Source organism: Segatella copri (assembly GCF_019127135.1).
Classification (GTDB): Bacteria; Bacteroidota; Bacteroidia; order Bacteroidales; family Bacteroidaceae; genus Prevotella.
In genome coordinates this window covers 1-57,671 of record NZ_JAHOEA010000015.1, presented here as the reverse complement: position 1 = coordinate 57,671, position 57,671 = coordinate 1, and the positions used below count along the sequence as shown (strand labels likewise).

The 57,671-nt window shown below is 47.6% G+C and carries 38 protein-coding genes and 1 pseudogene (1 of these 39 running past the window's edge); 9 read left to right on the top strand and 30 right to left on the bottom strand.

Annotated elements, in window-relative coordinates; translation table 11 throughout:
* Positions 1-59 carry the end of a DUF6080 domain-containing protein gene (locus KSW37_RS06060; protein WP_217313648.1) on the top strand. It extends 1,420 nt beyond the left edge of the window, so only the last 59 of its 1,479 coding nucleotides appear in the window; its start codon lies beyond the left edge, outside the window; its stop codon occupies positions 57-59.
* Between the two features lie 182 nt (positions 60-241).
* Here KSW37_RS06060 and KSW37_RS06055 read toward each other — a convergent pair whose 3' ends face one another.
* Positions 242-1,267: a hemolysin activation protein gene (locus tag KSW37_RS06055; RefSeq protein ID WP_118415554.1), complete on the bottom strand. Its 1,026-nt coding sequence runs from the start codon at positions 1,265-1,267 to the stop codon at positions 242-244.
* 436 nt (positions 1,268-1,703) lie between these two features.
* Between KSW37_RS06055 and KSW37_RS06050 the strand changes: the two genes are divergently transcribed.
* Genes KSW37_RS06050 through KSW37_RS06035 form a run of 4 tightly spaced genes read left to right on the top strand, consistent with a single transcriptional unit; the run spans position 1,704 to position 5,871 of the window.
* The gene (locus KSW37_RS06050; RefSeq protein ID WP_217313647.1) at positions 1,704-3,062 is read left to right on the top strand and encodes a DUF6080 domain-containing protein; all 1,359 of its coding nucleotides are present in this window, start codon (positions 1,704-1,706) and stop codon (positions 3,060-3,062) included.
* A 51-nt stretch (positions 3,063-3,113) separates the two neighbouring features.
* Positions 3,114-3,833 carry an IspD/TarI family cytidylyltransferase gene (locus KSW37_RS06045; RefSeq protein ID WP_153082565.1) on the top strand — a complete coding sequence of 240 codons (720 nt, stop codon included), beginning with the start codon at positions 3,114-3,116 and terminating at the stop codon, positions 3,831-3,833.
* Between the two features lie 16 nt (positions 3,834-3,849).
* Positions 3,850-4,935 carry an NAD-dependent epimerase/dehydratase family protein gene (locus KSW37_RS06040; protein ID WP_217313646.1) on the top strand — a complete coding sequence of 362 codons (1,086 nt, stop codon included), beginning with the start codon at positions 3,850-3,852 and terminating at the stop codon, positions 4,933-4,935.
* A gap of 18 nt (positions 4,936-4,953) precedes the next feature.
* Positions 4,954-5,871: a hypothetical protein gene (locus tag KSW37_RS06035; protein ID WP_217313645.1), complete on the top strand. Its 918-nt coding sequence runs from the start codon at positions 4,954-4,956 to the stop codon at positions 5,869-5,871.
* Positions 5,872-5,899: 28 nt separating this feature from the next.
* Here KSW37_RS06035 and KSW37_RS06030 read toward each other — a convergent pair whose 3' ends face one another.
* The 3 genes from KSW37_RS06030 to KSW37_RS06020 are packed head-to-tail and all read right to left on the bottom strand — an operon-like array spanning position 5,900 to position 8,733.
* The gene (locus KSW37_RS06030) at positions 5,900-6,721 is read right to left on the bottom strand and encodes a LicD family protein (protein WP_254368564.1); all 822 of its coding nucleotides are present in this window, start codon (positions 6,719-6,721) and stop codon (positions 5,900-5,902) included.
* Between the two features lie 6 nt (positions 6,722-6,727).
* Complete coding sequence (locus KSW37_RS06025; RefSeq protein WP_217313644.1) at positions 6,728-8,164, bottom strand: lipopolysaccharide biosynthesis protein; 1,437 nt, start codon at positions 8,162-8,164, stop codon at positions 6,728-6,730.
* Positions 8,165-8,169: 5 nt separating this feature from the next.
* Entirely contained in the window at positions 8,170-8,733 is a 564-nt protein-coding gene (locus KSW37_RS06020; RefSeq protein WP_217313643.1) for a serine O-acetyltransferase, read from the bottom strand.
* Between the two features lie 237 nt (positions 8,734-8,970).
* Here KSW37_RS06020 and KSW37_RS06015 point away from each other — a divergent pair, with 237 nt between their 5' ends.
* The 3 genes from KSW37_RS06015 to KSW37_RS06005 all read left to right on the top strand — a co-directional run bounded on the left by KSW37_RS06015 (position 8,971) and on the right by KSW37_RS06005 (position 13,336).
* Complete coding sequence (locus KSW37_RS06015) at positions 8,971-10,344, top strand: sigma-54-dependent transcriptional regulator (RefSeq protein WP_117691867.1); 1,374 nt, start codon at positions 8,971-8,973, stop codon at positions 10,342-10,344.
* Positions 10,345-10,591: 247 nt separating this feature from the next.
* Positions 10,592-10,801 (top strand): hypothetical protein, encoded by a 210-nt coding sequence (locus KSW37_RS06010; protein WP_217313642.1) that lies wholly within the window; start codon positions 10,592-10,594, stop codon positions 10,799-10,801.
* Between the two features lie 162 nt (positions 10,802-10,963).
* Positions 10,964-13,336, top strand: a complete 2,373-nt coding sequence (locus tag KSW37_RS06005) for an ATP-binding response regulator (RefSeq protein ID WP_217313641.1) — start codon at positions 10,964-10,966, stop codon at positions 13,334-13,336.
* 181 nt (positions 13,337-13,517) lie between these two features.
* On the opposite strand, the gene KSW37_RS06000 is transcribed toward KSW37_RS06005, so the two are convergent.
* From KSW37_RS06000 to KSW37_RS05880, 26 genes and pseudogenes are all read right to left on the bottom strand, one after another.
* On the bottom strand, positions 13,518-14,294 hold the full coding sequence (locus KSW37_RS06000) for a glycosyltransferase family 2 protein (RefSeq protein ID WP_217313640.1): 777 nt from the start codon (positions 14,292-14,294) through the stop codon (positions 13,518-13,520).
* On the bottom strand, positions 14,291-15,559 hold the full coding sequence (locus KSW37_RS05995) for a glycosyltransferase family 4 protein (protein WP_217313639.1): 1,269 nt from the start codon (positions 15,557-15,559) through the stop codon (positions 14,291-14,293). The genes KSW37_RS06000 and KSW37_RS05995 overlap by 4 nt, the downstream gene beginning before the upstream one ends.
* A 488-nt stretch (positions 15,560-16,047) precedes the next feature.
* Positions 16,048-16,527, bottom strand: coding sequence for a 2-C-methyl-D-erythritol 2,4-cyclodiphosphate synthase (gene ispF, locus KSW37_RS05990; RefSeq protein ID WP_217313638.1), 480 nt, complete (start codon positions 16,525-16,527; stop codon positions 16,048-16,050).
* Between the two features lie 36 nt (positions 16,528-16,563).
* Complete coding sequence (porV, locus tag KSW37_RS05985) at positions 16,564-17,742, bottom strand: type IX secretion system outer membrane channel protein PorV (RefSeq protein WP_217313653.1); 1,179 nt, start codon at positions 17,740-17,742, stop codon at positions 16,564-16,566.
* Positions 17,743-17,762: 20 nt separating this feature from the next.
* Positions 17,763-21,401, bottom strand: a complete 3,639-nt coding sequence (porU, locus tag KSW37_RS05980) for a type IX secretion system sortase PorU (RefSeq protein WP_217313637.1) — start codon at positions 21,399-21,401, stop codon at positions 17,763-17,765.
* Between the two features lie 25 nt (positions 21,402-21,426).
* Positions 21,427-22,044, bottom strand: a complete 618-nt coding sequence (locus KSW37_RS05975) for a fumarylacetoacetate hydrolase family protein (RefSeq protein ID WP_022120436.1) — start codon at positions 22,042-22,044, stop codon at positions 21,427-21,429.
* Positions 22,045-22,164: 120 nt separating this feature from the next.
* The gene (gene tsf, locus KSW37_RS05970) at positions 22,165-23,160 is read right to left on the bottom strand and encodes a translation elongation factor Ts (protein WP_006848004.1); all 996 of its coding nucleotides are present in this window, start codon (positions 23,158-23,160) and stop codon (positions 22,165-22,167) included.
* Between the two features lie 108 nt (positions 23,161-23,268).
* A complete protein-coding gene (gene rpsB / locus KSW37_RS05965; protein WP_022120437.1) occupies positions 23,269-24,039 on the bottom strand; it encodes a 30S ribosomal protein S2 in 771 nt (256 codons plus the stop codon).
* A gap of 158 nt (positions 24,040-24,197) precedes the next feature.
* On the bottom strand, positions 24,198-24,584 hold the full coding sequence (gene rpsI / locus KSW37_RS05960; RefSeq protein WP_006848006.1) for a 30S ribosomal protein S9: 387 nt from the start codon (positions 24,582-24,584) through the stop codon (positions 24,198-24,200).
* Positions 24,585-24,594: 10 nt separating this feature from the next.
* A complete protein-coding gene (rplM, locus tag KSW37_RS05955) occupies positions 24,595-25,056 on the bottom strand; it encodes a 50S ribosomal protein L13 (protein ID WP_006848007.1) in 462 nt (153 codons plus the stop codon).
* 347 nt (positions 25,057-25,403) lie between these two features.
* A complete protein-coding gene (locus KSW37_RS05950) occupies positions 25,404-26,717 on the bottom strand; it encodes a hypothetical protein (RefSeq protein WP_217313636.1) in 1,314 nt (437 codons plus the stop codon).
* A gap of 34 nt (positions 26,718-26,751) precedes the next feature.
* Complete coding sequence (locus KSW37_RS05945; protein WP_217313635.1) at positions 26,752-29,520, bottom strand: M6 family metalloprotease domain-containing protein; 2,769 nt, start codon at positions 29,518-29,520, stop codon at positions 26,752-26,754.
* A gap of 2 nt (positions 29,521-29,522) precedes the next feature.
* Positions 29,523-33,071 carry a T9SS type A sorting domain-containing protein gene (locus tag KSW37_RS05940; protein WP_217313634.1) on the bottom strand — a complete coding sequence of 1,183 codons (3,549 nt, stop codon included), beginning with the start codon at positions 33,069-33,071 and terminating at the stop codon, positions 29,523-29,525.
* Between the two features lie 18 nt (positions 33,072-33,089).
* Positions 33,090-34,274 carry a BACON domain-containing protein gene (locus KSW37_RS05935; protein ID WP_194252915.1) on the bottom strand — a complete coding sequence of 395 codons (1,185 nt, stop codon included), beginning with the start codon at positions 34,272-34,274 and terminating at the stop codon, positions 33,090-33,092.
* Positions 34,275-34,283: 9 nt separating this feature from the next.
* On the bottom strand, positions 34,284-35,558 hold the full coding sequence (locus KSW37_RS05930; protein ID WP_217313633.1) for a DUF4302 domain-containing protein: 1,275 nt from the start codon (positions 35,556-35,558) through the stop codon (positions 34,284-34,286).
* 9 nt (positions 35,559-35,567) lie between these two features.
* The gene (locus KSW37_RS05925; protein ID WP_153091541.1) at positions 35,568-36,464 is read right to left on the bottom strand and encodes a zinc-binding metallopeptidase; all 897 of its coding nucleotides are present in this window, start codon (positions 36,462-36,464) and stop codon (positions 35,568-35,570) included.
* A 23-nt stretch (positions 36,465-36,487) separates the two neighbouring features.
* Positions 36,488-38,065, bottom strand: coding sequence for a RagB/SusD family nutrient uptake outer membrane protein (locus tag KSW37_RS05920; protein ID WP_217313632.1), 1,578 nt, complete (start codon positions 38,063-38,065; stop codon positions 36,488-36,490).
* Between the two features lie 18 nt (positions 38,066-38,083).
* Positions 38,084-41,390, bottom strand: a pseudogene (locus KSW37_RS05915) (SusC/RagA family TonB-linked outer membrane protein).
* Between the two features lie 213 nt (positions 41,391-41,603).
* Entirely contained in the window at positions 41,604-41,732 is a 129-nt protein-coding gene (locus KSW37_RS16120) for a hypothetical protein (RefSeq protein WP_259326356.1), read from the bottom strand.
* Between the two features lie 396 nt (positions 41,733-42,128).
* A complete protein-coding gene (locus KSW37_RS05910; RefSeq protein ID WP_217313630.1) occupies positions 42,129-44,318 on the bottom strand; it encodes a glutamine synthetase III family protein in 2,190 nt (729 codons plus the stop codon).
* 157 nt (positions 44,319-44,475) lie between these two features.
* Positions 44,476-45,804 (bottom strand): toxin-antitoxin system YwqK family antitoxin, encoded by a 1,329-nt coding sequence (locus KSW37_RS05905; RefSeq protein ID WP_217313629.1) that lies wholly within the window; start codon positions 45,802-45,804, stop codon positions 44,476-44,478.
* A 329-nt stretch (positions 45,805-46,133) separates the two neighbouring features.
* Positions 46,134-48,074, bottom strand: coding sequence for an alpha-L-arabinofuranosidase C-terminal domain-containing protein (locus KSW37_RS05900; protein WP_217313628.1), 1,941 nt, complete (start codon positions 48,072-48,074; stop codon positions 46,134-46,136).
* Between the two features lie 153 nt (positions 48,075-48,227).
* On the bottom strand, positions 48,228-51,497 hold the full coding sequence (locus KSW37_RS05895; RefSeq protein ID WP_217313627.1) for a glycoside hydrolase family 2 TIM barrel-domain containing protein: 3,270 nt from the start codon (positions 51,495-51,497) through the stop codon (positions 48,228-48,230).
* Positions 51,498-51,584: 87 nt separating this feature from the next.
* Positions 51,585-52,790 (bottom strand): glycoside hydrolase family 88/105 protein, encoded by a 1,206-nt coding sequence (locus KSW37_RS05890; RefSeq protein WP_254368563.1) that lies wholly within the window; start codon positions 52,788-52,790, stop codon positions 51,585-51,587.
* Positions 52,791-52,830: 40 nt separating this feature from the next.
* Positions 52,831-54,081 carry a DUF2264 domain-containing protein gene (locus KSW37_RS05885; RefSeq protein WP_437183109.1) on the bottom strand — a complete coding sequence of 417 codons (1,251 nt, stop codon included), beginning with the start codon at positions 54,079-54,081 and terminating at the stop codon, positions 52,831-52,833.
* Positions 54,082-54,230: 149 nt separating this feature from the next.
* Positions 54,231-55,349, bottom strand: coding sequence for a glycoside hydrolase family 43 protein (locus KSW37_RS05880; protein ID WP_217313625.1), 1,119 nt, complete (start codon positions 55,347-55,349; stop codon positions 54,231-54,233).
* Between the two features lie 410 nt (positions 55,350-55,759).
* Between KSW37_RS05880 and KSW37_RS05875 the strand changes: the two genes are divergently transcribed.
* Positions 55,760-57,112, top strand: coding sequence for an ATP-binding protein (locus tag KSW37_RS05875; protein WP_217313624.1), 1,353 nt, complete (start codon positions 55,760-55,762; stop codon positions 57,110-57,112).
* The last annotated feature ends 559 nt before the right edge of the window (positions 57,113-57,671 follow it).

Genomic DNA, 57,671 nt, shown 5'->3' with positions numbered 1-57,671 from the left:
CCATAGGACTCTTCCTGCTGATATATAACGGCATCCTGATTATCGGATATTTCTGCTAAATAAAAGATCTTTCGCATGTGGGGAAGTTAAGGGAAGTTAGAGGGAAGTTAAGGGACAAATGTCCTAAGTTTAAGCTAGAAGACTATTGTCTCTTAACTTCCCGAACGACCGTAGGGAGTGATAACTTCTTTAACTTCTTTAACTCCTTTAACTTCTGAACTTGCGAAACTTGAGTCTGCGATTAAACGTGCTTATCACTTCCCAGCATTTTGCGCCAGCGGCGCCCCATTGCCTTGAAGATACCCGAGAAATTGCCATAGCGCAAGTTCAGCAGCAGTTCCTCCAGAGAGCGCGACATCTTGATGAGCGGATGTCCCCAGGCATTGGTCTTGTACAACCGTTCCTTGAAATCTACGTTTTCCACCACATATTTAGGATGTTTCAGCGGAAACTCCAGTTCATGGCGCTTCATCGTGAAGATACGGCGGTAAGCTTTCGGGGTGGTCTTCATGCTACCCGCAAAATGGGTAGAATCTGCAGAGAGACCCAGATTGTTGATGAGATTCCTGGATGGCATGATAGCCAGACTGGAATTCAGCAGCATCGAAGCCCAGAATATACTCTCATAAAACTCCTTGCCGCTATGGGCATGATCCCGGCACATCGGAATGAAATCCTTGCGGTATCCGCGCTGCTTCACCAGCGACTGCAGACGCTGCATAGCCTGCTTGTCGCGCAGGAAGGCATAGTCACCCTCCCATTTATCCACCACGCGCCGCCAGGAAGCCCATCCCCAGATAGCGAAGATAGAGGTAAAGAAATAGCTGTCCTCGCAATCGGGCGTTATCTCATCCTCATTGAATCCGGCAATCATGGCGATGCGTTCATCGTGCTCATAGCGGTCGAGCATCTCCTTGCAGAAAGGGAAGAACGACTGGCTCGGCACATCGTCATCTTCCAGTACGATACACTTGTCTACCATCGAGAAAGCCCATTTCTGGGAGAGATACTCCGATGGGTCGCATCCCTGGTTCTTTGTCTGATAAGAGCGGTGAACCTCGCACTCCCAATCAATATTCTCATCTGATGCAATCTGACGGCAAGCCTCGATACCCGGCACGTCACGTTCGCCCCTTGCTCCATCCTGATAAAGGAACAACTTGGCGGGACGAGCCTTCTTCACCTCGTCGAACACTTTCTGAAAATTGTCGGGACGATTGAAGAAGAGCATCAATACGGCGACATCAATCTTAGCTGGTTGTTTCATATATATTTCTTATTTACATCATTAGCCAACTCAATATACCATACTGAACTTTCACAAGTGGTTTAAGAACGGGCTGAAGGCCCAAAAGCTCCTAGCCCAGGGCAACACCCTGGGTATAAACAGCAACCAGCAAGGCGCCCTGTAAGGGCAAAAGCCTTGTAAATTGACTAGTTCTTTAAAGCTTTTGCCCTTACAGGGCGACAAGTTTGCGCCCATAAAAACCCAGGGTGTTGCCCTGGGCTAGGAGCTTCTGCCCTTTCAGGGCGTGTGGAGCTTACTAGCAAATTCAGTACTATACCTCTGCAAAGATAACTTAAAAAGAAGACAACGCCAAATAAAACCGCCACAAAAACCAGACAAAACGAAATATTTCCTCATTTTTCTTCTCACAATCAATTTTTTACACTAACTTTGCACCCAAAATAAGAATAAGACAATGAAGAATATTTTTAAAATAAAGAAAGAAGAAAGGATACCGGGCCTCGTGGCTCTATTGGTATTCGTACTGCTCAACGGGTTGTTCTTCTACAAATACGGCAACCTTTTCCTCAGAGCGCACCACGTCAGCTTCTGGCAGTTATTCGCCAAAACCTTCCATGTATCCGGCTTTGATGCATGGTCGTATATCTTTATGTCGAATGGCAAACTCTATTTCGAGATTCCGCGCCATCCGCTCTTTGCTGTCATCCTTTATCCCTTCTATCTCATCAATAAGGAACTGATATCTTCGGGCGATACCAACTATGCGATGATATTCATGGCAATCCTGCTCATAGCAAGCGCCTTCTATTCCTTCATCTTCGTATACCGCATCTTCCGGGAAATCATAGAACTGAAGAAGAAAGACTGCATTCTTTTCTCTGCCATGCTCTATTCCTTCGGTATGGTGATGGTATCCATGCTGGTACCGGACCACTTCTGCTGGTCGCTCCTCATGCTGACCATGACGCTGTATCTGGCAGGCATGGCGATGAAGGAGAGACGCCAACTGTCTGCCTGGACCATCGGCATCCTCAGTTTCCTGACCGGAGGAGTCACCCTCAGCAACATTGCCAAGACCTATCTGGCAGCCTGGTTTACCAACGGCAGGAAGGTCTTTGCCCCTAAGAATCTCGTGGCTATGATTCTGCCAGCCATCCTGCTGGTAACTACTGCCTATCTTATCTATACGGAGGTAAGGGAGCCCCAGTTTCATGCAGACAAGCAGATTGAGGTAAAGGCACATGCCAAAGACCCGGAACAGCAGCGCAAGGATTCCATCCATCATGCCTGGGTTCTGGCACATACCGGAGAACCGATGAAGCAGGAGGGATTCTGGAAATGGACCGATACGTCAACTTCCAGGACCGATGCCCTGATTCACAACATGATGGGAGAATCCATCCAGCTCCACGACTCTTATCTCCTGGACGATATGTGCGTAAACCGCCCTACCATCGTGAAGTATAACTATGCATTCAATTATGTCATCGAAGCCATCATCTCGCTGCTGTTCATCATCGGCATCGTGGTTGGCATCCGGCACAAATTCTTCCTCCTGGTACTGAGCTGGCTAGGATTAGACATCGTCATCCATTTTGTGATGGGATTCGGTCTGAACGAGATGTATATCATGGCTTGCCACTGGATATTCATCATTCCTATTGCCATCGCCTATCTGATGAAGACGCTCACACCGGGCAAACAGGTTATCCTGAGATATTTCTGCTGGTTACTCACCCTGTATCTCTGGGCATGGAATGGCTACTGGCTGTTCACCTACATGTCAGACCAGGCAACCCAGGTCATGAAATAAGCGGCCCAAAAAGCCCCATTCTTTATAATAACTCTCTAAAAAAGGAATCTTATGAACATAGCAGTCATCTTTGCAGGAGGCTCCGGCCTCAGAATGCACACCAAATCAAGACCTAAGCAGTTTCTGGAACTGAATGGCAAACCTATCATCATCTATACTTTGGAATTGTTCGACAATCATCCGGAGATAGATGGCATCGTCGTAGCCTGCATCGAATCATGGATTCCTTTTCTGGAGAAGATGATACGCAAGTTCGAAATCAGCAAGGTGGTGAAGATTGTACCGGGTGGCAACAGCGGACAGGATTCCATCTATCACGGACTCTGTGCTGCCGAGGAATTTGCCGGCGGCAGAGATGCCAACGTGCTCATTCATGACGGCGTACGCCCACTCATCACCGAGGAAACCATTACAGACAATATCCGAAAGGTGGAAGAATGCGGCTCCTGCATCACCTGTATACCAGCCACAGAGACTTTCATCGTAAAACAGGAAGACAACTCGTTGGAAATTCCGGAACGCGACAATTCTCTGATTGCCAGAGCACCACAGAGTTTCCGACTGAAAGACATCCTCTCTTCACACCGCAAGGCGATTGAAGAAGGCAGACACAACTTCATCGATTCCTGTACGATGATGAGCCACTACGGCTATAAACTCGGTACCATCATCGGTCCGATGGAGAACATCAAGATTACAACACCAACCGATTTCTTTGTGTTCCGTGCCATGGTAACGGTACATGAGAACCAGCAGATTTTCGGTTTCTGATAAAGATAGAGAAGATATGAAACATAACGAAATAGAACTGGAAGACTGGAAAGACTTTGCCAAAAACTTTCCGCTTTACGGACAACTGAGAAACAAGACCATCGGCATTACGGGAGCTACGGGCTTACTGGGCTCCTGCATGGTTCATTGCCTGGAAGAACTCGACAGACAGCACGGACTGAACCTGACCATCGTATGCTTCGTAAGAAACGAAGAAAAGGCGCAGCAGGTACTGGGTCATCCTCAGGAAGATGCCCATTCTGCAGAGGTTTTGGGCAAGAACATCGTGATCCTGAAGCATGATTTCAGCAAGACAGAGGAGATGCCGCAGGAGGTTCACATCGATTATCTGGTGCATTTTGCCAGTCCTACTGCATCCCAATACTTTGTCAGCAAGCCGGTAGAAACCATGATGACCGATTTCGACGGCACAGCCCAGCTCCTGCGTTTCGCCCTTCTACAGAACACCGCCTCTATCGTCAATGTTTCATCCCTGGAGGTATATGGAAGCATCTATGATGATTCCCATCCGCTCAGCGAGGAAGAGCAGGGCTACATCCATCTTTCAGATACCCGCAGCAGCTATCCCGTAGCCAAGAGAGCAGCCGAATGTCTCTGCCATGCCTATGCCCGCGAATATGGGGTGCATGTCAAGACAGCCCGCCTCGCCCAGACCTTCGGAGCAGGAGTTACAGCAGATGACAACCGCGTCTTCGCACAGTTTGCCCGCAACATCATTGCCGGAGAAGACATCGTTCTCCATACCACCGGTGAACTGAGCCGCTGCTACTGCTATACGGTTGATGCCATCGAGGCAATCCTTTTTATCCTGCTGAAGGGTGAAGACGGCGAGGCATACAATGTTGCCAACGAGTCAACCTATATTTCCATCATCGATATGGCGAAGTTCCTCTGCAACACCTTCAATCCGGATATCCAGCCGGTTATCCAGCTGAAAGAAGGCATGGGCTATTCTCCGATGACCCGGCTCCGTCTGTCCTGCAGCAAGGTGCATCAGCTCGGCTGGACGCCAAGATACGACATGAAAACCATGTTCCAGCGTCTCATCAATTCCTTGAAAGCATCATCTGCATCTCATTAAAAAGCATCCATCAGCATCATGACATCCATTCTAAAGAGAATATACAAGAGTACATTGGGAATATACGAGCGCAAGGACCTGTCGTCCTGGAGCCATACTCCAGCCTGTTCTACTCCCATCTACGGCATCTACCATATCTTCTGCGACGCCAACTGGAAAGAGATGGTAAGGGAACAGATGCAGCATCTCGCCGACAGCGGACTGCTCGAGGCTAGCAACCGTCTCTATATCAGCTGTATCGCCAGAAACAACGAAGACATCATGGAATTAGAAGATATCCTGCGACAATATGCGGCAGATAAGATAGAATTTGTTTCCAAGACCACCAATCCACAGCGATTCGAATTTCCGGCACTCGACTATATGTATGAGAAATCGCAGCACGAAGACTTCCTCTTCTACTATTTCCATACCAAGGGAATCACCTATCAGACTACCCTGCATCAGGAAGACAGGGAATTCAAGGGATTCGTGGATAAGATTGTGGCATGGAGAAGAATGATGGAATATTTCCTGATGAACCAGTGGAAAGTGGCTGTCAACACCCTGGAAGCGGGATATGATACCTACGGAAGCTATCTCTTCCCTCCTTTCAGGAACAAGATGTATGCCGGCAACTTCTGGTGGGCGAAGGCGTCTTATTTCAGAACGCTCCCTGCCCTAGACGAAGATACCAAGCTGCACAACCGGTTCATGGCTGAGGAATGGCTGCTGAGTCTGCCGGGGGTAAAGGCTTTCTCGGCTTTCGATACGGTGGCAGACCTGTATTTTGTCAGGATTCCGCCTACCATCTATGAGGTGGGCAGACATTCCCTCTTCGATTCCCTCAGATTCTGCACCATCTATACCTATAGAAAATACCAGCGCAAATGGTTCGGTTACAGCTATAAACAGCACTGCCAACAAAAATTCCAGCAACTCAAGCAATCGCTTTAGTTGCTGGAATTTTCCATTTATAACTGGTTCATGATTTGAACTCCAACTTGCCGACGTGCAGATTCACCTTGTCCAGATCCGGCAACTGCATATAGTTGCCATATTGGTCGGTCAGCACCTTGTCGTAGTTGCCCGGCACAGGCATCTGATGCCCCTCAAACTCCAGGGTAGTCAGCGGGAAGATGTCTTCCAGATGGCGCTCTACGACAAAAGGCACACCGAAAGCATCCAGATAAGCACCACCGGTCAGTTTGGCGATGCCCCTCATCACCGGATAAATCACCCGTTCATTCAGATGCACCCAGCGCATCACCTTGCCGATAATCACCTCATTCTTCAGATCCTTCCGCTTCAATATCTTATAGGTGTGTCCGATGGTCTGCATCGACAGCCGCTGCAACCATTTGGGATGCTTGTCGATAGGAAAGATGTCTATGTAGATGCCCCGCTCCTTGAAAATCCGGTCATAGCCGTTGTTCTCATCCAGCACCGAACGGCGGTCTCTCAACTTGGCATACTGGAAGAAATAGTTTTCATCCGTCTGTCTGCATTGCAGCGCCATCGTCCCGTCCAGTTCTCGGGGCAGAATCTCTATCATCTTCAGATAATCCTCCCGCAGCATCTGCACATCCATGTCATCATCCCAGGGAATAAAACCCTGATGGCGGGCTGCACCTATCAGCGTACCGCCTATCAGCCAGTAACGGATGTGATGGCGCTTGCAGATGGCATCAAAAGCCAGCAGCAGCTCTACCATCCTCTGCTGATGCTTCCACAACTGGGAACCTTCGGGATTAAACCGGGCTCTCAGCTCCTCATTACTATATTGTCTTGCCTGATTTTCCATCATATTCTTCTATTTTTTCTTTAATACAAAACGGATACACTCGTCCAAAATGGCAACCCGGGCTGTCTTCATGACCACGAAATATAATACGGCAGCCATCACAACCCTTGCCAGGAGCAGACATGCCAGATTGGTAATGCCCGCCGTTGCCAGATAGGTAAGGCTCATCACGCCCAGAGCCGCCAGCAGGAACGGACAGGTATCTTTCAGAAAGTCGAGCGGACGGTAGCTGATATAGCGGTAAGCCAGCGCATACCATACAAACATCCAGATGATGGTCAATGCCACGTAGACAGATACCATCAGACGGATGCCGTAAGGCCAGAGAAACAGCATCAGCACAATCTGGGTAACGCTCAGCGATACCGTACACCAGAAATAGGCGCCAGATTTACCCTTGCTGATCACCACGTTGGAAAACAGCGTATATAGCGGCATCACCGAACCGCCCACGCACAGCATGCGCAGCAGTTCTGCGCTCGACTGCCATTTCTCGGTAAGCGTGATGATGATGAACTCATTGGAAACGAGTCCCAGTCCGAACAGCAGGGGGAAGGAAAGGAAGCAGATAAACCTCACCATCTTCCTGAAAGCCATCAGCTGGCGCTCCTTGTCGTCAGAGAGATTCACCAAGGTAGGCTGGATGACCGGATTCAGCATTCCCTGCAACAGCAGATAACACTTCGAGTTCCACTGGTAAGCCTGGTTGTAGCTACCCGTAATGGCATTGTTGTAGAAACGTCCCAAAAGGATATTCATCACGTTGTCATTGATTTTGGTGGCGATGGTTGTGGCAGCTATCTTGAAGCTGAACGGAAACATCGTCTTCACGGGCGTGAAATCTATCTTCAGCGAAGGTCGCCAGGTGGAATAATGCCATACCAGCAGGGTATTCAGTCCCACATAGACCACTCCCTGGGTTGCCAATGACCAATAGGCAAAGCCATTCCATGCCATCAGCACACCCACGCTACTCGACAGCAGCACCGCCGTGATACTTGCCTTCGCCTGCTGCTTCACCATCATGTTCTTGAAGAGGAATGCAGCCTGAGCCGTACCCAGACTGGAAAAGAGAATCGTGACGAAAGCCAGCCTGCACAACGCGATAAGCCGGTCATCATGATAGAAATCTGCAATGAAAGGGGCACAGAGGAAAAGGATGACATAAAGAGAACCGCCCACGATGATGTTAAACCAGAACACGGAGTTGTAATCATTGGAGGTAGGATGCTTCAGGTTACCGATGGCAGAAGCGAATCCACTGTTCTGGAGTGCAATCGCTATCAGCGGGAACACATTGATCATCGCCATCATTCCGTAGTCTTCCTTTGACAGCAGTCGTCCCAGGATGATGCCGAATACCAGTCCGATAACCTGCATCGCTCCATTGTTCATTGCCCCCCAGAAAAGTCCCTTGGCTGTTTTCTCCTTCAGTGTTTCTGCCATATCTTCTAATCTTTTTTATCTTCCTGTTTTACTATTCTCCCCGGATTCCCTACCACGGTAGCCCCGTCGGGAATATCCTGGAATACCACGGCACCGGCGCCTATCGTCACGTGGTTGCCGATATGGATGCCGCCGAAGACCGTGGCGCCGGTATAAATCTTCACGTCATTTCCTATGGTAGGCCTGCCGCCCTTGCCGTTGCCCAGCGTCACCATCTGCAGACAGTAGAAGTCATCACCTATGCTTTCTGCGTTGAGATAGGTGGCATAGCTGTGCTCCAGATGCGCACCCTTCCCGATATGCGGGCACCAGATGGTCATCGTACGCTCGGGAGGCAACAGCCAGCTGATGAAAACCGAACGGTATTCGCCCATGCGGTAATAAAACAGATTGCGGAAACTCCTTTCGCGGGTGCATGCCTTAATCAGGTTAAGCACCGTAGGCTTCCTGTCCTGCACCTTCAGCAGGTCGGCATCTATCTTCTTCTTATGGAGCAGATACAGAGCGATATGCGGCAACATGCGCACCGCCGAAGCTGACAATATGATGGTTTGTACTATCGGATTCATGACTCTAAATCTTATTTTTATCTTTGCAAAGATACAAAAAATAAAGCAACTAGCATGCTTTTATCCGAAAACAATTGTTCTTTTCACTAAAAATAAGATAATAGAACAGGGTTTGTAGAATTTTAGTCGGTTTTATTGCTAAATAATGTGAATTAAATAGCTTTCCATACAACTTTTCCGTACCTTTGCACAAAGTTATATATAACGATATTTTAGAAGAGGATAAAACAGAACATCATGAAGAGGATATTGATTGTAGAAGACGATTTGGCATTCGGAACAATGATACAGACTTGGCTCAAAAAGAAAGGATTCGATGTAGAAAGGGTAACATCCGTAGGCGCTGCCATCAAAGCGATGGGAGCCGGCGATGCATTCCATCTGGTTCTTTCCGACTTGCGCCTGCCCGACCACGACGGACTGGTATTGCTCCAGCATATCAGAAAGTCCGATGCCCACCTGCCTTTTATCGTAATGACTAGCTATGCAGAGGTTCAGAATGCCGTATGTGCCATGAAATCGGGTGCTACCGATTACGTGGCTAAACCCTTCCATCCCGAAATCCTCTTAGAGAAAATCCGTGAGGCTATCCAGTCGGCCGCTTCAGCGGTTTCTGCCCCTCAGCGTGCGGAATCTGCCGCCATGCAGGATGCGCCCCAAGAAGAGCAGCAGGGCGCTACGGAAGTGCCCAGATATATAAAAGGTGAAAGCGAGGCTTCCAAACAGCTCTACGAGTTCGTTTCGCTCGTTGCCCCAACCCCGATGTCAGTGCTCATTCTCGGAGCCAGCGGCACCGGAAAGGAATATGTGGCGCGCAGCATCCATGAACAGAGTCTGCGCAAGGACAAGCCTTTCTATGCCATCGACTGCGGCGCCATTCCTAAGGAGGTGGCAGCATCTGAATTCTTCGGATATAAGAAGGGTGCCTTTACCGGAGCTGAACAGGATAAGAAGGGCGCCTTCGAGATAGCTAACGGCGGAACGGTTTTCCTCGATGAAATGGGAAACCTCAACTACGAAGTACAGGTGCAGCTCCTCAGAGCCTTGCAGGAGAGAAAAATCCGTCCGCTGGGCAGCACGCAGGAGATTGATGTGGATATCCGACTCATCTGTGCCACCAACGAGAATCTGGCGCAGGCGGTAGCCGAAGGCAAATTCAGAGAGGACCTCTATCACCGCATCAACGAGTTTACCATCTACATGCCTGCCCTCAAGGACAGAGGTGCCGACATCTTCCTCTTTGCCAACCTCTTCATCAAGCATGCCAACCAGGAACTGGGCAAGAATGTGCTCGGACTGGATGCCAAAGCCTCCGAAATTATTGCCTCATACGACTGGCCGGGCAACCTGCGCGAACTGAACAATGTGATGAAGCGCGCCACCCTGCTCACCCGTGGCAAGTATATCGGTGCCCAGGAACTGGAGAAGACGATGGCACAGACCTCCACAGCCCGACCAATCAATATGCAGCTGCACAGCGAACAGTCGGAACAGGAAAGCATCGCCGCTGCCCTGAGAGCCACCCACGGCAACAAGAGCAAGGCAGCCCAACTGCTTGCCATCGACCGCAAGACTCTCTACAACAAAATGAAGAAATACGGCATGGAGTAAAACATATCACACCCCGATTCCCCAATATATTCCACACTATATTGGGGAATTTTTCTACACCTTTTCCCCACTTTCCCCACATCCCGTTTCTGGCACAAAACACCATTTACCCTGATTATCAGATACTTAACCAAATTTATCATTTTCTGGCACGCCTATTGTGATATTATTTAGCGAACTCGCAAATGAGTTTCAGCAAGAGAATTAATAAACAAAATAATATTCACAATTTAAAAACAAAAGAATTATGAAAAAGTTAGTATTTGCAGTTATCGCAGCAGTAGCAATGGTATCAGTTAGCAATGTATTTGCAGGTAACAGAATGGTAAGCGTTGCAGGTTCAGAACCAGTAGACACAGTAGCTCCAGCCGACACAACAGCAACACCTGTTGAGACCCCAGCAGAGACTCCTACAGACACTACAGCAACAACAGTGAATTCAACCGTAGCAGAGTAAATTCACCTTCAGAAAATAGTAATTACGCGTCGCTTTCAATGAAACAGGAGATAGATGACCAGCTTTTGGCATTTATCTCCTGTTTTCGTTGGTTTATATCGCATTTTTGATTAACTTTGCACGCAAATAGCAAAAAGACTCAAAACATTAAAAGATTAGAAGATGCAGAAAACAAACGTTCCTTTCAAGGTAGCCCTGGGTTACATCATCGTCGCCATCGTACTGATTCTGGCGATAGGGTTGGTATATCGCAACACCACAGCCGTGCTCGCTATCAACCAGGCAACCCGCGACTATATCGAAAAGCGCCAGGCAGCCGACAGCACCATGTCGAGCCTGCTCAAGGAGGAACAGACCAATCTGCAGCAGCTTACCCGTGCCATGCAGGGTAAGTCATCCCACAACTATCTGCACGAGAAGATGAACAGCCTCAACAGTGGCGAAGATTCCGTTGTCGTGCATTCCAAGGCACCCAAGACTCATGTGGCAAAGAACACTACCGTAGAGGTGATGAAAACCCGCAAGGGCTTCTTCCGCCGCCTTGCCGATGCCTTCAAGAAGGAACATGCCGAAACACTCAGCATCAGACGCGACAGCAACCAGGCTGTCACCGATACCCTCTCTACCCCGGTCAACGTAGCCGGAAACGTAGCCAATATCCTGAAACAGATTGACCGCCAGGAGAAGCAGTCTATGCGCGATAACCACGAGGCTATCAACCGCGAGGTGAGAGACCTGCAGATAACCAATGCCCGCCTCGCCCTGCGCTCCTCCCAGCAGCTCAACGATATCCACCAGCGCGAACGTCAGGCGATGCAGCAGGCTATCAACCAGGCGATGCAGGCGCGCCAGAATCTGCTCTGGCAGATAGGTCTGCTTGCCATCGTAGCCATCACAGCCGCCGTCATCCTCGTCTATTACATCTACCGCGATACGCAGAAGGAACGCATCTACCGCGAGAATCTCGAAGAGGCTAACGAGGAAATCAGGCGCATCATGAACCAGCGCGAACGCCTGCTCCTCACCATCACCCACGACATCAAGGCTCCGGCTGCCAGCATCTCGGGCTTCATCGACCTGATGAAGGATTATGTCGACAACCCGCAAGGCATCTCCTGCCTCAACAGCATCAAGGGTTCTGCCACCCATCTCTCCCGGCTCGTTGCCGCCCTGCTCGATTATCACCAGTTGGAAAACGGACTGATGAAGCTGAACCCGGTAGATTTCTCGCCTGCCGACATGTTCCGCCAGTGTGCCGGAGAGATGCAGATCCTGAGCCGTGAGAAGGGACTGGAACTGCATCTGGAGCTCGATGGCATCAGCAGTTCTCAGACCTACTACCGTGCCGATGCCTTCCGTATCCGTCAGATACTCAACAACCTGGTTAGCAATGCTATCAAGTATACCGATAAGGGCAGCGTCACCATCCAGGCAGCCATCAGTCCCCAGCACCTCCTCACCTTCTCGGTAAGGGATACCGGCAAGGGCATGACCGCCGAAGAGCGCCAGAAGGTGTTCCAGGCGTTCACCCGTCTGAAGAGTGCCCAGGGCATCGAGGGCACCGGTCTCGGACTGAACATCACCCAGGAACTGGTCAATCTGCTCCAGGGCACCCTGCGTCTGGAATCCGTCAAGGACAAGGGCAGCACCTTCACCGTCACCATTCCGCTTGCCTTAGGCACCGCTCCTGCAGTAGAAGAGGCAGAAGAGCAGAAGCCGCTCACCCCAGTCAAGCTCCATTTCGAAAATCACAAGATACTGCTACTCGATGACGACCCGTTGCAGCTCCGTCTGCTTCAGGAGATGCTGAAGAAGCTGGTAGGCGACAGCTGGCAAGTCTTTGCCTGTCTGCATGTAGCCGAGGCGCTCACCATGCTCCACAACGAGCATCCTGCGCTGATGATGATGGATATCGAAATGCCCGAGATGAACGGCATCAGGATGATTCAGCACATCAACCACAGCCACATGAAGGTAGTAGCGATGACCGCCCACGATGCCAGCATCATCAGAGAGTTGAAAGAAGCCGGTTTCGACGATTGCCTCTTCAAACCGTTCAGCACAGAGAAACTGAAAGAAATCCTCGGTTTGGAGGATGCAGCATCAGCAGCAGAGGATATAGCAGAGGATACCGCATCAGAAACAGAGGATACTGCATCAGAAACAGAAGATATTGCAGAGGAAACAGAGGATACTGCAGAGGAAGCCAATAAGAATTCCCGTTTTGCAGCCCTCCTGACCTTTGCAGAAGGCGATCCGGAGGCAGAAGCCGAGATACTCAGCACCGTCAAGCAGGAGTTGTCATCCCATCTCCAGAACCTCCAGCAGGCAACAGATGGCGAGTTATCAATAGAAGCCATCGGCAAGACAGCCCACAAGCTCCTCCCTATCGCCACGATGATAGAGATGGAGACCCGCCAGTACATCGCCGCCCTCGCTCCCGAGCATATCAGCGATCTGTCAGAATCTCAGATAAGAGCCTACACCCAGTCCGTCATCACCGACCTGAAGGGGCTTTTAAAGGTAAAAAAGTAAAAAGGTAAAAAAGGGCTAACCCCCGTTCGGCCCCGTTCCCAGCGATTCCATCGCTGGTCCCCATAAAGTAAAAAGCCCCTGATGTAAAAACACACCAGGGGCTATTTTTCAAGACTTGAGGGGACCAGCGATGGAATCGCTGGGAACGGGGGCGCAAAGGGGGAAGGCTTTTTTTACCTTTTTACCTTTTAAAAGCCCCTCTTATCACAAACCAGGCATGAACTGCAAGGGTGGGAAGAAGGCCGTAATGGGTGCGCATCACCTGGAAACGCTCCTTCAGGGAGGCTTGATGGTACTGCGTGGTCATGCCACCATCCAGAAAATGGGTGACAACGGCATGGACGTTGCGCAACGGGAGCTTGCGGCGAGATGACTCTCGCATGATGCGGATGCACCAGTCTACATCTGCCGAATAACGGTAGTGCAGATCGTAATGAATCTCACGGGCTATGTCTGTGCGGGCATAGAATGACTGGTGACACACCAGCATACCCCAGATGAACGAACGCCACGTGAGCTTCTTGGGTGGGGCTAGGCGGCGATGACGCAGAAAATGGCCCATCTCGTTTACGATATCGGTATCGCCGTAAAGTACGCCGGGCAGTACTTCTCCTTCGCCTACGCAGCCTTCTACGTACTCCAGCGTATCGGCTGTAGGAAAGGTGTCGCCGGCATTCATGAACACCAGGTAATCGCCCGTAGCACGGTCTATGCTCTTGTTCATGGCATCATAAAGTCCCTTGTCGGGCTCTGATATCACCACGATTTCGTGCGAGCTCTCGCCTACTGCATTGCGATGCTGATATGCCTTCACCAGCTGGAGGGTACGGTCGCGGGAACCGCCATCCATGATGATGTGCTCGATGTTGCAGTAGGTCTGGCGCTGCACGCTGTCGAGGGTACGCTGCAACTCCTTCTCGGCATTGTACGTACAGGTTACGACGGTGAACTTAATCATAACTTATAGTTTTTGTAGGCCATCGCCTCGTTATAAACTTCAATATATTTCAATGCTACGGCATGCTGCGAATAATTCTGTGCTACCTTCTGCAGACATGCCTGCTTCAGAGCCGCCCTGTCGGCCTCTTCGAGTACCCAGTGGATGCCACTCGCCAGATCTTCGGTATCGCGGTAGTTGGCCACGTAGCCGTTCTGCTGATGGTCTATCATCTCCGGTATTCCTCCTACCCTGAAACCGATGCTCGGCACGCCGCACGCCATCGACTCCATGATGGTGTTAGGGAGGTTATCTTCGAGCGATGGCAGCACGAAGGCATCTGCCGAATTGTAGATTGCCACTATCTGCTTCTCATCGCTGACATAGCCGAGCGAATAGGACGGCAGGGTGAGATTTACTTCCTCGGAATGGCCGCCCAGGATGGCGATGGCGGTATTCTCCTTCATCTCGGGATAGCGCGCTACCAGCCGGTCGATGGCTTCGATGAAATAACGCATGCCCTTGCGCTCGTCGGTTACGCGCTGCGATACGAAGAGGATGATATGCTTGTCGGCTGGCAGACCGGCACGCAGACGCGCCTCTGCCTGATCCTGCGGACAGAACACGTGGGTATCTATCGGATTCGGGATGTTGGTGATGCGCTGGCCTACGAAGAGACCGCTACCCTTTGCCTGTTTTTCGAGCCAACGGCTACAGGTGACGAAGGAGATGGCGCCGCGATGGTAGAGTTCCTTCTTGCGGCGGAATATCTTTGCTGAGAGGTCGTTCTTGCTGCCTTTATTGGGGAGAAGCGGACAGTTGCCGCAGGCGGAGGCATAGCGGTTGCAGCCGCGCGCATAATGGCAGATGCCGGTAGCTGGCCAGAGATCGTGCATGGTCCATACCACCGGTTTGCCGCTGCGGATAATCTTGCGGATGTTCTTGAGTGAGAGCATGCCCTGATTGATCCAGGAGAGATGGATGACATCTGCCTCCTGAAACTCGCGGAGCTTGGTGATATCGGTGCCGGATGTTGCCATGTCTACCTCCCAGAGGCGCTGACGGGAGAAATGGAGATGCAAGAATACGCACCAGCGCTCCCACAGGAAGTTCCACTGCAACCTGAGCGAACGGGGCAGACTGACCACGGTGATGTCTTCAGTCTCCTTGTCGCGTACCAACATCTTTGCCTTAACGCCATTGTTGTTAAGGGCATCCATCAGGCGGTTGGCTGCTACTGCCGCTCCGCCTGTCTTTTCACTTGTATTTACTATGAGTACTCTCATCTGCGTATATTTTTGATACTGCAAAAGCTGCGTATATTGATTGATACTGCAAAGATAGTATAAATCGGAGACAAAACAAAATAAAAAGGCATGTTTTTTTCGAGGAAGTCGGAAAAGGAGGGGTATGGGGATAAAAAAACATACCACAACTCTCAACGAGCTGTGGCATGCAATATGTTTAACTTAAAAAATCTAATCAAAATAGTCTCACGACTTTCTCAATTATCGGTTAAACAATCTACCTTAAAACCTAATAACTAAAAACCTAAATCTATTACTACTAACCTAAACAATCTATTAACCTTTTGACGCTGCAAAATTACTACTATTTCGGCTATCCACCAAATATTTAGCCAAGAAAGTGTGACGTTTTTACATTTTTTTGATATATATCAAGCAAAAATGAACAAAAGAAACGGAAATTAACAACTTTCTGACACTTTGCGGTTTATAAGGCTTTTGCCTTTACAGGTCGCCTTGCTTGCGTTCTATCCTTTCTGGATAAGAACGGTGGCATAGGCGGAGATGCCCTCCATTCTGCCCGTAAATCCGAGTTTCTCGGTGGTTGTTGCCTTAATGGATATCTGGTCTTCGTCTACCCCCATTACCTCTGCCAGACAGGCTTTCATGGCTGGCACATGCGGATTGAGTTTAGGGCGTTCGGCACAGACTGTGGCATCGATATTGCCCAGTGTATAGCCCTTGGTAGCTATCAGTTGCATCGTTTTGCGGAGCAGAATCTTAGAATCCACATTCAGAGTCTCTGCTGCCGTATCAGGGAAATGATATCCGATATCACGCATGTTGGCGGCACCCAGCAGGGCATCGCAAATGGCATGTATCAGCACATCGGCATCGCTGTGACCCAGCAATCCCAGTTCATAATCTATCTTAATTCCTCCCAACCACAAGTCGCGGTTCTCCACCAGCTTGTGGACATCATATCCAAATCCTACACGTATATTCATATCTACATATAATAACTAATCAATAATCACTAAAAACTATCTCTTAAAGAGGTCCTTCAGTCCATCCATATCAAACGACAGGGTGAAGCGGAGAGTCTGGTCGAGCGGGTTACTCTTGGCGGTAGCCACCACATAGGCGGCATCGAGCGAAAAGACGTTCATCTTGAAACCGGCACCCACGGTGAAGTACTTGCGGTTACCCTTGCTCTGACTCTCGTGATGATAACCGGCACGGAGCGCAAACTTATCATTGTATACATACTCGGCACCCAGACCATAGTTGATTTCCTCCAGCTCTTCCTTGAAACCGCCAGGGGCATCGCTGAAACTCTTGAAGATACCGCTGATGCCCGAAATATCATCATACTCACGATGCACACGGTCTTCGTATTCAGAATTGTCCTCACCCTCTTCCTGCTTCGGAACGGTAGGCACCAGATACTTGCTGGCATCGGCTGCCAGGGTAACGCGGTTGTATTCGTCGATAGGAATCATCAGCGAAGCGCCCAGACGCATGTTGGCTGGCAGGAACTCGCCATACTCCTTGCCGCTGAAGGTAATCTTACTACCGATGTTAGAAATATTCAATCCCAAGCCCAACTGGCATTCGCGCTGGCCGATGACCACATAGTTCTGGTAATAGGCGGCGATATCGGCTGCGAAAGCGGAGGCAGGCGAATTATCTTCGGTATAATCGAAGCGCATATCGGAATAGATCCAGCGGATGGCGGCAGCAAGAGAGAACTTCTCACTGAGCATCAGAGAATAAGCCACATCGACCGACATCTCGTAAGGATTGATGGTCATACCCGTGCCACTCTCGGCACCCTCCTGACTGGTAAACACTTCACCCATATTGAAATAACGGAGCGATGCTGATACGGCACTGTAATCGCCAATACGGTAATAGCCAGAGAGATAGGCAAGATTCATATCATTGACCAGCGAACGCAGCCAAGGGGTGAAACTGAGCGAAACACCGGCACGCGAAATGGTGAAAGGATATTTTGCCGGATTCCAGTACTGGGAGTTGACATCAGGGTCGGTAGCCGCACCGACATCTCCCAAACCGCCACCACGGGCATCTGGAGCTATGGTTTGTGAAATGACTGCATAGTTCACAGGATTGAAGAGGTCTTTCTTATCCTGCGCCTTCACTTCTGATGCCATCAGAGCGAGACATCCCAAGATGAATATCTTATAGATTCTTTTCATTGCCATTGTAAATATATTTTTTATTTGATGATGATGAGTTTCTTGACTTTAGAGGTGTAGCTGCTGCCATCGCTCGCCACCTTGACGCGATAGAGATATACGCCGGTGCCCAGAGGGGTGCCGCTATCGGAGGTGAGGTCCCAGCTGACGGTATAGCTGCCCGAGGCCGGTACACCGCTTTCGGAATGGCGCCAGTGCTGTCTGCCCGATGAATCGAACACTTCTACCACCACGTCCATATCGCTCTCTGTGCGGTCGTGACTGATGATGAAGGTAGTGGAGGTCTTCGCCGGATTGGCAGTTACGCCCACATCGAAGAGCGCCGGACTCAGTCCCTTCACCACATTGAAACGGAGCTTCACCGTAGAACTGTTGTTCTGGATATCCCAGGCACGGAAGGTGAGTTCGTGACTGCCCGGTTCCAGTTGCGGTATGCTGTAATAGGTGGAACCGCTGGTATAGGTTCCGAAATCGTAGGTGAAATTGCTGTTCAGCACATAGGTCTTCGACATATCGCCATCTATCACCAGCTGCAGGTCGTGGCCGATACCGCTTCCGGCAGCATTGATTCCGTCCTTATCGGTTATCTTTGCCACAAAGAACGGGGTGGTGTTGACTTTGCCGCCGTCTGCGAAGGAAGGCGAATTGAGATAGCAGTAGATGGAAGGACCGATGGAATCGTTCTTCATCTCCTCGCTCTCGCCTACCGTAAACTGCTCGCTGGAGCCGTGGGCGGAGAGGGTCTTGACGGTATTCACCGCATAGAGGTTGACCAGACCGCTCTGGTTGGAATAATTGATATCCAGCGGAACGGCAAAGGAGAAGGCAAACTTGCCGCCTCTGACGCTATCTGTGCCCTGATACAGGGTCTTGGTTCTGTCTTTGTATTCGAAAGCCTTCTCAGCACCATCCTTGCCAGTATCGTTCAGGCGACAGGTAACCGTTTCCTTAGAATCTCTTACGATAGCGGTAATCACGCCCCGGAAGTCGTCTGCTCCCTCTATATGACCTGCCATGCGGGCTACAGAGCCTGCCTTCAGCATCGGCAGGGTTTCAGACTCGGCAACAGGAATGCCATTGATGGAATCTACTACTATCTGATACTTAGGCAGATTGAGCGCAAGCGCCGGATCGCCCAAGAGGGAATAGTTGAGATGGTTCACCGTGACATCGGAGCCGGGAGTCGGGCCGTTGCCGCTCACCAGATCGTTCTGAGCCAGACGGTGTGCTTCGCCCATCGTGACAGGCTTGCCGTCTACCAGACTGAGCACTCTGTAGATGAAGGCGTGGTTGATATACTTGTTATACAGGGAGGAAACGGTACGGGTGGTGCCATAGAAGGCTACTGCGCCGCCTTTATCGTTGAGCAGCGCATATTCGCCGATGTTGGCCTGGAGTCCGTCGAACGGCATGATATCGCAGGAGGCAGTTACCCAGAGCGGCAGGTTGGTATTGCGGAAATCGGCAAAATCGTTGAGTTTCAGAACCGATTCGTGCGATATCTGGGTAGGATCGCCATGTCCGGCATAATCCATGATGAGGGCTCCCGCAGCCTGCTGCTGCTTGATGATCTTGGTTGCCTCTGGATAGGTATTGCCCGTAGAGGAGGTTTCGCGGGTATAGGCATCCCACATCACCTTCTTGACGAGATAGGCGGGATAGGTGGTGAGCACATCATTTGCCACCTCATCGGCATCCTGCATGTGGAGGTTGCCGTTTCCGTCATCACCCATAAACATCAGGGTGTTCTGCCAGGCGCCTACATTGGCATTCTGAGCATAACTGATGGTCTTGTCTACCAGCACCTTGGCCTCTTCTGCATAGGTTACCGGGAAGCGGCCTACGGCTACATCCTGCAGTTCACGGCTAGGATACAGTCCGGCTCCCTCGCCGAGCATACCGAACCAACTGTCGCTGACGAAGCAGTTTACGGCGCTGAAGGAGTTTTCACTCTCAAAGCACAGCAGGTAATCGTCAGGATTCAGAATTCTGCAACCGGAGGTAAGCATGCGGTTATCCCATACGCAGTCGCCGAAGAGCAGGAGATATTTCGGCATGTCAGCCTCGCTCTGCGCCTTATCGGAAAGCATGCGCAGGTAGCGGCGGTAGGCGTTGGCATCGGGAGTACCGCTAGAAAATTCGTTATAGAGTTCATCGGCAGGCACAATGGTAACGCGCAGTCCGTCGTGCTGCTCATGAAATTCTTTCAGTCGCTGTGCCTGTTTCAGCAGTTTCTGTGAGGTCGGGATGATGATGACCATATCGGCAGCTCCATCGGCATGATGATCCTGGTTGGTGATGCCGTAGACATACTGGGCAGCCGGAATCTTTCCACCTGAGGCAAGGTTGGCAGCGGTAAAGGCACAGCTTCTAGGCTCTGCCCACGTTACGGAGATATAATCGAGGCGGATGGAAGCACCTGACAAGACCTTGATAGAGATGGTATCCTTATCTTGGAAATCGGAAATGGGATAAGTGGCAACCTGCTCTGTAGCCTTGAGATATTTAATCTCCTCCGCCGAACCGTCATCTTTGATAGAAAGGGTGATTTCGCCCAAAACCTTGCCATTCTTCAGTATCTGAGCCTTGCTGTCTGTGGCGGTAGTCAGGGCTACGGAGAGTTTGCCTGCCGCAGAACCGGTGGTATTCGTGATTACCACTTTCTTTTCATCGCCCACCTTCAGTTCTTCTGCATCGAAGAGGTTTCTGCCGCCATGATAATAGCTGAAACCATCTGACTCATAGAGGGAATGGTAATCGTATGACTGCGGATAATGGGAAGAGACAAAGGTGGCTGAATCCTGCACCAGTGGCTCTCCATCGGTTTGGGTAATAAAATAGTAGCCGTAATCGGAATAAGGATTACGGATGCGCTGGAGGGCGGTTTCTGACTTCCAGGATACCGGTCCCTGGGCATAGAAATAATGCTTGCCGCCTACGATGCACTGGGGAACTTCCTGCAAATCGTCGGTAGCCTGCAGTTCGCTCGCCATAAGGGCTTCGTTCTGCAGATTGCCGCCATAGCCGTAAATCTTCACCTTGCTGATATCGGAGAAGCCTGCCTGGCGCACTACCTGTTCGGTAAGCTGATGGAAACCGGTTTCGCTGACTCTGATCTTCGCCCATCTGCCTGAGGCTAGGACGGAATGGGAGGCATAGAGGGAAGAGGCTGAGCGCAAAGCATCAGAAGAAGTGAAGGCTGATACTTTGCCCTTAGCCAGTAAAGAACCTCGACTGGAACGCTCGGAGCGCTTCAGAGGACGGGATTCTACCTGGAGCATGAAGCTAACCAGCAGCTGATGGCGGTTATTGCGGAACACGACAGGACTGAAATCTATCTGGAGTACGCCCTGCTTGCGGCATTCGGTAACCCGCTGCTGGAGTAATACCTGCTCAGGAGGGACTGCACCCGACAGGCGGTTGTAATTGGCGATGTCGGAGGCTGTCATATCGATATACTCGCCATATTTCAGGCTGACGGTATATACAGAATCACGATATGCACCGGTCAGAGGAATGGAATACACGAAACGGGGCAACACGGAATCTACTCTGACTTCTGAAGAGGTCAGATTGAAGAATCGCTGTGCCTGAGCAGGAACCACCAGCATGAGCAGACATGCCAGCAGCATGTATTTCCAAACCTTTGTTGTGTTCATATCGATATATTACTTGCAATATTGTTTATTTACAGTGAAAATCGAGCACCTTCCTGTCTTCGAGATAGCCTACGAGATGGTCGTCAATGTTGACAGGACCGCAGCCTGTAGGACATCCGGTATAGAGCAGGTCGCCCGTCTTGAGCGTGAAGTACTGGCTGATGTAGGAGATGATTTCATCTACCTTGTAGAGCATATCGCTCGTGCAGCCTTCCTGTACGGTCTTGTCATTGAGGTCGAGGCGGAAGTGCAGTGCCTGGATATCACGGAACTTCTGGATGTCTACCCATTCGCCGATAACGGCAGAACCGTCAAATCCCTTGGCGAGTTCCCAAGGCTGACCAGCCTCACGCAGCTTCTTCTGCATCTCGCGTGCCGTAAAGTCGATACCTACGGTTACAGCATCGTAATAGCGGTGGGCAAAACGCTGCGGAATGGTCTTTCCCAACTTGGAAATTCTGACCACTACTTCGGTTTCATACTCTATTCTTCCCAGATGATCAGGGATGAAGAAAGGCTTGCCGTTATTGAGCAAAGCAGAATCTGCCTTGGTAAAGATGACAGGACGCTCTGGTTTAGATAACGTACCATGCAGCGATTTATTGTGTTCGGTATAGTTCATACCGATGGCAAATATCTTCATAACATCAAATTTTTATATAAAAAAGAAATGGGAGTTAGAAGCAAAGCGAGGCTTAACTTCATAACTCCCGGTATTCTAATTTAACTATAAGTCAAATTAACGCTTGCTTTTGAGTAATGATTACTCAGCAGCAAGAGTAAAGCGCTGGTAAGCAACGATCTTGAGATCCTTGCTCTGAGAAGCGAGGTACTGAGCAACTGTCTGCTTGTCACCGTCACCGAACTGGAACTCCTGATCAACGAGGCAGTTCTCCTTGAAGAACTTAGCCAGACGACCATTAGCAATGTTCTGGATCATAGTAGGGTTCAAAGTAGCAGCCTTCTCCTCACCAACAGTCTTCTTGATGTTGCGAGCCTCTTCAGCCTGCTCAGGTGTCAACCAACCCTTCTTGGTGTTGCTCTCGATGTGCTCCTCAGAGTCAACGTGAGCTGGGTTGATGCCAGCCTTCTTCAAAGCTGCGTTAACAGCCTTCTCTACAAGCTCTTCCTTAGTCTTGGCAACAGCAACTTCGAGCTCAGTCTTCTTAGTCTCCTCAGAAACTGAAGACTCGTCGAGAGCTACAGGGCGCATAGCAGCAACCTGCATAGCTACCTTGTGACCAGCCTCCTCGTTGTTCTCGTTGAGCTGAACCATAGTACACAAAGTGTGCTTGTTCATGTGGTCGTAAACCTCGATGTTGTCACCCTCGAGAACACAGTAGCCGTCGAGCTCCATCTTCTCGCCAGTGATACCAGAGCGCTGTGTAACAGCAGCCTGAGCATCAGCATCGCCAACCTTCAAAGTCTTCACCTCGTCGAGAGTGTGAGCCTTGGCAGCGATAGCAGCGTCGAGGATGTCAGATGTCAACTTGATGAAGTCAGCACCGTTAGCTACGAAGTCAGTCTCGCACTTGAGAGCGATGATAGCAGCGAAATCGTTAACCTTCTTAACGAGAACGCAACCGTTAGAAGTCTCACGGTCAGAACGCTTAGCAGCGATAGCGAGACCACGCTCACGGAGCAACTCCTTTGCCTTATCGAAATCACCTTCAGCCTCTGTGAGTGCCTTCTTAACGTCAGCAAGACCAGCACCAGTCATAGCGCGAAGTTTCTTGATATCTTCAATTGAAACAGCCATAATAATATTTTTATATTAAAAAGTTAATAATAATCTTTGCTTAAAAGCTACTAAAGCCATCGAATCATAAACAGAATCAATGGCTTCAGTATATATTTCTTTGCCTAATTACTCAGCCTCGTCCTTGCGGGCAGCCTTCTTCTTAGGCTGGTCCTTCTGCTCAGCAGCAGCCTTGTCGTCAGCCTTCTCAGCCTTGCGCTCCTCGAGAGCCTCAGCGATAGCACCGCAAACTGCAGTAAGGATAGCATCTACAGAATCCTTAGCATCGTCGTTAGCTGGGATAACGTAATCAACATTCTTAGGATCAGAGTTGGTATCTACGATACCGAACACTGGAATACCAAGACGGTTAGCCTCCTTAACAGCGATATGCTCCTTCATTACGTCAACAACGAAGAGGGCTACTGGGAGACGAGCCATATCTGCGATAGAACCGAGGTTCTTCTCCAACTTAGCACGCTGGCGGCTTACCTGAAGCAACTCACGCTTAGAGAGGTTAGAGAATGTACCATCGTTCAACAGACGATCGATGTTTGTCATTTTCTTAACTGCCTTACGGATTGTAGGGAAGTTGGTGAGCATACCACCAGCCCAACGCTCGTTTACGTATGGCATATTGATAGAAGCTGCCTTCTCAGCAACTACGTCCTTAGCTTGTTTTTTAGTAGCGACAAACAGAATCTTTCTACCTGTCTTGGCAATTGTCTTGAGAGCCTCAGCAGCCTCGTCAATCTTAGCGACAGTCTTGTTGAGGTCGATAATATGAATACCGTTACGCTCCATGAAGATGTAAGGAGCCATTGCTGGATTCCACTTGCGACGGAGGTGTCCGAAGTGGCAACCTGCCTGAAGTAACTGGTCAAAATTTGTTCTTGACATTGTTTTTTCTTTTTTAATTGTGTTTACTTTCTTTTTGAATCTAATGTTAGATCAGTCGATGAGTAGTCCCCGATTAATGGAATCTCACCGATTTAGATACTAAACTTTTTAGCTCAGCTATATATAATCTGTATATATATAATAAAATATGTATAAGATTAACGCTTGCTGAACTGGAAGCGACGACGAGCCTTTGGCTGACCTGGCTTCTTACGCTCAACAGCACGTGAGTCACGTGTCATGAAGCCTGCATCCTTCAAAGCCTTCTTATCGTTAGCGTCGATCTTAACGAGCGCGCGAGCGATAGCGAGGCGGAGAGCCTGGCTCTGACCGGTGAAACCACCACCGTCGAGGTTTGCCTTAATATCATACTTACCCTCAGCTTCGAGCAACTGCAATGGCTGCTTTACTACATAGCGAAGGATTGCTGATGGGAAATATGTCTCAATATCTTTCTTGTTGATTGTGATCTTACCGGTACCCTCTGTGAGGTATACACGAGCTACAGCGCTCTTACGGCGACCAATTGCATTAATTACTTCCATTCTACCTTAATTATTTATACTGGTTAATATCAATAGCCTTTGGCTGCTGTGCCTCGTGCTTGTGCTCTGTGCCATCGTAAATGAAGAGGTTGTCCATCAAAGAACGACCGAGAGGGCCCTTTGGCAACATACCCTTAATAGCGTGACGGAGGATCTTGTCCATTCCATCAGGACGCTTGCGCAACTCTGCTGGAGTGTTGAAGCGCTGACCACCTGGATAACCAGTGTAACGAGTGTAAACCTTATCAGTTTCCTTCTTACCAGTGAAAACTACCTTAGCGGCATTGATAATGATTACGTTGTCACCACAATCTACGTGTGGAGTGAAAGTTGGCTTGTACTTTCCGCGGAGCAATTTAGCAACCTTAGAGCAGAGGCGACCTACAACCTGGTCGGTAGCGTCGATTACGACCCACTCTTTCTTAGCTGTTTCCTTGTTTACGGAAATAGTCTTGTAACTTAATGTGTCCATTTTAAAATTTAAATTTACTACTAAAAAACGTTTTAATCTTTTTTACTCACTATTTAGATAGGTGATTCACTAACCACATACCCCGGCCACAGGACATGCTATTAACACACCATATCTTGGGGACTCTAAGTGTATCCCCGAAATAATCGGACTGCAAAATTACACATATTTTTTTGATTATGTGTAGGTTACGAGTTTTAACCCCAAACTTTTATGAATATTTAACTTAGTTCGCGCTTTTCTGCTCAGGATAAGCAAAAAAAAGCTCCCTCAGCACAAAGACTGAGGAAGCCGAAATGAAGTCAATTTTAAGCCCTACTTCATGGGCTCGAGAGAAGATATATAATTTACTTTAAAATCACCTTCTTGCCATTGATGATGACAAGACCCTTGACAGACTTGCTTACGCACTTGCCGTCGATAGAGTAAACCTTGCCAGCCTTCACAGCCTCGCTGACAGAGATGTTGCTGATGCCAGTTGCAACCTTCTCAGCCTCTTTAGCCTCATCTATTATCTTCTGAGCCTCACGCAGGATTTCGTCAATTCTAGCCATCATCGTGTTGAACTGCTCCTGAGTCAAGTCTTCCTGATAAAGCTTCATGTACATCTGGGTTAATTCTACATTGAGGTCATCCAGCTTGTTAAAGTACTTATCCTTTACTGTTGGACACTCAGAGTCAAGGGTAGAGACGTATTCATCCATCTTCTGAGAAGCTGGATAATACTTTGCGTTGAACTGAGCCATCCACTCATCCTTCTGTGCCTGAGCATACAAGCCAGAAACATTCTCCTTGAAATAACCAAACTCCTGTGCAAAGCCATCAATCTTGTCCTCTGTATAAGGAGCCGTAGGATCGGCTGGTGCCTGAGCAAACTCAGCAGCAAGGTTCTTCCAATACTCTGCTGATTCATTTACCGCAGAAAGGTCATACTCAGAGAAATCCTTCTTTATCTTTGCTATTTCTGCATCCAATGAAGCGAGTGTTGCTGTGATGTCATCCAGCAAAGTGCTGGCTTTCTTTGATGCAGCCAAGAGGGCATCGGCCTTTTTGCTGATAGCATCCAACTGGTCACACATCTTCTTTGCCTGCTCTGCTGTCTCTATAGGACTACCCATCATAATCGGCATATAAACCTGCATCATGTCAGCATCCAGCTCATCGAAAGCTGGTGCATAATGATTCTGTACGTTCGCAGGAATCTGTCCCAAGCACTCAGCCTTGTGCATATAAGCAGCATTATAACTGCTATTCACCTGGAAAGAATAAACCTCCTGCTCTGCATTCTTCACTGCATCCTTGATACCTTCTGCTATCTCTTTTACAGAAGCCAGATAGCTATCAACCTCAGCTGCAGTAAGCGTCTTTGCTTCAAACTTTGCCTTAGCCTCATCTGCTATCTTATCAAGACTTTCCTTGTTGAAATTCAACGAGTATTTGGTATCCTCTGCATCAGGATACTTGTCGTTGATTTCCTTCAGCATAGCGTCGATGTTCTGCTGCACTTCTGCGATAGACTTCACAAGTGCATCATACTGCTCCTGAGTTGCAAGAGTCTGACCCTCTTCTGCTGCAGCCGCAAAAGGCTGGGCAGCTGATACTGAAACCGCTGGTGCTGCGCTCAACATGAGCATAGCCGCAAAAAGTAATTGTTTCTTCATAATCACTTACATTAAAAGTTAATACTAATATTTATTATCTCACGATTTTATATACGCTGTTTCCCTGCTTCACGATATAAATGCCATGACGCATCTCCTTGGCAGAAACCCTGCGGCCATTGAGATCGTAGAATCTCTTCTGTCCATTACGTGACGGGGTGGCTGTGACGGAACTGATACCCGTAGAACTTGCCGGTGTCACGATGAGTTCCTTGGAACTGTAAGAAAGTTCACCCTTCTTGCTGGCGTTTACTACCAGCGCATAGGTAGCATCTGTTTCCAGACCTGAGAATGCGAACTCAGTCTTGCCATTGGTAGAAACCTTCTGGTAGGCTGCCACCGGTTCGTGAATCAATGCATTGCATCCCAAAAGCACATCATCGATATAGAAAGCACCGGAAGTACGCTGGATGACATTCAGTCTTACTGAATCAGCCAACTCCGGCAAATCATAGCTATAGGTATCTCCCGAAGCCATATCAGCACCGCCCTGCAAAGTAGCAATCTGCTTCCATTCTCCATACTGATAAGCCTCTACTGCCAAGGTTGCCTTGGTTGAAGAAGATGACTTGGCGAAGAACTTGACAGAAGATATACGGTTGCCGGCAGATGCCATCTTCAGATAGGTATCTATCTTGTTCAGACGGAGGCAAGGTGATTCCTCGCCATAATTGTTCATGCTCAGGTTACCATTGGTTTTCCAAAGCGAAGGCATACCCTCGAGTTCTTTGCTGAAATCATAGCCCTTCTGAGTTGCCTCTGTTGCATAAACCAACTTATGCAGGGTGACCACGTAATCATCTGCTGCTTCCATACTTTTCCATGAAGCCGTGAAGCCTGTTTTACCGACTGCGGTAGCCTTTACATCAGTCACATAATACTTGCTGAAAGGAATAGCGGCAGTAGTAAACTGCTGGGTGTAGACATCAGAAGAATAAGAGCCACGGTTAGCCTGCAAGGTAATCTCATAGGTTGTTTCAGGACTCAAGCGCTCAACATGAAGAGAAGGCTGTGCTGCTGTATATACCTTATTATTATAGAGCGGCAGAGATTCTTTCTTTCCATTCACCACTGAACTGATGTTCAGAACATATTGCTTGGCAACCGGCACATCTGTCCATCCTATCACAATACTGCTATCCTGGACCTCAGTAACCTTCACGTCAGGAGTATTCAGTTTCAGGTTCAGTCCGCCGAGCATGAGATTGATAACGCCATCCTTCTCCTCGATATCATCCAGTGACATCACCTTGCCACCAGCCCAGGAAGTCAGATTACACTGAGTCACATTCGATGTTCCAGGGAACGGATCTCCCGCACGGGTATTGTCGGTAAGCTTGTTGTCAGCCTCAACGATATCCAAACGCTGATGAGTGCCAGTGATGTTCAACTCATTTTTCTCCCAAGCCTTGGCATCATAATCGATATGCCAGAGCAACATGCCATGACCCGGAATGAACGCATCCCAGCCCTTCTGCTGGCGGTTCTCCATGATGAAGTATTCCTGATCATTGGTTCCTCCCACAGGCACCATGTATGCCTTGTTGCTGTCGTTCAGGTCGGGCAGAACATTGAGGGTATCTACCCCATTCTTCAACACGGTCAGGTCGAGCCATCCCAGACAGGCACGCTCATAGGCAGAGAATGCCGCAGGCGTATTGCCATTGTTGTTATAAGAAGCCTGTGCCATGGTATCGAAAGAACCAGGGGCGAAGGTTGTTATGCCATAATTAACATCATAATGGTCGGCAAGACCCAGCACATGACCGAATTCATGCACAAAGGTACCGATGCCGGCAGGCTGAGGTGTGATGAGGGTACCATTGATTTCGTTGCTGCAGGTATAGTTGCCTACCTCTACTCCATTCAGTTTCAGCGAAGTTTCGCTGAGTCCTGCATCTTTAGCCATGTCTGAATAATAGGCAGAATGTGGCCAGATAGCATTGCCATCGCCAGAATCAGCCTCACCCTTTCCGGCATAGAAAAAATAGATGTTGTCAATGTAGCCATCCTGGTTATGGTCATATTGGGAGAAATCAACCGATGAGGCTGCAAGTGTACAAGCCTCTCTCACGAATTCCTCCAGACGGACAGGATTATCTACGGAAGAGCCTTTGTTGGCTCCATAATAAGAATATTTCTCAGGCAATGTTACAGGACCGATGACATCAAACTGAGGTTGGAATCTGCCATTGGAACTGTTCAGATAGAAATCTCTCGCACTTCCATTGGCACCATTGCTGTAAGTAAATCCAGGTTCATTGAGCATGTTGTTGAAGAACTGATGTGCATCGCTACCTACGGTAGAGAATTTGGTATCAGCAAACTGCACCAAGATGACCAATGAGTGAACCTCACCAATGGTTGGGAAATTGTTCAATTTCTCTTTCTGAGGATTGCTGCCGACTTTCAAAGAAGCATTCCTGCGAGACGAAAGGGTTTGCTGCAACTGCTGCAGACGGGCACGCTTGAAAGATTCAAGGATGGCAGACTTGTCCTGACTCTCAACGAACGCCTTGACCTTTGCTGTGCGCTCAGAAGCCTCAACAGCCTTGATGCCGCTAGCCTGCACCTTGCCATCCTTCCAGTCGGCATACTCGTAATTCCGCTGTCGGGCATTAAACACGAGCGGAATGCCATCGGAAGTCAGCGCATAATGGCCGTGCTCATCACCGCGCATCTGGATGGTGAGCCAGGAGCCATCAGCCTGCTTCACCTTCAAAGGCTTAGGATAAGCAGGAATAGCAAAGGTGGTCTGCACGAAGCAGACCACCAATAAGCTGAATATAATGATTCTTTTCATACTTACTTGATAACGAACTTAGCTGTAGCCTTATGACCAGCCTTATCAGTTGCCTTTACGATATAGAGACCAGAAGTCAAACCAGAAGTACTGAATGCAGCACCTGAAGTCTTGCCTACGAGCTTGCCATTTACACTGTAAACCCAGATTGCATTAGCACCCTCGGCAGAAATCTGACCATCAGCAGCCTTGATAACCAAAGCCTCTGCATCCTCTACATTCTCGATACCACTTACAAAGTTCTTGAAAATGGTTACATTGATAGTAGCTGAGAACTCACCGAACTTAACGGTAACTACATCGATACCCTGCTTCTTACCCTTGATAACCAGGTCGATGGTGTTGCCGTGAGCCTCACCAAAAGTAACAATGGCATTATCCTTAGAAGTAGAAACATCCAAGTCTGACTCCAAGTCAGCGTTCTCCATGCCGTATACAGAAACCTTGACAACAGCAGTACCCTCATCGGTAGTACCTACAGTTACGTCATCAGAGCTGACAGCAAGTGCCTTTGCAATATTGTTGAAGTAAAGAGTAGGTATCTTGCTTCCGTCCTCCTTCCAAGGCTCAGCGAGTGTGTTTCCGTAAGCATACTGCAAACCTGTGAAGAAGTCCTTTCCCATCTCCTTGGCAGCCTTGTAGGCACCCTCAACGCTGGTAGCGTCTGTGCTACCTGCATCGTTGGTAGAATAGTTGTTTGACAAACGCTTCTCAACCTCAGGAGTCTCGCCCTCAGCATATTCCTCATCAGCAACAGTCTTACCGGCAATCTGATGAACAGTAGCAGGAGCGTTCACCTCTTCGCCATCCTGTAATGCTTTGACAGAACCATCGAATACACAGTTCTTTGCAAAACCGGAGGCACCATACATCCTGTTCCTCTCCATTACACCAATGATACCACCGGCAGCATAACCGTCCCAGGCAGACTTCTTGGTAGCTACGATATCAGCATGGCTGACAACATTAGAGATTTCGTTGAAGTAATTATAACCAACTAAACCACCTACTGCATTCTCAGCTGTCAACTGACCGCGAACCTCGCAGTTGGTGAACTTACAGTAATCATGAGGAGTACCTGCAATACCGACAATACCACCCAAAACAGTCTTGGCTATGGCATTGACATTTGCATAACATGCGTTCACACTAGAGGCAGAACGTGTCTGACCAACGATACCACCTACATTCTCAGAGTTAGGCAAAGTAATCTCACCTTGGAAAGAACAGTTATTAATATTGGTCCCAAGATTAGCGCTACCAACGAGACCGCCCGCAGCTACAAAGTCCTGATCATCACCTGAAATTTTGGCACCATAAACAAAAATGCTATCTACATTGGTAGCCTTGCCCTCACCATCATAAGTGTAATTGGTCTCACCTGCCAACACACCTGCATACTGGTTGGTATTGGTCACCTCTACAGTAGGATTCACGAAAATCAAGTTCTTGGCAATACCATTGAGGTCGAGGGTACCAAACAAACCTGCATGATCCTCTGTAGTCTTCACACCGAGGTTGTAGATAGTATGACCATCACCATCCAGAGAACCAGTGAAGTTCTTGACAGGAGCCCACCACTGTGCAGCCTTAGACATATCAATATCAGCTACCATCTTGTAGTTCTTGGTTGGCTCCAGAGCCAGCTGCTGGAAGTCACCAGTAGTAGAAATCAGGTATGGATCCTCTACGGTACCTGTACCACCCTGTTCAAACTTGGTGAAAGGAAGGTCGTAGAAGTTCATGTCATACTTGTTGTTCGCTCTATCCTCGAACACGACAAACATCTGGCGCTTGCCCAATTCGTCCATAACAGGGAAACTTGCCTGTGAGAAGACATAGTTATCATCACCACGCCATGACTTGATAACGGTACCATCGAGTGTGGAAACTTCCAATACATTGTCAATCTTGTTACTGCCATCCGTGCGGCGCTTCTTGGCAATATATACATACTCCATATCATCATCGGTATTGAAGAGATATGGGTTGAGTGAGGTGCTGTTGATCAACGGAGTGAAGTTTTCTGCCTTCAGACCCAAGTTAAGTCTGTCAACATGATCGATGGTGCAATCAGGGTTCACCCAAGCGATAGGAGCAAGAACCTCGCCTGCCTCATTAGACTGTGCCTGTGACAAAGCAATGACATACTGGTAGCCCTGTGCATTGGCAGTAGTTGGGTAACGGTCGAAATTAGAAGAGATGGCATTGCCATCAATGCTCTGTGGCAACACACTAACCTTCTCGCAAGAAGGAACATCAACCAGCTGAATCTGCTGACCTGAGCCTTCGCTTGTACCTATGGTCTGCAAGAACCACATCTGGTCTGACTTACCATGGATGGTATTCAGCAAGCCCCTCTTGTTGCTTGTTACCTTGTCGCAGATATCCTTCAACTTACCATTCTCTGAATCGTAAACAGCATAAGAAATCAAGTCTCCATCCATAGCAGGAGTATAATCGTAAAGCCCTACTACATAGTTCAATTTGCCGTTGTTGCTGAAGTAGCCCTTAGACAAATCGTTGTTGCCGAAGAGACCGAAAGCTGCAGAACGGTATGGAGTGCCCTCTGGTGCATTGATAGATACACGGACGCTATCCACCTTGTTGAAACTCTTATCGAAAGTTCTCAATACCAGAAAGTTGTCCGGCTCCTGCTTAATATCCATGGAACCATCACCTGCATCGGTTTTTGTAAATGGCTTATCATACTCTGCCAGAACATAGTAAGGAGTACCATCCACATTCATACAGTTGAAGCAAGAACCCTGAAGATAGGTAATCTTGTTGTCAATATCAAAGTTGAAAGTATGCTCTACAGTCCAGTCTGTCTGTCCATTGGCAGGAGGTGCGATGACATCGATACTATACTTCTCATCAGACTCGTGAGTCATGATGAGACGCTGGTAGCTATTCCATCCCTTTGAAGCATCGAATACAAGACCGGTACCCTCCATCTCGAACTTGATTTCACCTGTATTGATATCATAAGCACGGGTGAGGTACTTGTTTGCGCCATTGAAGGCATCGTGGAACTCTACCAGGATTTCGTTAGACTTCTCGTCTCTATCGAAGAGTTTCTTGGTGATAGGACCGTATGGAGTGATGTCTGCCACATGCTTCCATCCTTCAGGAACCTTGACGCTGAAAGAACCTACCTGCTTGTGGTTATTATCAAACAGGGTAATCTTTGAAGACTCGTGGAAGTGGGCTGTATAAAACTCGCTGTAAACAGAGTCTCTGGAAGTAATGTCCTGGGTAAAATACCAGTTGCTTGCGTCTGGAGCAGTTACCCATCCGTAAGTCTGACCCGAAGCCGCATTGGCAGGAGTATCACTACTACGCATAGGAGCATTGCTGACTGTAGCAAAGCCAGCCTGACGCATCTGATAAGCACTGTTGCTGCAATCCACCAAACCAGGAACAGATACCAGGCGATGAATGTCAACATTCTTAAACTTTTTGGCAAACGATGCCTTGCTAGAGGCCATCGCTGCTGTGCCGCTTGCTCCCAGGAGCAAAGAGAGGCAAAGTGTAGATAAAATTCTCATAATAAAAACTTATTAAGTTTATTTGATGATAGATGATTTACGATATGACTGCCATGCAGAAAGCTTGGTAACAAGACTGCTGGCAGATGGCGCCAACTGGCGAGCCAATGCCGGTGCCTGCTGCTTGACAGAAGCAGGATCTTTCTTTGGAACTGACATGATATATGGCGCTACCATCCAGCAGAAGTCGTTGTAATAATTAGCCTCTGAAGCACTCTTCGCCTTGAATGTCTGCAAGAGCATGGCAAGGAATTCGCCCGTCTTGTTATTGATGGTATAAGCAGTTCCGCCAAAGAATCCGTAAGTTCCATACTCCTCGCTATACTTCAAGGTAGCAGAAAGAAGACCAGACTCTGAGCCCACATAGCCAAGAGCATCCGTATCGAGGAAGGTATCATAGATATAGTACTTACCAAACTTACCCAGATACTGGCTGCTGCGGGTCTCCACACTACCTGTTTCTTCGTTGATAGAAACAGGGAATACCAGTCCCATTTCAGGAATAGCAAGTTCGGTACGGCTCAATTTGGCACGAACAGTCTGGAGTTCCAACTTCGTATCCTCATTAAAATCGTAATAAGCAAACACGTATTCTCCGGCAATATCCTTGTCGAAATCAAACTGCTTCACGATGAATGAATCGGTAACGGCTGCTACCTGATACTTGATATAATCAGCACGGAGATGACCGGTTGTATTCTCGCTGAGCGATACCTTCAATTCCTTGCTATTGGTATCAACCGAAGCTTTCGCCCACTCAGGAGCATAGATAACCTTCATATCGGTGTTAGAACGGTATGTCTTCGTAAACTCAACAGGCTGATTGTTGCTATAAATCATATTAGCATTGTTTATCTCAAGCACCAAGCCATACTGAGCTACATTGATAACCACAGAATCGGTCTCAGTCTTCTTGATAACCAACTTGGCGTTACGCGACTGGCGGGAGTCGTTGGCAATAGCAGCCAGTTTCACGGTGCTACCCTCAATGCTGGTACTGAGCCATGAAGGCTCATCGGTATAAGCCTTCATAGGGGTACAGTCTACAGTGACAGCACCCTCGCTGTCGTTAGGTCCGAGCATAGTCTGGGCAGAAAGCACGTTGATGGTGCTCTCAGCCACAGCCTGATAATCGCTATCGCTGCTGCATGAGGCCATCAGCCCCATGGCAGCTATACCTATTATATATATAGATTTCTTCATCTTCATTTTTTATTTGTTTGGAGTCAAATTAGAAAGGAAATACCATTCGATGACAAATATATACTTATCATCCTTCGTGATAGGCTCACCTTTGCTTGTACAAGCCAAGGCAATAAAAGTATCGGTGGTATAGCCTCTATCAGCCACGGTTCCATCATCCTCGAAATCACCTTCCTGAGCAACACCGTGCCATACGATATTCATACCACCATTTCCGAGCAATGCACCCTTATTCAAGTCAGCATTCATCAGCCACAGGGCAGGATATCTACCGCTAGGATCTTCAATCATCTGAGATGGCAGGTTAAGGTTACCCGTCTCTGGATCGAAGTCCAATCCTATATTATAAGTATATCCACCTGTGGTGAATGTACCCTTCAGCATGTTCTCCTCATCTTCTATCTTAGAGATGGTTATATCGCAGGAACCCTGCATGGCAGAGAGGGTCCATTTGCCTACCCAGGTATCGATGCTAGGAGCATAAGTTTTCAAGGTAAGAGCCTCATTGTCTTTGGCTGACAACACGCCAGTCGGGCTGACCAGGAAGTCCTGTACCTCGTTGCCATCCAGAACCACAGGCTCATTTACGGCATGGATACCGGTGGTAGTAATATAGAATGGCTGCTCTACAATCTGTCCGTTGGCTGTACGCGAAAGGATGCGACGTTTGCTGGAATTAATCTCAATCATCTTGCTGGCATCAGTAGAATTGCCTACGCGATAGTTCACACCCAAGCGCTTCTGCACATCAGCGATGCTGTTCAGATAAGAAGTCCAGTCCAGATCGGCAGGTATGCGGGTGAATACCATTTCATTCTCCCACTTCTTTCCTCTTACGAAGATACTGTCTTCTGTAAGTTTGGTAACAACAAACTCCCAGTCGCCCTGGTCACCTTCAATCTCACCATAAGTAGGTTCTCCCAGGAAATGGAAGATATTGTTGTAAGTATTGAAGGCGAGCACTGGTCCCATGCTGCGGTCAACGGTATAACTGGATGTTACACGCTCTGTAGGGTCAGCGATGGCTGCATCACCAGCCACAGTCACCTTGCCATTGGCAAACTTCATGAGGAAGGTGTAACCGCCACCGGTCATTCCCTTGCCTGTAAAATAATGAAGCTGCCATCCGTTCTCAGAAGATTCCAGAATCTTCTGGGTATTCTCAATGGTGCTCTCGATGCGGTTGGCAGCCGACTCGTCGAAGAATTCCTTGTCATCGTGCAGACACGACTGCAAGCTCATGCTGCCCAACAAGCAAACGATAGCTACAAATATATGTTTCATAAATCTATTCTATTTTAAATGTTCCAAATCCAAAGAACTCAACTCTTTACCTCTTCGCAGGATGGCTGCTCGCAATACATCGATATCCACATCCCATGAATCCAGCATATAGTTTCTCACGATGTTAAGCTTCTGGTTCAATGCAGCTACAGCCTCGTCGCCACCTACCTTCTGGGCATCGTCGAGGATAGCCTGCCACTGCTCAGGAGTATAAGTGATATAGGTTGACAGCATCTCGGCAAAGTCCTCCAGACCCTCTGACATGGCGTATGGAGTAACAAAACCCTTGCCATGAGCCACAGAATCCTGAACCTGATACCAGTTACCACTTACGTAACCCGACTCGGTAATCTTATTATAAGATGTGTCGTAAGGCTTCTTCTGGTTCAAAATGTGGGTGAACTCGTGGTGCATGGTGTGGAAGTAATACTCTGTCATAGAAGCATAGCTTTCCAGCATGGCATCGGTCAGACTGTTCACCTGATAGAGTGTAACCTTTAGACCGCCCTCGGCAGTACCCAGAACAATAGTTCCGTTGCTGTTGTAGGCTGGACTACCAATCAGGTGGATAACTCTTGGCACATTGTGCTTCACGAAATCAGGTCCCAATACCTCGGCGTATGAATCAAGCCAGAGATACTTGATGATGATAGCCAACTTAGCTGACTTGGCAGAATCGGCTGGTGTCAGGGTATACTGATAATCAGACTCGATGTCCTCCATCTTATACTTGAAATCGATGTTGTAAGGACTGGTGTAGTTCTTCTGCAACCACATATCCAACTGGTCTCTCTCTGGAGAGGTAACAGGGAAGATGGTTGGTCCGTCCGGGTCATTGTCTGAGCAGGCCACGAAGCCCAGGCCCATCACCAATGCCAACATCAACATATATATATTATGTTTCATTTCTTTCTATTACTTTATGTTTTTTACTTATTGCGAGGGTTTGGTGTAACACCCGCTGTGATTACATCCTGTGGCAACTGGATGGCAAGACGTGGGTCACGTGCCTCCATGGTGTCGGTGATGCCTGTAATCTTGTAGTTGCTCTTCACATCACGGCGATAGATAGTGATGCCGTAACGCTTTACATCCTGCATGCGCAAGCCCTCATGAATGGTCATGATTCGACGGAGGTGAAGGATGCACTGCAACATAGGCTCCTCTGTATCCTTGCTGATGGCGAAGGTTGTATGAAACGCCTTACGTGGAGTTGGCTTCTCAGGAGTATAATAAGCGGTAACATCATCGCTATAGAACTTCTTGACATCATCCAGTGTAAGCTGCACGCCCTCCCTAGAGAAGGCAGCCAACTCGGTATTCAGGTCGTCCAAAGCCTCTGCGTAATGACCGAGCAAAGCCTGAGCCTCAGCTCTTACGAGCAAAGTCTCATCGGCAGTAAACTCTGCATATACTGCGTGAGGGGTACCGATACCTGCCTGGATATCAGCATATTCGAAATCATAAGGGACCTTACGGAGAATGTACTTGGAAAGAGATCCTGAGTTGAACACGGTATAGTTGAACACCTTGTCGCTAACTCCCCAAGGACCCTCTGACTGGATGGTCTCCTTGCTTGAAACAATGGCACTATGTGCATACTTGTCACCATACTGGAACGGACCACCGATGGCACCCCATTCAGAAGCAACTACCTGCAACAGGAGGTTTGCCTTGACCGATGAACTGATGTAAGCATTAGGCTGAACCTGCTTGTTAGGAGAAAGAGAACGCCAGGCTGCCCAGTCTCTCAACATACTCTTGGCATTGCTGCCCAACACTTTGTTGGCATACTCCACAGCCTTGTCATACTTCTGATAATAGAGGTAGAAACGGGCTGCGAAAGCGGCTGCAGAGGTAGAAGTGAAATGGAACTTAGGCTTGTCATAAGTTGAGCCTACCAGTTTCAATCCTTCCTGCAAGTCCTTGTCTATCTTGGCATAAAGGTCTGCCAGTGTACCACGGTCGTACTTCACGTGCACATTGGTTTCAACGGTTTCCGGGTAAGGAAGACCCAGGTCGCTGGCTGCAGTGGTTTCATCATAAGCCATGCAGAATACGTTTGCCAACTGGAACATGGCATAGGCACGGCACAGGAGAGCCTCACCCTTCTGGGCTGCATAAGAGCTCTGGTCTGCCTGACTGTTGATGTGTTGCAAAGCGATATTGGCTGTGGTGATGGCATCATAGTAGGTTGACCAGTAAGTAGAAGGTGTCTCATAAGAACTGGTCTCGGTGATGTCGTCCCATTCGTATGCCTGCTGCTGGAAACGGTCGGCAGCATCCCAACCGGTATTCAGGTTACAATCGGTATTGTCTGAATACATTTCCAGCAAATAGGCTGGATGTACCTGTGGGTAAGCATTAACCAGGAGCTTGGATACATCGGAAGGGCTCTGCAAGTCCAGACGGCTATCTGGCTGCTTGTCCAGATAATCGTTGCAGGAAGACAAGCCAGCCGACAATGCCAACGCTACAATGGCGATATATAATTTCTTTATTTTCATTTTTATTTTCTACTATAATTAAAGTCCAAGTTTCAATGTAAGAGTAAACTGCTTTGGCATTGGTGAAGCCACACCACCCGCATTCATAAACTCAGGATCCTGACCGTTCAGCTTCTTGTCTGCATAGAGCAGCATGAGGTTGGTAGCCTGAAGCTTCAATGAGATGTTGTTCACTGGTGATTTTTCAAACCAGCGGTGTGGGAAGTCGTATGCCAGTGAAATTTCCTTCAAGCGGATGAAGTCACCCTTGGCTGTGCGAACAGATGTATAGTTGTAAGCATTGTAGGCAGTAGCAAGCAATGTGCTGTTCTGCTCATACTCATAACGGCTCACTACACCAGGCACATTGGTAACATTCTCATCACCAGGCTGCATCCAGCGGTTCTTGAAATCGTGGGTCATAGAGGTCAAGTCGTTATACTTGGCACTGAAAGCCGGGTCAAGACGAACCACGTTGCCGAAGGCGTATGTAAGGAATACGTTCAGATGGAAGCCCTTATAATTAAAGGTGTTACCCAAAGAACCATTGTAAACTGGGTCTGTAGAACCCTCGTAAATCAGATAATCTGTATTGTCACGCTCCTGGAAGTTGAGGTTACCCACGGTAGCCTGGCCCTTCTCATTGATGCATACTGGATAACCCTTCTCATTGATGCCCACGAATGGGATTGAGAACAAGGCACGGGCTGGATAACCCTGCTTGGCAAAACCGTTACCCTGAACCAGGTCGATAACGCGACCCTGATTGTAGAGGTCAGTAATCTCTGTACGGTTGTGAGAATAAATCAGACTGGTCTGCCAGCTGAAATCCTGGGTCTTGATATTGGTAGAAGAGATACTCAACTCCTCACCCCATGACTTCATGGAACCTACATTGGCATAAGCGGTGCCATAGAGCTGGGTAACAGTAGGAGCAATCTCATCGAAGTTGCGACGCTGATATACATCGAAGGTCACATTCAGACGGTTGTTGAAGAAACCTGCATCCACACCGAAGTTGAACTCGTGCTTCTTCTCGTAAGTAAGCTCATCATTACCGAGTGCTGCTACCACAAATCCCAACTCCTTGTCGGTAGTTGTAGGACGGTAAGGGGTATTCATAGAGAGCTTGGTAAGTGCATTGCAGTAAGCTGCATCTGGAGGAGTACCAGTCAAACTGTAAGACACACGGAAGGTGAGGCTTGACAATGGCTGAAGCTTAGGGAAGAAGCTCTCCTCGTGTACGTTCCATGCACCTGACAGGTTCCATGTAGGCATCCAACGTGCCTTGGTGGTACGACCCATCTGGTTAGAACCTTCATAGCGGAATGTTCCGTTCACTACATACTTGCCGTTGAAAGAATAGGTTGCATTGGCATAGAATGCGGCACTACGTGAATCGGTGTTGCGCAAGCTGTAATAGTTTGAGTTCTCCTGGTCCAACTTCTTGAAATAGAGATACTCGAAGTAAGCGGTCTCACCACGGTAGTTCATACCCCAGCCGTTAAACCAGCTGCGGTTACGGCTGATGCTGGTAGTTTCGAGACCACCAAAGAGGTTGACGATGTGCTTCTGCGCAAAAGTATGGTTGTAGTTGACTGTGGCACGGAAGTCATAGTCCAACATACGGTTCTCTGTACGCTGATAGATACCACCCTGCTTCAATACTGATACTGGCAAGGCATAGAGGTCGTCCTTATCAGTGAAGAGCAGCTTGTTGGCATCACGGATCAGTGCGTTGTCCATGGCGCGATAAGCCAAAGCCTGGTTGGAATCTTCCAGAATGTTGTGCTCCTGTGAAGAAGTGCTATACTTGATGGCACCCAGGGTAGCGAACTCAAGATCCTTGAATGGCTTCCACTTCAACTCCAACTGGAACTTGGCATCAGCCACGTTCAGGTCGATGTAGTTGCTCTCCAACTCATGCAGGATGTTGAATGCTGCATAGTTGGCATGATAATAAGTATAAGGATCGAGCGCACGTGATGTGTTCAGGGCGTAAGAATATGGGTTGATATCGAAGTCACGCTTCACCTGACCTGATACTACATCCACATCCTGTCCCAAAGTTCCTGGAGCTCTCTGCTTACGGTAAGAACCACCACCAATCAAGTTGACAGAAAGATTATCAAGAATATGATGAGTCATATTCATGCTCACGGTATAACGGTTCACCTTGCTATCCTTGTACCATCCTGGGTCAACCATAGCAGAAAGTGAAGCATAATAGTTACTCTTCTCGGTACCACCGCTCAAGCTTACAGAGTGGTTCTGCATGATGGCAGAAGAGAAAAGCTGCTTGAACCAGTTGGTATTGCGATACTCAGCCTGCTGGAGATAAGCATTCTGAGACTCCTGATTGTTGGCAAGTCCGAACATACCAGAAGTACTGTTGTAGGTATTGATGAGCTCATACATCTTTCCATATACACCATAGTCGCTACCATTGAGAATATCTGAAAGATTGAGCCATCCCTTATCCCTCAACTCCTTGTAGATGGCCATCTGGTCCTGAGAGTTGAGAATATCAAAATTGCCATAAGATGGAATCAGACGGGTGGTAAACTCACCGGTATAGTTCAGATGAGCCTGTCCCTGCTTACCCTTCTTGGTAGTAACGACGATGACACCTGCCATCGCACGCGCACCATAAATAGAGGTAGCAGAACCATCCTTCAGAATCTGGAAACTCTCGATATCATCAGAGTTCAAGCCTGCGATGGCAGAAGAGATCAGGGTCTCCGGGTCACCGGAAGCCAAATCATCTGCGCTCACATCGGATACATCCTCCATGATAACGCCATCCACTACCCAAAGAGGTTTTGAAGAACCATAGATAGATGTTGCACCACGCACACGAATCTTTGGAGCAGAACCAAAGGTACCACTCACGTTCTGCACAGACACACCGGCAGCACGGCCTTCCAAAGAACGGCTGATGTCGGCAACACCATTCAATTTTGCTTCCTCGGCATTTACACGGTCGGTAGCACCGGTAAATAAGCGTCGGTCTGTTTTCTGTAAACCAGTAACAACTACCTCCTGCAACTGTGCTTCTGGATGAAGCACCACCTTCATGTGGGCAGAGGCAAGCACTGTCTGACTTTTCATTCCCACGTAACTAAACACGAGTTTAGTTCCATTAGGAACATTCAGTTTAAAGTTACCGTCAATATCTGTGACTGTACCCTTAGTGGCTGCCCCCCCCAGAAATTAAAACAGAGGCACCAATAATCGGTTCGTTGTCATCCGCAGATATTACGGTTCCAGATACGTCAATCTGGGCAAACGCTGCTCCGATGCTCATCAAGAGACAAACAAAGAAGAGCGAGAGTCTTTTTTCCATAATTTCTCGTCTTATTTTAAATTATTTTATAATAATGTGATATCGGCTGCAAAATTACAACAAAAATATGAAATATTATCTTTTTTTGCATAAAATCTGCAAAAATATCCTATTTTTCCTGTTTTTTGTAAGACAAATCGAGAAATTAATAAAAAATAGATAGCACAAAGCCACAACAGGGCAACAAAGTATCATCTTATCATTATTCATTCGTTAAAAGCAAAAAGTATGCTGAGTGCCTTCCTTCACCATGATACCCTTTTCGCAGAAATGGTTGAGCCACTTCTGAGCCATGTATGGAGTCAAGCCGAAGTGGATGCAAATGTCGTATTTCAGTTCCATATTTCTTGTTGTTTGATGGTTCGTTGTTTTCTATATTCTTTGTCTTCTATGAAAGATGATGCAAATATATATAATGATGATGCAAATCATATATAATAATGTGATAACTTGTATCTTTTGGTGTAAACTATTAGGTTTATTTAAACATTGGTATATGTCATGTGATTATACGGCATTTGTCATACGACCGTATGATAAGTGTCGTATAATCGCATGACAAATGTCACGCAATCGATCTAATTGCTTCCTTGCATCGTTATCAAGCAACGAAACAAACTTCCTCACGTTCTTTATATTACTTTTAACCTACTTTACCATATTCACAGAACAAAAAAGAGTGCACTGTAATAAACAATGCACTCTTTTTTATTATCTCAATTCCTTATCCAGGAAATATTATCTGATGAACAGCAGCTCACGATACTTTGGCAAAGTCCAAAGTTCATCGGCTACGAGAAGCTCGAGCTTGTCTATCTGATAACGGATTTCCTCCATCTTTGGAGCTACCGTGTCGTGATATGCTACTGCCTTCTCGCGCTCGCTCTCTATCTTGTTGGCTACCTTGCGGGCATCTACCAATGCCTCAACACCACGCTCTATTGCCTCGGTGCGCTCGGCTATCTCACGGATAATCTTCACGTTGCGGGCGGTCAGCTTCTTGCCTTCCTCGCCACCGAAGATGTGAATCATACCCTCTACGTTCTTTGCCAGACGGCTCTGATAGTGGGTAGCCACAGGGATGATGTGGTTCATGGTCAGGTCACCCATCACACGAGCCTCAATCTGAATCTTCTTGGTATAAGTCTCCCACTTCACCTCGTTACGCGCCTTCAACTCGCTCTCACTCATCACGTTGGTCTTGGCAAACATCTCGATGCTCTCCTTGTCCAGATAGCGGTCGAAGACTACCGGGCAGGATGCCTCGCAGTCCAAGCCACGCTTCTGAGCCTCTTCCTTCCACTCATCAGAATAGCCGTTGCCATCGAAGCGGATAGGCTTGCAGGTCTTAATGTCCTCGCGTACAATATCTATAATAGCCGATGTCTGGTCCTCACCCTTTGCTATCAAGGCATCTACACGAGTCTTGAAGTCTTCGAGTGCCTCAGCTACGGCAGCATTCAATACGATGAGGGATGACGCACAGTTGGCCTCTGAACCTACAGCACGGAACTCGAAACGGTTTCCGGTGAAGGCGAACGGAGAGGTACGGTTGCGGTCGGTATTATCGATCATCAGCTCTGGAATCTCAGGGATATCCAGCTCCATACCCTTCTTGCCAGCCAGAGCAAAGAGTTCTTCCTTATCTGCCTTCTCGATATGGTCGAGCAGGTCGGTGAGCTGCTTGCCGAGGAATGAAGAGATAATGGCTGGAGGTGCCTCGTTGGCTCCGAGTCGGTGCGCATTGGTAGCACTCATGATAGATGCCTTCAGCAGTCCGTTGTGCTTGTAAACACCCATCAAGGTCTCTACGATGAAAACTACGAAGCGGAGGTTATCCTCTGGTGTCTTACCTGCAGCATGGAGCAATACACCAGTATCGGTGCAGAGACTCCAGTTGTTGTGCTTGCCCGAACCGTTGACGCCGGCGAATGGCTTCTCGTGAAGGAGTACACGGAAACTGTGCTTATGAGCCACACGCTTCATCAAACTCATCAGGAGCATATTATGGTCTACAGCAAGATTGCACTCCTCATAGATAGGTGCCAGCTCAAACTGGTTTGGTGCCACCTCATTATGACGGGTCTTGCAAGGGATGCCGAGTTCGAGTGCCTGGATTTCCAGATCTTTCATGAAAGCCTGCACACGCTCAGGGATGGTTCCGAAATAATGGTCGTCCATCTGCTGGTTCTTCGCAGAGTCGTGTCCCATCAGGGTACGGCCCGTAAGCATCAGGTCAGGACGAGCCGAGTAAAGGCTCTCATCTACCAGAAAGTACTCCTGCTCCCAACCGAGATTGGTCTGCACCTTCTTTACCTGTGGATAGAAATAGTGGCACACCTCGGTAGCCGCCTCACTCAGGGTATGGAGCGAGCGGAGCAATGGAGCCTTGTAGTCCAAAGCCTCACCGGTATAAGAAATAAAGATGGTTGGGATACAGAGGGTATCGTCGATGATGAACACAGGCGATGTAGGATCCCATGCAGAATAGCCACGAGCCTCGAAGGTATTGCGGATACCACCGTTAGGGAATGAGCTGGCATCAGGTTCCTGCTGGACAAGCAACTTGCCAGAGAATTCCTCAATCATACCACCCTTTCCGTCATGCTCTACGAAGGCATCATGCTTCTCTGCAGTACCTTCTGTCAATGGCTGGAACCAGTGCGTATAATGCGTTACCCCATTTTCTTCAGCCCAGAGCTTCATGCCGGCAGCCACGGCATCAGCGATGGAACGGTCCAGACGACTGCCGTTATCTATCACATCGATGAGTTTCTCGTACACATCAGATGGCAGATACTTGTACATCTTCTGGCGGTTGAATACATACTTGGCGAAGTACTCCGAAGGACGCACCTTGGGAGCCTCTACCTCTACAGGTCTTTTCTTAAAAGCCTCGGCTACAACCTCAAATCTCAAATTAGCCATTCTTCTTTTATTGTTTTATTAAAGTTTGCGGGTGCAAAGTTACGAAATAATTGGCTAACTGCTACCATTTCGGTCGTTTTTTTATGCATAATTCAAACTTTTCTTATTTTTTGCATACAAAAAGTTCTCCGTTCCATGCTTCTGCGAGGACAAAAGTCTATTTCTTCTTACCCGTCTTCCATTCAAAGACATAATCGATACCCTTGATCTTTACCTTGACAAAGAGATCGGAAGTCTTGCGGTCTGAAGTATAAAGATAGCCCGAAACCACTTCACCCGGATGGATGGTGGTACGCTCGAGATAGCCCAAATCCTCCGGCATCTTATCAGAATACTTCATACGATTGCCTGATTCCAGCTGCTGCATCTTGCAAATGCGGGTCTGGAAATCCTTCAGTGTATTAGATGTTCCTGCATCAAACACCTGTGCACCCAAGTTGGCATTCACATTATTTTCATGCTCTGTCTCCACAACAGCCTTGTTCTTGACCGAACGTTTCGCAACCTTCTTCTTGAACTTCTTGATTTTCTCATCATACTCATCAGCACTCACCAGTTCGAAATTCTTGCGCTTGCCACCCTTCATGTCATAGATTTCAATCTGGGCAGGGTCGATATCCACATTGATCATGCTCTTGTTGACAATGAACAAGCCAATCTCACGATAACCACCGATATTCTCATCTACCACCGAATTGCTGACACCCACAATAAGTCCGTTCTTGTTGTAATAAGGCCAAGCCACACCATTCTTATACTCAGTCACAATTTCATCCTGGGAAGGGACTTCCAAAATAGGCTGACGGTCGGAGAGAGAATATTTAGAATAATTTCCATCAGCATCTACAACAACATAGAATCCTTCAGAAACATCATTCTTGTAAGGAGTAAGGGTACAGACTCTGCCATTCTCAGAGAAAGAGGCACCAACACCTGTTTTCTTGCCCTCATTCATAAAGAAATGCTCCTTTACGTTACCATTATTAAAATAAGAGGTATATTCGCCTGTGAGCAAACCGGATTGATAGTTCTTCTGAGTCTCTACTTTTCCATTCTTGAAATAGGTTGTGACCGCACCTATAAACTCACTTTTTGCATCATCCTTCTTGTCGATGACAGCAAAACTGCCTTCCCCTTGCAGTTCACCGCTCATATAATAAGTTCTGAACTCCTTAGGTGCCGTAGTATCAGCAGGATAGAGTGCCAGGCGGTAATAAGTGGCGAAAGCCTTATTAGGGGTTACTTTCCAATTTTTATTGTAATAGATGGTATCGAGCCGGTCTTGCGGTACAGGAGGCGTTTCTGGGATACTGTCCACTTGCACAGTTGTCTGATTCTCCACTCCGGCAGGGGTCTCCTCCTTCTGGTTCTGCAACTTGCTTACAGGTTCAAACCTCTTCACGTGCTCTACCTTCTGAGCCAGGGCTACCTGTCCCAGAGAAAGAGCAATCATCATGATGATGACAGAATACTTTTCTCTAATCATACGTATATTGTTTTAAATTCTTAAAAATCTATCTTATTTTTTCGTTAAATTCATCATTTTCTGACAAACACATTGCAAAAATAGAAAAATTACCGTAAATGAGCAAATTTTTGGATATTTTTTTTCTTTAAAAGCACAACTGACTGAACCTTAGCCGTCTTCATCATCCTGCCTAAGCGTTTTTGTTGCCAGCAAAAGCCTAAACGTTGGTTTTTCAGGTTTATTTGACATCAAAAAAATCCCTTGCAACCGCTAGAGCTGCAAGGGATTCACATTATCCACTTATCTATTTGTACCTTAAGGATCTATTGAAGATTGGAGGCCGGCAATTAGAAACGGTATACAACAAAGCTGTTTGGCTTCATCTTCACGTTCAACACATTGCCCTGAACCTGTGCATCTGATGTAACAGGAACTACTACATTCTTGTTATCTATCTTGTTTTCTGCCTGGATATCATCAGCATGAAGAACAGTTACCTTACCTGGATTCAACTTCTTCAAACCATTGAAAGTTACATTGATTTCCTTCTCCTCCTTAGAGGTGTTGGCAATCTTCACGATGTAACTCTTGGTTGGCTTGTCGAAACAAGCTGTGGCATAGAGGCCATTCTCGCCTGCTACAGCCTTGCAGTTCTCGGTAAGCTTCAACACGTTGGTACCCTTGTTCTCGCCATAGAGCTGCTGAACATAGTAGTTGGCAGAACGGACAGAAGAAAGGTTATCAAACCAGATGAGGTCCGGACGCCACTGCCATCCCTCTACATGAGCGAAGAGAGGAGCGTAGGTAGCCTGATAAACCACATCGGCATTGCGCTCCAAACCGGTCATGAAAGCTGCCTCAGAAAGGGCTGCCTCCCAAGAGTTTGGATCATTCTTGGCATGAGCTGCATACTCACCGGCAAAGACCTTAGGACCCTTGCGGTCGTACTTGTCGTAACGGCTGGCATTGCTGCGGAACCACTCTGGGCTCTTGTAGTAGTGCTCATCCACCATGTCTACGCCCAACTTGCGCATCTGCTCCCAACCGTAGTCGAAGTCCTTGCCATCAGCAGATGGACCAGATGAACCGCAGATTTTGATTTTTGGATACTTGGCATGGATCTGCTCCATGAACTTCTGCAAGCGCTCAGGATACATAGGTCCCCACTGCTCGTTACCGATACCAATCTGCTTCAGATTGAATGGAGCAGGATGACCCATGTCGGCACGGAGCTTACCCCACTTGGAAGTAACAGGTCCATTGGCAAACTCGATGAGGTCGAGTGCATCGTCGATATAGCTCTGAAGATCCTTGACTGCTACATGTGCATTAGGATCCTTATCATCGTTCTGAAACTGGCAAGCCAAACCTACAGAGAGAATAGGTAATGGCTCAGCACCAATCTTCTCTGAAAGGAGGAAATACTCATAGAAGCCCAAGCCCAATGACTGATAGTAGTTAGGGAAAAGACGATGTGGGAAGGTATCTCTCCAGCGGTTCTCATTCAAAGGACGGTTCTCAGGAGCACCCACAGAGTTCTTCCACTCGTAACGGGTATCGAGGTCAGTTCCCTCTACGATACATCCACCAGGGAAACGGAAGATACCTGGCTTCAGGTCGGCAAGATCCTGTACAAGGTCGGCACGGAGACCGTTCCAGTTGTCCTGAGGGAAGAGAGAGATATGGTCGAGATCTACGCTCTCGGAACCCTTCTCCAGATAAACACGCATCAAACCCTTGGCATCGGTCTGAGGAGAAGTCAGGGTAGCAGTAAGCTTCTGCCATTTATTATTGGTGATGTTGATGACCTGCTTGGCAATGACATCATTCTTTGAATTGACGAGTTCTACGCGAATCTTGCCCTGCTTGCCATCGATGAGATGAAGACGGCCATAAACAGAGAAATCGTACTTCATATCCTTCTTCAAGCCCATGCCGAAGAAGCCACGGTTCTCAAGACCAGTCTGTTTCTCACGTGCGCCTGCGCTCTCAAGTGTTACATAATGAGGATTGCGGTCGAAGGCAGGTTTAACATCGCTGAGGGTTACATTTCCGAATGTATTCCATCCCATCAGGCGCTGTGGAAACTCGAAGGAACGGTTCTCTACCATCTCTGCATAGAGTCCACCATCGGCACCGAAGTTGATATCCTCGAAGAAGATACCATACATGGTAGGCTGGATTTCTGCTCCAGGCTTGTTAGCCTGAACAGTAAACTGATGCTGTGCGAAAGCTCCGAGTGAAGACATCGCCAGCAATGCTGCTGCGAAAAATTTTGCTTTTCTCATATTGTTCGTTATTTTATTTTTTAGGTCTGTACTTACACCTTATTAAATATAGGTGGTGCAGTAATTTGCTGCAAAGATAAAAAAATCCACCCCGAATGAGGTGGATTTTCTGTTTAAATATATTGGATTTTCGTATAAATCCCTGCTTTTCTACTATTTATCTAATGGAATGAGCACGAAAGTGAAGTTCTTATCGCCATAATGGAGGCGATATTTCTCCAAAGGCCATGCACCCCAAGAGTTCTCACCAGCCACACCAGAATGCTCTGCATCGAGGAAGAGATTGGTGAATCTTGACTTCTTCAGATTGAAACTGTGGCGCTGATCCTTGTCATCTCCATCATCCAGTTCTTCTGTGTCGAAGTGGATAGCGGAAGCATAGAATGGCTTGCAGCTCTTCACCTTGAATCCGAAGCCGGAAGCATCGGTCTGGTTCCACCAGCGCATATCGCCCTTGGTTCCACTCTCCTGTGGACGAATGTATGGGAAGTACTGGTTATCGGCATCATCGCTGTAGATTCCAATACGCATGCAGTCCTCACGGTCTGAATAGTTCTCGATAGGACCACGACCGTAATACTGGCTCTTGTCCATATCGTATGGCAACTGCATCAGCATACCGAAACGGAACAGATCGCTGACCTTGGCATCATCAGCAGCATCGAACTCCTGGCTTACCTTTATCGCACCGGTGTTAGGCATGATGAGATATTCTATTTCCAGCTCGCCCTTCACCTCTGGCATCTCATAGGTTGCACAGATATTAATGGTGTTTGCCTTCTTATCCTTTTCAACAGCTACGCCCTTCAGGTTCATGACAGGGTTCTTCCAAACCTTGAACTTCTTCTGCAGACCTGCACCGAAATCATTATCGGTAGGAGCACGCCAGAAGTTTGGCTTCAGGGTACCGCCCTCGCCGAGGAGCGACTTGCCACGATAGGTATATTCAGAGATGAGACCGGTTGTGCGGTTCACCTTCACAGTCAGATCAGGAGTAGTGACGGTGATATCCTGCTCGCCCTTCTTGTCGATGAGCTTAGCCTTCACCTTCTTGCCGTTCTGAGCCTTAGCCAGATTGTCTGCACAATGACCGCAGCACTTGCCTTCCTTCACAGCCAGCTGGGCATAAGCCACAATCTGACCAGCCTCCATCAGAGGTTCAGCCTTCTTCAGACGGAAATCGATGTTGAGGAACACCTCCTTGCCCTTTACCTTAGAAAGGTCGTAAGGGATGGTGAAGTTCTTGGTCTGCTGGGCAGCTACATCGATATCAGCGATGGTACCGTTCTGAGTCTCCAAGCCATCCTCTATCAGGCTCCAAGCTAAGGCATAGTTGCTCAAATCGCGGAAGAAGTTCTCATTGTATACACTTACTTCGCCCTTCTCTGCATTCACCATCTTAGTCCAGATGTTCTGATACTGGTAAGCTACCTCGTAGGCATGAGGATTGAGCTGACGGTCTGGACCGATGATACCATTGCAGTTGAAGTTGTTGTCGCTAGGATCGTAACTGTTGTAATCACCACCATAGCAGTATTCTATCTTGCGGAGTTCTTCATTGCTCATCTTCTCTGGATTCTTGATGGTCATCGGCTTCAAAGCCTTGCGATGCAAGCCCTGGTCGACGAAATCCCAGTCGAAACCACCCTGGAGGATAGGATACTTGCGAATCAGATCCCAGTAATCCTTCAAGTTACCGCCTGAGTTACCCATAGTATGGTTGTACTCACACTGGATGAGTGGCATCGGACTGTTAGGGTCCTTCGCATACTTTTCACAAGCACTTACAGGATAGTACATAGGGCAGAAGATATCGGTACCCTCGCCTCTGCAAGCCTGCTCATACTGAACCGGACGGCTCTGGTCCTGGCTCTTGATCCACTTGTAGGCCTGCAGGAAGTTATCGCCCATCACTGTCTCATTACCCATACTCCAGGTTACGACACTAGGATGATTGAAGTACATGGAAACATTGTGCTGGTTGCGCTCCATAATCTGCTTGGCAAACATCGGTTTCTTGGCAGCAGCATCATCGCCATACTGGAAACCGTGACTCTCCTGGTTAGCCTCAGCTATCATATAGATACCATACTCATCGCAGAGTTCGTACCAGCGTGGATCGTCAGGATAGTGGCAAGTACGGACAGCGTTGATATTCAGACGCTTCATAGTCTTGATATCCTGAATCATGCGCTCCATGCTCAATACGTAACCTCCGTCAGGGTCCATCTCATGACGGTTGGCACCCTTGATGAGCACAGGCTGACCGTTGACAAGGAACTGCTTGTTTTTGATTTCCACCTTGCGGAAACCTACCTTGACAGGAGTCATGCTAGCTGATTTCATGTTGCCATTCTTCAGCGCGCTTGAGAGGGAAACCTGCAGTGTATATAAATAAGGTGTCTCTGCACTCCACTTCTGAGGATTAGCTACGTTCATCGTAATGTTGGCTGTTCCATTCTTTGCCAATCCTGTAGCTGTAGCCACCTGCTTGCCCTCTTTGTCGAAGAGGATGAAGTTCAGCTTGCCTGTTCCCTTTACCTTGGCAGAGATGTTGAGCACACCATCCTTGTAGTTGTTTACAAGGTCAGGAGTAATACGGATATCCTCCAGCTGCAACTTGGCATCGCGGGCAAAGAGATAGCTTTCACGAGCCACACCGCTCAAGCGCCAGAAGTCCTGATCCTCATCCCAGGAACCATCACACCAGCGGAAGGTCTGGAAGGCAATCAGATTCTTGCCCTTCTTCAGATAAGGAGTGATGTCAAACTCGGCAGCCACCTTGCTATCCTCTGCATAACCGGCAAACTTGCCGTTTACATAGAGATAGATATTGGAAGTTACGCTACCGAAATGGGCTATTACCTGCTTGCCATCCCAGTTGGCAGGGATGTCAATGATGCGACGGTAGGAACCTACATGGTTATCCTTGGTAGGAACAGCTGGTGGCTGCTGGTCGAAATGTCCACGCCATGCAAAACCAATATTTACATACTCCGGATCACCGAATCCGTTCATCTCCCAGATGCCAGGCAGATTCATGGTCTTCCATTTGGAATCATCAAGATCTTCCTTGTAGAAATCGGTAGGACGCTGGTCTGCATTAGCCACCCAGTTGAACTTCCAGGTTCCGTCGAGCGAAAGGAAATACTTGCTCTCCGTCTTGTTCATGTGCAGGATATCCTTGCTCACGATCTTACCGTCTTTCTCTGAAACCCAGTCATCTGCCGGATAGGTGAAGAAATTGGTGTGCAACGGAAAACGGTTGATGGCATTCACCTGAAGGTCGTGCCATTCTGTGTAAGTTGGCTGCTGGACGGTCGTCTTATTCAACGACTTAATGGCAGCCTTCGGTTTTGTTGCGCCAAAGGTTGTCATAGCCAATCCTGCCAAACTTAATGTAGCGAATAGTCTCTGTTTCATGTTTGTCAGTTGTTATTAATACTATTTTAAATTGATATATACCTTAAATATATAGGGTTCACCTATACCTTATTATATATAGGCATCTTACTTGATGGCAAGATACTTATCATATTCGCATGCTGTGAGAAGCATGGCTCCCACACCGAAGTTTGCCTGAGAGTTGGCATCTACGGTCTGACCAGGGATGGCTCTCTCTCCGATAGGCTGAACATAACCAACCTTTCCATCAGGCTGAACGGCAGTCTCTGTCAGATAAGTCCAGGCACGGTCGATGACCTTCTTGTACTCCTTCTTGTTGAGATAACCATTGTTGACACCCCAAAGCATACCATAGGTGAAGAAGGCTGTACCACTGGTCTCAGGACCTGGAGCGTGCTCTGGATCCATCATAGAACGGGTCCAGTATCCTTCAGGCTGTTGAATATCAGCTACAGCCTTAGCCAATTTCTGGAATTTATCTACAAAGAACTGATAGTGCTTGTAGTCCTTTGGCATATCCTGAAGCACCTTAGCCAAGCCTGCAAGAACCCAGCCATCACCACGAGCCCAGAAGTCCTTCTTTCCGTTGGCACTCTTGTGCTTAGGATAAACATACTTGCCATCACGGAAGTAGAGGTTGGTCTCCTTGTCAAGCATAATCTCATCGGTAGTGAGAAGATTATCGTAAAGTTTGTCGAGAAACTTGGTATCGCCGGTCAGCTTATACATCTTAGTCATCACAGGCATCACCATATAGAGGGCATCGCTCCACCACCAGTAGTCTGTTGGCTGAGAATAAGCCTCGTAGTGCATCACCTCCTTGGCACGCTTCACCATATATTCTGATGCTGCGGCATTACCCTTGGCAGCCTCGATGTTATAGAGGTCGATATAAGTCTGGAAGCAGATCTGCCAGTCACCAAAGAGTACGTAATCCTTACCTTCGCCGTATGGCTTGTACTTCCACTTGGCAGGATTAGCCTCTGTTGCACCCGTCCAGTCGTTGTGTTCAGCCCAACGGATAGAGTAATCGAGCATCTTCTGATCCTTCAGCATCTTATATACCTCCATGTTTCCGGTATGATAAGCGGCATTATCCCAGAAGGCACGAACCTCAGGCTTGTTGTTGGCCTGCCAGTAGTTATTCACCTTAGTGATGAGTTCCACCACCTGCTCATGGTCCCATTTCTTGGAAGCCTTCACTTCCTTCTTGTTCTGTTTCTTGACCTTAGCGGTCTTCTTTGCTGGCTGCGCTGCATTCAAAGGCAAAGCCAAGGCTGCAGCCGCCAGCATCATCAATATCTTGCGCATAACAATCTATAAACTCTTAACTATAAACTCTTAACTAAAATTACCACTTGTCCTTGGTGACGATATCGTCCTTCCAGTGATGATCCTTAGGGAACTGCTGGTTGTTCCATGCCTTCACCTGAGTCCAAGGCTGTGCTGCATCGGTCCAGAAAGGATGGTCGGCAGGCAAACCGAGAGGCATGAAGGCGAGGGTTGTCATATAGAGCGAACCGTTGTTGGTATACCAGTCGGCAACGTTCTTCTGACTGTTTCCGCAGAAACCGATAGAGAGATAACCCTTCTCATTGAAGTTGTTCTCCTGGTCGAACATGCGATGAAGCACCTTGGTCAACGCTGCACGCACCTGACCGTTGCTCAAATCCTTAGGCAACTTCTGGTACCATGCCATCAGAGCCAGCGGCTGCATCGTAGCCATACGGTAAGGAATACTTCTTCCGAATGCTGGGAAGGTTCCTTCAGGAGAGATGAATCTTTCGAGAATGATGCTGTACTTCTGGCAGCGCTTCAACTCTCTGTTATAGTACTTCTGATAGTCGAGACGGGAATTGACCTTGGCATCTACCATCGCCTGGAGAGTTTCCAGATACATAGGATGGAACACGTAACTGCTGTAGTAATCGAATGCGAACGAAGGACCATCAGCATACCAGCCATCCCCTACATACCACTCCTCTACCTTGCGGCAAGCCGAATTGACGCGATATTCATCGAAATCGCCACCCGCCTTTGCCATGAAACTCTCGATGGTTGAAGAGAAGAGCAACCAGTTGGTATAAGGAGGGTCGATGTGGCGGAGCTTGGAAAACTCTGTGAGATAACGCTTCTTGGTCACCTCATCAAGAGGTTTCCAGAGTGTATCGTAAGCACGGAGAAAACTCTCTGCAATATAGGCTGCATCTACCAGATTCTGACCACCGATGCCCCAGCAGAGATAGTCAGGACTCTGAGGGTCTACAGCATTCTTATAAGAAGCCAATGCCCATTCACGCAACTGTTTGCGCTGTTTGCCCTCGGCAGTAGCATCATCCGGAAGGGTAAGCCAGGGAGCTACACCAGCCATCAGTCTGCCGAAGCACTCCATATAGAGCACCTTCCTGTTGCGGTTGTCGAAGCTGGGACTGAACTCAGTCTGCATATTCTTCTGTAACTCGCCTTTAGCCATGTTTTCCAAAACAGGCTGTGCCATCTTGTAGGCAAGCGAACACCAGTATTGGCGGTCGCTCTGCTGAGCTGCCTTCTTCTTGGCTGAGATTCCCATAAAAGGAACCAAAGCCAGGACGAGCGTCATCATGATACTTTTAAATATATAATTCATAGATAGTCGTAAATTTGTTTGCTGTTATTGATAATTGTAAGTTGAGAGTTGCCGGTAGCCTGAGCTAAGCAACTGCAAATATATGAAAATTAAGTTAGAAACAAGCAGAGCGACCGTATATTTTATTATTTTTTCAACACTGGTGCACCATTTTCCCAAGAAATAGGTACCCACAGGTGTCTGCTGTCACTCAAATGTTTTGGATTCCACATGTCTGCCATGAACACATAGTCGGCACCATGGAACATCTTCTTCTGTGCTGCAGTTTCCACCTTATATATAAAGGTACCCTGCGCACCGAAGGTTTTGTTGGCACCCTCGCCACGGCAAGGATTAGGCAACTGTTCCCAAGGACCATAGATATTCTTAGCCTTGAACATGCGAGCTGCATTAGGTGCCCACCCGGTACATCCGCTGGTAATCATCCAGTAGATTCCATCCTGCTTGAAGATGGTAGGAGCCTCGTTCTGTCCACCTGCTGCCACACGTACATAGCTGCCGTTATGCTGCATGTAGTCATCTGTCAGCTGTGCAATCTGGAGCGTTAAGTTATCCTCAGAAGAATAGATATGATAAGCCTTGCCATCATCATCGATGAAGACCGTCATATCTCTTGCCATCTGACCTCCAGCGAAGTCTCTCATCCAGAACATACCGCGCTCAATCTGCTTGCGCCATTCTGGAGTCCACCAGCTCTTCAGTTCTGGGAAGAGAAGCTGATGCTTGAGATCGGTAGTATCCGGCTTAGCGAAGCCTACAGGATAGATGCCCGGATTCACTCTACCCGAGCGAACGAACTTGAAAGGTCCGAAAGGTGTATCGCTGGTAGCCACACCATAGCGGGCAGCACCATATCCTCTGCCTTTCAATTCGAGAAGGAACCACATCACGAACTTTCTGGTCTTCTTGTTGTAGAGAACCTTTTGACGTTCAATGATGCATCCGCCCTCGATGTCGCTACCTGCTTCATTGGATACAGGGAGTACTAATCCATGATTCTTCCAGTTCTTGAGATCTTTTGAAGTAAAGCAGCTTACACCGAGTGAGCTGTAAGGCTTTCCATTCTCTGAGCGGCTTTCGCCATACCAATAGTAGGTACCTTTGTAGTTGAAGATGTTGCCACCATGTGCATTGATATGCTTGCCGGTATTGTCCTTCCACACGCCTCCGTCCATCGGAGCCTGTGCCAGAGTTGGGAGACACGACATCATCCACAACATCATTAATACGAATAATTTATTCATTTTGCTGACGTTATTATTAAGTTAGTGAAAACTCTAGTTGTTTATTTCGGTTGCAAAATTAGGCAAAAAAAACCTCAAATGGGTCTAATATTCGGTATAAAAGGGATACAAATCAGGAATTTCCATTATTAGTCGTGGAAATCTATCGTTTTTTCATACATTTCCACGACTAACAACTCATTTCTCATCACTATTCTGCGCGAAACGATGTTTTTACCCCATTTCGCGCAAAATAGCGTCTCATTATTTTGAGCGAAACGATATTTTTAGTATCTTTGCAGCCGAGATATTTTTGTTTTCGTGTAAATTTTACCAAACAATAATCTTGTTTTCGTGTAAATTTCATCTAACAATAATCTCGTTTTCGTGTAAGCATTGTATTTATCAAACCTATTTTAGAGAAGTTTATAATGAAAAGGAAAATATATGATAAGCTTGTCGAGTGGAAGCAACAAAGGAAAGGTGAAACCGCATTGATGGTGGAAGGAGCCAGACGTGTAGGAAAAAGCTATATGGTGGAAGAATTTGCCAAGAAGGAATATCGCAGCTATATTCTTATCGACTTCAACAGAGTCGGGGAAGATGTCAAACATCTGTTCGACATTTATCTCGACAATCTAGACATGCTCTTTATGCACCTGAGCATTTACAGTGGCAAAAAGCTATATCCTAGAGATTCACTCATCATCTTTGATGAAGTACAATTCTGTCCACGTGCACGTACTGCCATCAAATATTTGGTTGCAGACGGCAGATATGATTATATAGAGACAGGTTCATTAATCTCTATTCGAAGGAATACAGAAAACATTCTGATTCCTTCCGAAGAAGAGACCATCTATATGTATCCTATGGACTTCGAGGAATTCTTATGGGCAAATGGTGACGACATGATGATGGATTTCATCAGAAACCAATTTGCCAACAAACAGCCTTTAGGACAAGCCTTGCATCGAAAGGCCATGGATTTCTTTAGGCTATACTTGATTGTTGGTGGTATGCCACAAGCTGTCCAGAAATATATAGACACGCATAGTTTTGAAGATACAGACAGAGTAAAAAGGCAAATACTCACCTTATATCGCAACAGTATTTACGACTATGCAGGCAACTATGCAGAGAAGGTAGCAAGCATCTTTGACCAGATTCCTTCACAGCTCCAAAAGCATGAGAAAAAGTTCAAGTTGGCAGATTTAAGCAAGGATGCTAGAATGCGTGATTACGACAGTGCTTTTCTATGGCTAAAAGATGCCATGATTATCAATACGTGTTACAACACGACAGAACCGAGCATCGGACTTAATCTAAAAAGAGAAGACTCTAGTCTGAAATGCTATTTGGCAGACACAGGACTGCTTATCAGTCACGCTTTTGACGAACGAGGCATCATATCAGAAGAGTTATATCAAAAGATACTGAAGGACAAACTCGAAATGAACTCAGGTATGCTCATCGAAAATATTGTTGCTCAGATGCTCAAAGCCTCAGGTCATCATCTGTTTTTCTACTCTAACAACGACAGAGAAGACAAAGATTCAAGGATGGAGATAGACTTTCTCATTGCCAAAAGCAAGACCACATCTCGGCACAACATATCTCCTATAGAGGTAAAATCCACAGTAAGGTACACCACGACCTCGCTGACTAAATGTATAAAAAAATACGATAAGTATTTAGCAACTCCATACGTTATTCATGCAGCTGATCTGAAAATAGAAAACGGTATCGAGTATTTACCTTTATATATGGTTCCATTACTATAACGCACCGAGTCTTCGCTATGGAAGACTTGCTTAAATAACTATTAATTGATATTTATTAGTCGTGGAAATCTATTGTTTTTTCGCACATTTCCACGACTAATAGCAACTATTTCCAGTAACTATTATGAAGGAGAATATTATAGGCAGAGAACTGGAAACGATTTGTTTGAAAAATAAGGAAAAGCACCATTAAAACTGCCGAAAAAAATAACACGGACAAATTGAATTTGTCCGGCTCTTTTGTCCGGGCGCTTATAGCATATTGATAAACAAGTACTTACGAACCTCCGGACAATTTGTCCGGACAAATTCAATTTGTCCGTGTTATTTTTTTAGAGAAACCTACAAGAGGTTTAGCTCTTGCAGTATACAAAATGGTGAGTTACGCAATCAAAAACTATGAGTTCCGGGGCAAGAAACTATGAGTTAGATTGTTTAACATAAAACTCTAAAGCAGCCAAAGGAGAATAAGAGAGGTTGGAACGTAAACAGTTGGGAATGAGCAGATTTGCACAAAGTTGCCAAATCGCCATAAAGCAAGCGAGTGAGGAATATTGAA

Bases quoted from the DNA above. Each gene is read 5' to 3' on its own strand.
- KSW37_RS06055 (WP_118415554.1), bottom strand. From the start codon at position 1,267: ATGAAACAACCAGCTAAGATTGATGTCGCCGTATTGATGCTCTTCTTC.
- ispF (WP_217313638.1), bottom strand. From the start codon at position 16,527: ATGAATATACGTGTAGGATTTGGATATGATGTCCACAAGCTGGTGGAG.
- KSW37_RS05895 (WP_217313627.1), bottom strand. From the start codon at position 51,497: ATGAAACAGAGACTATTCGCTACATTAAGTTTGGCAGGATTGGCTATG.
- rpsI (WP_006848006.1), bottom strand. From the start codon at position 24,584: ATGGAAGTAATTAATGCAATTGGTCGCCGTAAGAGCGCTGTAGCTCGT.
- KSW37_RS05995 (WP_217313639.1), bottom strand. From the start codon at position 15,559: ATGAGAGTACTCATAGTAAATACAAGTGAAAAGACAGGCGGAGCGGCA.
- KSW37_RS05885 (WP_437183109.1), bottom strand. From the start codon at position 54,081: ATGATGACGCTCGTCCTGGCTTTGGTTCCTTTTATGGGAATCTCAGCC.
- KSW37_RS05910 (WP_217313630.1), bottom strand. From the start codon at position 44,318: ATGGCTAATTTGAGATTTGAGGTTGTAGCCGAGGCTTTTAAGAAAAGA.
- KSW37_RS05880 (WP_217313625.1), bottom strand. From the start codon at position 55,349: ATGAATAAATTATTCGTATTAATGATGTTGTGGATGATGTCGTGTCTC.
- KSW37_RS05875 (WP_217313624.1), top strand. From the start codon at position 55,760: ATGAAAAGGAAAATATATGATAAGCTTGTCGAGTGGAAGCAACAAAGG.
- porV (WP_217313653.1), bottom strand. From the start codon at position 17,742: ATGAAAAGAATCTATAAGATATTCATCTTGGGATGTCTCGCTCTGATG.
- KSW37_RS05925 (WP_153091541.1), bottom strand. From the start codon at position 36,464: ATGAAACATAATATATATATGTTGATGTTGGCATTGGTGATGGGCCTG.
- KSW37_RS05945 (WP_217313635.1), bottom strand. From the start codon at position 29,520: ATGAAAAGAATCATTATATTCAGCTTATTGGTGGTCTGCTTCGTGCAG.
- tsf (WP_006848004.1), bottom strand. From the start codon at position 23,160: ATGGCTGTTTCAATTGAAGATATCAAGAAACTTCGCGCTATGACTGGT.
- KSW37_RS06045 (WP_153082565.1), top strand. From the start codon at position 3,114: ATGAACATAGCAGTCATCTTTGCAGGAGGCTCCGGCCTCAGAATGCAC.
- KSW37_RS06005 (WP_217313641.1), top strand. From the start codon at position 10,964: ATGCAGAAAACAAACGTTCCTTTCAAGGTAGCCCTGGGTTACATCATC.
- KSW37_RS05975 (WP_022120436.1), bottom strand. From the start codon at position 22,044: ATGAAGATATTTGCCATCGGTATGAACTATACCGAACACAATAAATCG.
- porU (WP_217313637.1), bottom strand. From the start codon at position 21,401: ATGAACACAACAAAGGTTTGGAAATACATGCTGCTGGCATGTCTGCTC.
- KSW37_RS16120 (WP_259326356.1), bottom strand. From the start codon at position 41,732: ATGGAACTGAAATACGACATTTGCATCCACTTCGGCTTGACTCCATAC.
- KSW37_RS06010 (WP_217313642.1), top strand. From the start codon at position 10,592: ATGAAAAAGTTAGTATTTGCAGTTATCGCAGCAGTAGCAATGGTATCA.
- KSW37_RS05890 (WP_254368563.1), bottom strand. From the start codon at position 52,790: ATGCGCAAGATATTGATGATGCTGGCGGCTGCAGCCTTGGCTTTGCCT.
- KSW37_RS06035 (WP_217313645.1), top strand. From the start codon at position 4,954: ATGACATCCATTCTAAAGAGAATATACAAGAGTACATTGGGAATATAC.
- KSW37_RS05940 (WP_217313634.1), bottom strand. From the start codon at position 33,071: ATGAGAATTTTATCTACACTTTGCCTCTCTTTGCTCCTGGGAGCAAGC.
- KSW37_RS06020 (WP_217313643.1), bottom strand. From the start codon at position 8,733: ATGAATCCGATAGTACAAACCATCATATTGTCAGCTTCGGCGGTGCGC.
- KSW37_RS06050 (WP_217313647.1), top strand. From the start codon at position 1,704: ATGAAGAATATTTTTAAAATAAAGAAAGAAGAAAGGATACCGGGCCTC.
- KSW37_RS06040 (WP_217313646.1), top strand. From the start codon at position 3,850: ATGAAACATAACGAAATAGAACTGGAAGACTGGAAAGACTTTGCCAAA.
- rpsB (WP_022120437.1), bottom strand. From the start codon at position 24,039: ATGTCAAGAACAAATTTTGACCAGTTACTTCAGGCAGGTTGCCACTTC.
- KSW37_RS06015 (WP_117691867.1), top strand. From the start codon at position 8,971: ATGAAGAGGATATTGATTGTAGAAGACGATTTGGCATTCGGAACAATG.
- KSW37_RS05935 (WP_194252915.1), bottom strand. From the start codon at position 34,274: ATGAAGAAATCTATATATATAATAGGTATAGCTGCCATGGGGCTGATG.
- KSW37_RS06025 (WP_217313644.1), bottom strand. From the start codon at position 8,164: ATGGCAGAAACACTGAAGGAGAAAACAGCCAAGGGACTTTTCTGGGGG.
- KSW37_RS05920 (WP_217313632.1), bottom strand. From the start codon at position 38,065: ATGAAAATAAAGAAATTATATATCGCCATTGTAGCGTTGGCATTGTCG.
- rplM (WP_006848007.1), bottom strand. From the start codon at position 25,056: ATGGACACATTAAGTTACAAGACTATTTCCGTAAACAAGGAAACAGCT.
- KSW37_RS05950 (WP_217313636.1), bottom strand. From the start codon at position 26,717: ATGAAGAAACAATTACTTTTTGCGGCTATGCTCATGTTGAGCGCAGCA.
- KSW37_RS05930 (WP_217313633.1), bottom strand. From the start codon at position 35,558: ATGAAACATATATTTGTAGCTATCGTTTGCTTGTTGGGCAGCATGAGC.
- KSW37_RS05900 (WP_217313628.1), bottom strand. From the start codon at position 48,074: ATGAGAAAAGCAAAATTTTTCGCAGCAGCATTGCTGGCGATGTCTTCA.
- KSW37_RS05905 (WP_217313629.1), bottom strand. From the start codon at position 45,804: ATGATTAGAGAAAAGTATTCTGTCATCATCATGATGATTGCTCTTTCT.
- KSW37_RS06000 (WP_217313640.1), bottom strand. From the start codon at position 14,294: ATGATTAAGTTCACCGTCGTAACCTGTACGTACAATGCCGAGAAGGAG.
- KSW37_RS06030 (WP_254368564.1), bottom strand. From the start codon at position 6,721: ATGATGGAAAATCAGGCAAGACAATATAGTAATGAGGAGCTGAGAGCC.